This window comes from Nocardia sp. NPDC004718 (assembly GCF_053601535.1).
On record NZ_JBSGCA010000002.1, the window covers coordinates 170,252 to 225,700 of the forward strand.

The following is a 55,449-nucleotide window of genomic DNA, read 5'->3' on the forward strand; positions in this document are numbered from 1 at the left end:
GCCGGGATCGCCCATGTCCGCGCCCGCGTTCACCGTCGGCGCACCCCTGGCGTCGACCACGAGCACGTTCTCGCCGTACAGCTCGTGATAGCGCAGCACCTCGTCGGCCAGCGCACGGCTGTCCCCCGCGGTGACCGCGTTGTCGGCGAGGGTGGCGAAGCGGTCGGCGTCCCCCGAGCGCGCGAGCACCAACTGCTGGGTGCGGCTGGTGGCGATCGTCAGCGACAGCGGGACCGCGAACGCCAGCACCGCGATGGCCGCGAACAGTGTCAGCGCGACCAGCAAGCGACGCCGCATGGCACACCTCCGGACCGCCGGACCGCGCTCACTGCCCCCACCGGTACCCGTACCCGCGGATGGTGGTGATCAGGCCGGGCCGGTTGAGTTTCGCCCGCAAGCCGGTCATGTGCACGTCCAGCGAACGCGAGACCGCGACGAACGCGTCACCCCAGATGCGGTCCATCAACTGCTGACGGCTCACCGCGGCCCCCGGCCGTTCCACCAGCGCCTCGACCAACTCGAATTCCTTCTGCGTCAGCGACACCGGCTCCCCGGCCACCTCGACGACGCGGGCGCCGAGATCGACCCGCACGTCACCGGTGACGATCACCGACTGCGCCTGTCGCGCCGCCGCGGCCGCCCGCCTGGTGACCGTCTCCAGCCGGGCGACGAGTTCCGCGATGCGCGGCGGCTTCACCAGGTAGTCGTCGGCGCCACCGCGCAAGCCCCGCACGATCGAGCGTTCGTCACTGCGCGCGGTCAGGATCAGCACCGGAACCGAACTCACCTCGCGCAGTCGCCGCAGCACCTGCAGCCCGTCGCCGTCGGGCAGTCCGAGGTCGAGGATCACCGCGTCGTAGTCGCGGTGCGCGATCAGCAGATCCGCGCCGCGGCGCTTGCGTTCGGCGCGGTAACCGCGGGCGTTGAGCGCCTCGACCAGCGCGTCTCCCACGCCGTCGTCGTCCTCGACCACCGCAAGCCGCACGCGCCGATCCTCCCACCGTGGGCGGACCGGCGCGTGTGCCGGTCGGTCAGTCACGCACGGTGGCCATCGGCCGACCCGGCTCGGCCCCCGCGGCGCCGGACCCGGTGCCTGCGCTCGCGGCGGGCTCGGCCGCGTCGATCGCCGACGAGGCCGAGGTCTCCCGCATGAAGTAGTAGGTGATCAGCGAGACGGCGATGCATCCTGCGACATACCAGAAGTACAGCGACTCGTGGCCGCCCTTCTTCAGCGCGAGCGCGATCGTCTCGGCGGTGCCGCCGAAGATCGCGACGGTCAAGGCATAGGGCAGCCCTACGCCCAGCGCGCGAATCTTCGTCGGGAACAGTTCGGCCTTCACGATCGCGTTGATCGAGGTGTATCCCGTGATGATCACCAGCGCCGCCATCATCAGGCCCCACGCGGCGACCGGATTGGTGGTACGCGCGAGCACCGTCATGATCGGCACGGTCAGCAAGGTGCCCGCCACGCCGAAGAAGATGAGCAGCTTGCGTCGGCCGATCCGGTCCGACAGCGCCCCCGCCAGCGGTTGCAGCACCACGAAGACCAGCAGCGCGATGAAGTTGATCCACGCCACGGTCGACTTGGAGATGCCGGAGGTGTTGATCATGAACTTCTGCATGTAGGTCGTGTACGTGTAGAACGCGACCGTTCCGCCCAGCGTCAACCCGACGACCAGCAGACATTCTCGGGGGTACTGCAACAGGATCCGCAGGGAACCGCGCGATTCCCGCACCTCGGCGGCCGTCGCCGCGTCGGTCGCGGTCTTCTTCGGCCGCTGTCCGGATTCGGCGCGGAACTGCTCGGACTCGTCCATGCCGTGCCGCAACCACATCACGATCAGCGCACCGGCGGCGCCGATCACGAACGGGATCCGCCAGCCCCAGGCGTTCATCTGGCCGGTGTCGAGGAACTGTTGCAGTACGATCTGCACCCCGAGCGCGACGAGCTGGCCAGCCACCAGGGTCACGTATTGGAAGCTCGAGTAGAACCCGCGCCTGCCCGCCGAGGCCACCTCGGACAGATACGTCGCACTGGTGGCGTATTCACCGCCGACCGACAACCCCTGCAGCAGCCGGGCGACCAGCAACAGAGCCGGAGCGGCCAAGCCGATGGTCTGGTAACCCGGCGTCGCCGCGATCATCAGCGAACCGGCGGCCATCACGGTCACCGATAGGGTCAGGGCCGAGCGCCTGCCGAACCGGTCGGCGTACCGGCCCAGCGCCCACCCGCCGATCGGGCGCATCAGGAAGCCGACCGCGAACACGGCGGCGGTGGACAACAGTTGGGCGGTCGGATCGTCCTTGGGGAAGAACGTCTTCGCGAAGTACACGCTGAACGCGGCGTAGACATACCAGTCGTACCACTCGACGAGATTGCCGATGGATCCGCGCAGAACATTCGCGACCACCCGGCGCTCGCCGACGGGCTGTGTCGTAGTCACAACATCTCCTTCTCCGACGCCTCATCACGTCGTCGCAGATCAGTGTGTCGACAGTCACACGCGCGCGAAATGGCTCTCGAAGCTTCCTAACAGTCCCTTAGGACGATCGCCGGAAACAAAACCGGCCCCCGGCGCAGCGCCGGGGGCCGGAGACGAGATGGGCGGTCGGGATCCCGCGGTCAACAGCGCAGCAAAGGTGCGCAGCACCGGGGGCCGCAGACCACACGGGCGGTCAGGGTCCCGCGGTCCAACAGCGCAGCAAAGGTGCGCAGCGCCGAGGGCCCGAGACGAGAACGGGCGGTCAGGATCGCCCGGTGAGCAGCGGAGCGAGGGTGCGCAGCGCCGGGAGGTAGTTGTCGCCGAGAATCTGCACCGCGACATGGTCGGCGCCGGCGTCGACGTGTTCGTACAGCTGGGCGGCGATCCGCTCCGGCGTGCCGTGCGCGATGACGGCGTCGAACAGCGCCTCACTCGGCGGCACGGTGAGGTCGGCGTCGGTGAAACCGAATCGGCGCAGGTTCGACGCGTAGTTGGTCAGGCCTATGTAGAACTGGACGGTCTCGTCGGCGACCGCGTGCGCCGCGCGGGCGTCGTCGGTCAGCACCACCTTGTGCTCGGTCGCCAGCAGCGCGTCCGGGCCGACGATCTCGCGGGCCTTCGCGGTGTGCGCCGCGGGCACGAAATACGGCAGCGCGCCCAGCGACCGCTCGGCGGCCAGCTTCAGCACGCGCGGGCCGAGTGCGGCCACCGCGCGACGTTCGGCGGGTACTCCCGCGGCGTCGAGGTCGTCGAGATACTCGACCAGCGCGTCGTATGGCTTGCGGTACTCACCGGTGTGCTCCGGGTGTCCCGCACCGATGCCGAGCAGGAACCGACCCGGGAAGCGGGCCTCGATCCGGTGGAACGAGTCGGCCACCTCCTTCGCGGGCGCCGCCCAGATGTTCACGATGCTGGTGGCGACGGTGATCGTTTCGGTCGCCTCCAGCAGCGGTTCGACCGTCGCCAGATCCGCCGGAGGCGAAGCCCCCAACCAGAGCGCGCCGTACCCGAGCCGCTCCAATTCTCGCGCGTCTTCCGGGCTGAACCCGTTGTACGCCCGCCACACTCCGAATCGTCCGAGACTGTCGAATGCCATGTTCCGACCCAACACACGCCCGGAGGGCGCTATTCCGGCCGGGCCCATCCACTGCCGGGACGGCCCCGTCGGGTCGATGCCGTCCCGATTACCGAGGGCTACTGTGGCTATTGCACAGCTATCGACGCCCGCCGCCTGGCCGGCGCCACCACTAGGAGATGGAGGTGATTGCTGTGCTTCGATTCGATCCGTTCCACGACATCGACACCGTTGCCCGCCAACTGCTCGGTGAGACCGCCGGAACCGGTCGCGCACCGCGATTCATGCCGATGGATCTGTTCAAAGCGGGAGATCACTACGTCCTGAACGCGGACCTGCCCGGCGTCGACCCCGGCTCGATCGACGTGAGCGTCGACAACGGCACGCTCACCTTGCGGGCGCAACGCACCGTGCCGAGCGAAGAAGGCGTCCAGTGGATCGCCTCGGAACGTTTCGCGGGCACCTTCATGCGCCAGGTTTCCCTCGGCGAGAATGTCGACGTCGACAACATCAGCGCGACCTACAACAACGGCGTGCTGTCGGTGACGATCCCCATCGCGGAGCGCGCGAAGCCGCGCCGCATCCAGATTTCCGGAGCGTCCCAAGAACCGAGGACCATCGAAGCGCAATCCGGCCGGTCCACACCGATGTCGCCGGCGCAGCAGGAGCAGACTCAGCAGTCGGCACAGTCGCAGCAGCAATACCCGCAGTCATCGAAGTGACCGCGTTCGCTACCCGCACCCGAGCGCGGGTGCGGGTAGCGCGCGGACATTCTCACTCGCCGCAGCAGCCTCCGCCAGATACCGGAACCGACCGCATCTCCCGCGTCTGCGCGTTACGGACCGCGAGTTCCTCATCGGCCGGGTAGTCCACGCCTATCAAGCTCAAACCATGTGCGGGAGCGACGGTGACCGAACTGGAGCGCTCGGTCTCCCGCAACAGATCGGCCACCCATTCCGGCGTCCGCCGCCCTTCGCCGACGGCCAGGACCGCACCGACCAGACTGCGGACCATCGACCAGCAGAACGCGTCCGCGCTGACGTACGCGATCAGCAGGTCGCCATCGCGCACCCAGTCGAACCGCTGCAACTCCCGTACCGTCGTCGCACCCTCCCTGCGGCGGCAGAATGCGGCGAAGTTGTGCAGCCCGAGCAGCTTTCGCGAAGCCGCCCGCATCGCGTCGACATCGACGTCGGATCGGCAGGCCACCACGCTGCGGGCTTGGAGCGGCTCCGCGCCGTACGGCGCGGTGGTCAGCCGATAGGCGTAATGTCGGCGGATGGCGGAGAACCGGGCGTCGAACTCCGGTGCGGCCGGGCGCGCGTGCCTGATCCGCACGTCCTTCGGCAGGAAGCGCGCCATCCGGTGCACCAGTTTCGCCGCGTCCAGTTCACCGGCGGTTTCGAAATGCGCGACCTGCCCCTCGGCGTGCACGCCCGCATCCGTACGGCCCGCCACGGTCAGCTGGATCGGCTCGCGGAACACCTTGCTCAGCGCGTCCTCCAGCACCCCCTGCACGGTGCGCAGACCAGGCTGACGCGCCCAGCCGACGAAATCCGTTCCGTCGTAGGCGATGTCCAGCCGGACCCGGGTACGTGGCACGTCGATACCGGGCGCGCCCGGTGCGTCCTCGCCCGGTCGATCCGACATCGATCCCACCGATTCCTCCACGGTCACATGATCCTCTGGTCGAAACGAACGAGCCCGCCGACCCAGTGCGGGTGGCGGGCTCGTGCGCGAACTCCGACGCGAAGCGTCAGGCGTCCTTCTTGTCCTCGGCGGCCTCGTCGGCAGCCGGAGCCTCGGCGGTCTCGGCGACGGCCTCGTCGGCCTCCTCCTCGACGACCTCGGCGGCCGGAGCCTCCTCCGCCTTCTTCGAGGCGGCCACGCGACGGGCGCGATCGGCCTCGTTGGTCACGGTCTTCTCGCGAACCAGCTCGATGATCGCCATCGGCGCGTTGTCACCCTTGCGCGGCAGCGTCTTGGTGATGCGGGTGTAGCCACCCTCGCGCCCCTCGAACGACGGGCCGATCTGCGCGAAGAGCTCGTGCACGACATCCTTGTTGCGGATCACCTTCAGCACCTCGCGACGATCGGCCAGGGTGCCGCCCTTCGCCTTGGTGATCAGCTTCTCCGCGTAGGGACGCACGGCCTTGGCCTTGGCCTCGGTGGTGGTGATCCGGCCGTGCTCGAAGAGCGCCGTGGCCAGATTGGCGAAGATCGCCTTCTGGTGCGACGCCGACCCGCCGAAGCGGGCACCCTTCTTGGGCTTGGGCATTGTGGTGTTCTCCTTGTATGAGGCCGGGCCGGGGCGCCTACCCCGGCGGCCTAGAGCTGTTCGGTCTCGGCGTAGTCCTGCTCGCCGCCGTCGGTGTCGCTGAACGTGCCGCTGTCGCTCCACGTGCCGGTGCTCGCGTCGTAGCCGACCACGCTGGACGGATCGAACGACGCGGGGCTGTCCTTCAGCGAGAGGCCGAGCGCGTGCAGCTTGACCTTGACCTCGTCGATGGACTTCTGACCGAAGTTGCGAATGTCCAGCAGATCCGACTCGGTGCGGGCGACCAGCTCGCCCACGGTGTGCACACCCTCGCGCTTGAGGCAGTTGTAGGACCGGACGGTGAGGTCCAGATCCTCGATCGGCAGACCGAACGAGGCGATGTGATCCGCCTCGGCCGGCGAGGGGCCGATCTCGATGCCCTCCGCTTCGACGTTCAGCTCACGGGCCAGGCCGAAGAGCTCGACCAGGGTCTTGCCCGCCGAGGCGAGCGCGTCCCGCGCGCTGATGGAGTTCTTGGTCTCCACGTCCAGGATGAGCCGGTCGAAGTCGGTGCGCTGCTCGACGCGGGTCGCCTCGACCTTGTAGGTCACCTTCAGCACCGGCGAGTAGATCGAATCCACCGGAATCCGGCCGATTTCGGCGCCGGACGCCTTGTTCTGCACGGCCGGGACGTAGCCGCGACCGCGCTCGACGACGAGCTCGATCTCCAGCTTGCCCTTGTCGTTCAGGGTCGCGATGTGCATGTCCGGGTTGTGCACCACCACGCCGCTGGGCGGGACGATGTCACCGGCGGTGACGGTGCCCGGGCCCTGCTTGCGCACGTACATCGTGACCGGCTCGTCCTCCTCGGAGGACACGACCAGGCCCTTGAGGTTCAGGATGATGTCGGTGACATCCTCCTTCACGCCCGGAACGGTGGTGAACTCGTGCAGGACGCCGTCGATGCGGATGCTCGTGACCGCCGCCCCCGGAATCGAGGACAGCAGGGTACGCCGCAGCGAGTTGCCGAGGGTGTAACCGAAGCCCGGCTCGAGCGGTTCGATGGTGAACTTCGAGCGGTTCTCGGCGACGACCTCTTCGGTCAGCGTCGGACGCTGTGAAATCAGCATGTGGATCATCCTCCTTTTTGGGCGCCCGCTATTTGACGCCTCGTCTCAGGGGTTGTGCCCGGCCGCCCATCGGGACGGCCACGCACCAGCGGCACGTCGTGCCGAGTGTTACTTCGAGTAGTACTCGACGATCAGCTGTTCCTGCAGCGGCACATCGATCTGGGCGCGCTCGGGCAACTGGTGGACCAGGATCCGCAGCCGGCCCGGGAGCACCTGCAGCCAGCCCGGAACCGGACGGTCGCCGATGGTCTCACGCGCCACCTGGAACGGCAGGGTGCCCAGCGACTTCTCCTTGACATCGATGATGTCGTACTGGGTGACCTGGAAGCTGGGAACGTCGACCTTCTTGTTGTTCACCAGGAAGTGGCCGTGCGAGACCAGCTGGCGAGCCTGGCGGCGGGTACGGGCCAGACCGGCGCGGTACACGACGTTGTCCAAGCGGGTCTCGAGCAGACGCAGCAGGTTGTCACCGGTCTTGCCCTTGAGGCGGTTGGCCTCTTCGTAGTACCGGCGGAACTGCTTCTCCATGACGCCGTAGGAGAAGCGGGCCTTCTGCTTCTCCTGCAGCTGGAGCAGGTACTCGCTCTCCTTGATCCGCGCGCGGCCGTGCTGGCCGGGCGGGTAGGGGCGACGCTCGAACGCCTGGTCGCCGCCGACGAGGTCGACGCGCAGACGACGCGACTTGCGGGTGATAGGGCCTGTGTAACGAGCCATTGTTCGTTATTCCTTTCCCGCTAGACGCGACGCCGCTTGGGCGGACGGCAGCCGTTGTGCGGCTGCGGGGTGACATCGGAAATCGTGCCCACCTCGAGGCCGGCGGCCTGCAGCGAGCGGATCGCGGTCTCGCGGCCCGAACCGGGGCCCTTCACGAACACGTCGACCTTCTTGACGCCGTGTTCCTGCGCCTTGCGCGCGGCGTTCTCGGCGGCGAGCTGCGCGGCGAACGGGGTCGACTTGCGCGAGCCCTTGAAGCCGACGTGACCCGACGACGCCCAGGAGATGACGTTGCCGTTCGGGTCGGTGATCGACACGATCGTGTTGTTGAACGTGCTCTTGATGTGCGCGTTGCCGTGCGGGACGTTCTTCTTGTCCCTGCGACGCGACTTCTGGGTCTTCTTCGGGCCCGCGGCCCGACTCTTCGGAGGCATCGGTTATCCCTACTTCTTCTTGCCGGCGACGGTGCGCTTCGGGCCCTTGCGGGTGCGCGCGTTGGTCTTGGTGCGCTGGCCACGCACGGGCAGGCCACGACGGTGGCGCAGGCCCTGGTAGCAGCCGATCTCGATCTTGCGGCGAATATCGGCCTGCACCTCGCGGCGCAGGTCACCCTCGACCTTGAACTCCGAAGCCTCGATGTAGTCACGCAGCTTCGTCAGATCGTCGTCGCTGAGATCCTTCGAACGCAGGTCCGGGCTGACGCCGGTGGCCTCCAGGATCTCTTTGGAGCGGGTACGGCCAATGCCGAAAATGTAGGTCAGTGCGATCTCCATGCGCTTCTCGCGCGGGAGGTCGACGCCCATGAGACGTGCCATCTGGCAGTTTCCTTAATCGTTGCGGAGGTCTGCTCCCTGTCCGTCCCCTCGTCTTGGCGGGGCACCGGCCTCCGAACCGGTGGTAGGCGCGCACGCCCAGGGCGAACCCTGATTTCCGCAGCGTGCGGCTGGTGCTGGGAGTTCTTCTTGCCAATCCGAACTGCGGTTCGGTGCTTGGCTGGTGTCGCGTCGAGCGTTCGCCGTCGGCAAGCCTCGGGCGGGTGGTGCGAGGTCTCCCTCGCCTCCGCTCAGCCCTGGCGCTGCTTGTGGCGCAGGTTGTCGCAGATCACCATGACCCGGCCGTGACGGCGGATCACCTTGCACTTCTCGCAGATCTTCTTGACGCTCGGCTGAACCTTCACGTCCGTCCAATCTGTTGTGGTTCACAGGGGTGTGAACACAGTTTTTCCCCAGTCGGCGACTGGGGAAGCTCTGGTGTGAGTCTCTCGACTCGGCCCCGGCTCACGCCGGGACTGCCGGCTCGCAACCGACGCCGATCGCGCCGGGCACGATCACTTGTAGCGGTATACGATCCGGCCACGCGACAGGTCGTAGGGCGAGAGCTCGACGACCACACGGTCCTCGGGGAGGATGCGAATGTAGTGCTGCCGCATCTTCCCGCTGATGTGCGCGAGAACCTTGTGTCCGTTCTCGAGCTCGATCCGGAACATCGCATTGGGCAGCGGTTCGACAACTCGACCCTCGACCTCGATGGCCCCGTCTTTCTTCGCCATGTCCTCCGCGATCCCGGTTACGCTCAACCTGGTTTGTTTGCTGGTTCTGCTCGAATGAGACCGGTCGCCGGAGCGAACCGCTCGCACACAAACAGGCGGCGCCTAGGTGCACCGCCGCTCCAGCTTACCGATCCGTTCCGGATCGGGCAAAAATGCCTCCCTGTATACCCGTGTCGCCAGCGGTTTCGCAGCCGTCTTCCCACTCGTGGCGGGCCTCGGACGCTGCGCCGCGACGGCACCGGGTTGTCGCGTAAACTGGCCGCTGTCCAGGTATTTGGGTCGAACGGATCGAGGGGGACGCGTGAGCCGGCGCAGCGTGCGAGCCACCGGCGTAGGCGCTCTCGGTCGCGGCCGAAGCGAGCGGCAGGGAGGCGAGGCCGTGTGTAATCGTAGCGAGCGAGTCAACGGCAGAGCGTCCCTGGCCACGACCGAGCCGAGCGGGCAGCGAGGGCAGTCGTGACCGAGCGCAGCGAGCGAGAGATCGGCACGCCGAACATCGGCGAGGCGCAGTCGTGAGCCGTAGCAATGACGGCCTGCCCATGCTGCCGCCGTGGCTGTCGGAAAGCGACGTCGGCCAGAGCGGCTACGAAGCGCCGGTACAGAACCTTCCGCACGACGACCTCATCGAGGACTCCTCCAGCCGCAGGCGCGGCCGTTTGCGCAGCCGCGCGCCCGAGGCGGAACGCCCGGATGCCGCACGGCCGGAGAAGCGCCGTAAGGGCTGGCGTCGCGACAAGCACGAGGGGAATGCCGAGGAGGAACAGCGGCAGGGCGCCGCGGGTCGCGCGCCCGCGCCGGTTCCGGAGGAGCAAGCACCGGCTCGGCCACCGCACGAGTCCTGGCAACAACCGCAAGAGTCCTGGCAACAGCCACAGGAGTCCCGACAGCAGCAGCCGCAAGATTCACGGCAGCACCCGCAGGAGTCCTGGCAACAGCCACAGGAATCCTGGCAGCAGCCCCCGCAAGAGTCCCCCCGGCAACAGCCATACGAGGCCTGGCAGCAGCCGCCGGAGTCCGGGCCCCACCCACAGGAATCCCAGCAGCAGCCGCAGGAGTCCTGGCAGCAGCGCGGCTACGACCGCACTCCACCGGCGCAGGACAGTTCGTGGCAAGCGCCGCCGGAACGCACCGGCGGTCCGCAGCACAGCCTGCCCACGCGCAATCCGTCGCAGCCCTCACCCGGTTTCCAGCCACTGGGCAGCAGGTCCGCGAACCCGCCCGCGTCGAACGAGCAGCAGGCGCGCCAGCAGGCGGACCCGCCGGAGCTCCCGCCACCGCCGCCCCGGCAACCAGCCGACGAGCAGCCCGCTCCGCCCCGGAACGACGAGCATGCCCCGTCGTCGCACGGCCGGAGCGCGCCCCGCCAGGCCGTCGGCGGCCGACCTCCGCTCGGGCCGCAGCACGGCGGATGGCCGTCCACCGGCAACCCTCGCCTCGATGCCGCCCTGTCAGCCGTGGCTCCGAACCTGTGGCCGAACTCGGCTCCGACCGATCGGACCCCACCGATGGGTCCGAGCCCGACCGGAAACGAGGCGACTCAGCGCGGCGAGTCTCGCGAGACCCCACCCGCCGGTCCGAACCAGACCTGGCCTACCTCGACATCGACCGGCCGCCAACCGTCCGCGCAACCGCCCCAAGGCGGATATCCCGCCGCGCCTCCGTCCGCTCCGGACCAGCAGGCGCGGCAGGGCGGACACTCCTCGACGCCGACCAGCGCACAGCCCGCGCCGCAGCCGCCCGTCGACCCGGCGACGTCGACTCCCGACCGAAGCACGGCCGACCACACGGCGCGACAGAACGCTCAGGCACCGACCGGCGTGCCATCCGCTCCACCGTCAGCAGGCCCGACCAGCGGCGGAACCTCGCCCGTAACCGGCCCGGAGCACGCGGCACGGCAGAGCGGACACCCGTCGGCCCCGACCGCCACGCCGGTATCCAGCGCGTGGCAGGCCCCCGACCCGCTGAGCGAAAATGCGCAGTCACCGCACGGCGAGCGATCCGAGCCGTCAGCGGGCGAGCACGCGGAGCCGTACGGCGATCCGACAGCGGCACGTTCCGCTGAAAATCCCGTTTCCGGGAGAGCAGACGCGGATCGGCAGGCCGAGAGCCGAGAAGCGCCGCCGACCGGCGCCGACACCGGCAAGTCATCCACCGGCGCAAGCCCGGCCGAACCGCACAGCGAGAACACCACTGCCGGGGTGAACCGGAGCGCGGCTGCGGCTCAGGCCGCGACAACGTCGGCCGGTGCTGGATCCGAGCACGGCTCCACGCCGGGCACCGGCGACATCACGCCGTCGAGCGATGCCCACCGGACTCCGCCCATTACCGGGCATCCGGCGCAAGCCCCGCAGACCGCCTCACCCGTTCCCACAGCGGTGATTCCTGATGGTCCGCCGCCGTGGCTCGCGGCTCCTCGGCCCGAGCAGGCCGACGCGCCCGCGACCGACGCGCCGCGCCGACTCCCACCGCTGCCCGCGCCGCACGAGCGGCCGCACAACAGTGCATCCGGTACCGCGCCGGAGGCCCCCGTGCAGCCCGACTCGGCCGGGTCGGTCGATGCGACTCACGTACAAAGAGACTCGAGCGCACCGGCGTCGAACCGGGTCGGCGCGACCGGCATCGGTCCGGCGGCGGCACGGCCTGTCGCCGGTGGCGGACGCCACCGGCTGTCCGCGGAGCCGAACGAACCTTCGGCGTCCCAACCGCCGGTCGGACAAGCGCCGAACTCCGAGCAGCAGCCGCAACCTCAGCCCCGTTCGGATGCGGCTTACTACGCGGGCGCGCCACAGCCGCACCCCTACGCCTCGGGCGGGGTACCCGGCGGTCACCCGACGCAGTCCGCGGGCGACCAGGCAGCGGGCGGCGCGCCGCAGGTACCCATCGACCAGTGGCGTAATGCTGCCGCGCCCGAATCCGGTCCGGCATCACCGCATTCCGTGCCGCCGCACCAGGCCACTGGGCACCCCGCCACGCAGTGGGGCACGCCTCCCGGCTACCCACAGCCGCCCGCCCAACAGCAGGGCGCCCCGTTCCAGCAGCCTTCACTCGACGACGTGCCACTGCGCCGGGCCAAGAAAGCTCCGGGAACCGGGTGGCGCAAGGCCGTGCACCACGTGTCGGGCGGCGCGATCAACCCGGGTATGTCCGCCGAGGAACGCAGGTTGCAGGAACTGGTCGCGCGGATCAGGCAGCCCGTCCGCGGCGACTACCGGATCGCGGTGCTGTCGCTCAAGGGCGGTGTCGGAAAGACCACCACCACAATGGGTCTCGGCTCCACCTTCGCCTCGATCCGGGGCGACCGGGTGATCGCCGTCGACGCCAATCCGGACTTCGGCACGCTGTCGCAACGAGTGCCCCTGCAGACCAGGTCCACCGTGCGCGACCTACTCCTCGATTCGACCATCCAGCGCTATTCGGATGTGCGCAGACACACCTCGCAGGCGACGAGCCGCCTGGAAGTGCTTGCCAGCGAACGTGATCCGGCCGCGTCGGAGGCGTTCAGCGAAGAGGAGTACCGCGCCGTCGCCCGAATCCTGCAGCGGTTCTACAACATCATCCTCACCGACTGCGGTACCGGGCTCATGCATTCGGCCATGTCCGGTGTACTCGACCTGGCGCACTCGCTGGTACTGATCTCCTCCCCCGCGATCGACGGAGCCCGCAGTGCCGCAGCCACATTGGACTGGTTGTCGCTGCACGGCCACGACCATTTGGTGCGCAACGCGGTGGTGGTGATCAACTCCCCGCGGGCCGGATCGCCGAACGTCGGTATCCAGCAGCTACGGGAGTACTTTCTGTCCCGGTGCCGCGCCGTGCACATCATCCCGTTCGACGCGCACATGTCCGAGGGCGCCGAAATCGATTTGCACCGCTTGCACAAGCAGACCAAGCGGGCCTACGTCGAGCTGGCCGCGACCGTCGCGGACGACTTCGCCACCGATCACCGTCGTTACCACCCGTGACACCCGCCGGGCGGTGGCCCGGCGGGGCGGAGGGCGAACGGATCAGCCGCTCACCACTCGGGCAGACGCCGCCTGCCCGCCATGACGTCGCGCACCAGATCGTCATAGGCGTCCGCGAGTTCGGCGAGATGATGCCACGCGTTGTGCAGCAAATCGTCGTGCGCGTTCAGAGTCATCAACGCGTGGTGCGCGCGCACCGACGACTCGGCGAGGCGATCGATCACCGCACCCACCGTTTCGGTGTGCAGAGTGGCGCCGAGCCGATGCTGCGGCACACTTCGCATCACCCAGTCGTCGATGGCCATCACCAATTCGACTCTACGACGCTCGATTTCGCGAACCACCGCCACGGAGGTGTCCACCGAACCACCGCGGCCGACCAGGCGGCGCTCATGTAGCACTGCCAGATCACGAGCGAACCACAAGAGCGGACCACCGACCACGCGGTGTCCGCGACACGCCCGAACCAATAGGTCGGACGTGGGAAGCAATCCCGGTGCCGAAGAGCGCACCGAAGGATCGACACACCTAGGTGTGCCAGGGAGGGCCATTACGACCGTTGTATCCGAACCTGCCACGTTGCCTCGCCGTCATCGCCGCACAACACCGGATCAGGACTTCATTACAATAAACCTCTGAAGGCACCTGTCAAGCGTTAACGGGCCGTAGGGAGTCACGGAGAGTACACTTCGTTACCTGCATGACCAACCGAGGAGCAAGATGGCGGACGGTCCGACGTATCACCGGATCGCAGACCTCCTCCGCGAGGAGATCCGCGCAGCCAAATGGAAACCGGGCGATCGACTGCCCAGTCACTCGGAGCTTGCCGATCAAATGCAGGTCTCGATTACCACGGCCCGCAACGCGATCCAGGTGCTGGTAACCGAAAATCTCGTCTATACAGCTACTTCCCGCGGAACGATCGTTCGAAACCAGGAAATCCTGGAATCCGTTGTCACCGATTCCATCCGCCCCGACCGGCCGCAGACCCCGCACGACATCTTCGAGGAGATCGCGCGGGCCGCGCACCGGGAGCCGTCGAAGGAGTTCAGCGCGAAGATGGAGCCCGCCAGCCCCGAAGTCGCGTCTTGGTTGGGTATACCGCCGGATTCGTGGGTGCTGGCCAGGACGGTGGTCCAGTATCTCGACCATGAGCCGTGGTCGTGGGAGGTCAGCTTCTATCCCCGTGACCTGGCCGAGGCCACCGGAATCGACTCACCGCACGACATTCCGGAGGGCACCACCCGCCGCCTCGCCGACCGCGGCCATGCCGAGACCGCGCACCGCGACACGCTCGTCGCCCGGCCCGCCACCGCGGAGGAAGCCTTGGTGCTCGGCGTCGCCACCGGCACCATCCTGCTCGACCATCTGCGCATCGGCGCCAACCACGAGCGCGTCACCCGTGCCACGCGGCAACGCTCGCTCGCCTCCGGCAATCGGCTCGCCTACGAGCTCGGCGACGCCGAAGGCACCGCAGTCATCCGGACCACGCTTGCCGATTCGCACGGGACCGGCCGGGCCTAGCCCATGACGATCGCGCTGCGCCAGGCGACATGGGGCGATCTCGGCATGATCTGCCGCCTGCGCGTACAGCGCACGGCGTGGCTCACCGCACGCGGCTCCGATCAGTGGACGGTCGCCGGACGCGGCCTGCCCATCGAGATCTTCGCTCGCGCTGTGGGACGGTCGCTGGACGCGGGCGAGACCTGGATCGCCGAGGTCGCGGGCGAACCGGCGGGAACGATCACGGTCAACGACCGCGCCGACGCCGGTCTGTGGTCGGGATGGGAACTCGACGACGCGGTGATCGCCCATTACATGATCGTGGATCTGCGTTTCGCGGGCCGGCGCGTGGGCCATCACCTGCTGGCGCACGCGGGACTGCTCGCCCGCTCGCAGGGCCGCGCCTGGGTCCGGCTCGACGCGTGGACCACCAATACCGATCTGCACGCCTACTACCGTTCGGCGGGATTCCGTTTGGTGCGCATCGCGGGCCCGCTCGCGCTGGGCCCGTCACGGGCGCTGTTCGAGCGAAGAGCCGATACCTGGTATCCCGCACTTCCCGTGCCGGTCACCGCTGTCGGGCGAGTAGCCGCGCCGGCGCTTTTGCGCCCACCGCCGCCGAACAACTGATCCCCACGCGGCGACAACTGAACGATCCGCGCTGTCCGTGGCTGCCCGCCGCCGCGCGACGAGCCCGGTGTAGCCGAATATCGCAGGACACCTTGTGCGCGATCGTGGCGCGCACTCACGAGCCGCTCCGCGCACGCCGGAGGATCCGGCGCACGACGGCGAGCCGATCAGATGGGCGGCAGGTGCGCAATGTGCACCATCTCGATCTCGAGTCCTTCCCGCCACGGCAACAGCGGATAACTGATCACCGGTGACGTCAACGTGAACGGAAATTCCTCGATGTCTGCGGTCCGACTCCGCGCCCAGGTCGAGCGCGGCGCGGATCACCAGATGCGTTCGGAGCCTACGATTTCCGGGGCAAGACAACAGCTCACAGCTCCACCATAAGGGTGACCGGACCGTCGTTCACCAGGTCGATGTGCATGTGCGCGCCGAACCGCCCGGTGGCCACGGTTGCGCCGAGTTCGCGCAACGCCTCCGCGAAGTGCTCGACGAGTGGTTCGGCGACAGCGCCGGGCGCGGCCGCCGACCACGACGGACGCCTGCCCTTCTTCGTGTCCGCGTACAGCGTGAACTGGCTGACCACCAGAATCGGCGCGCCCAGGTCCGCGGCCGAGCGCTCCCCGTCGAGGATGCGCAACCGCCATACCTTGTCGGCCAAGGCCCGCGCGGTCGCCTCCGTGTCGGAGTGCGTCACGCCGACCAGGGCGACCAGGCCGTGCGGGAGGCCGTCGGCCACCGGATCGATCCTTCCGACGACCTGTTCGTCGACCGTCACCCGGGCCGATCTCACGCGCTGTAGAAGGGCTCGCACAACCCTCGATCATGCCTTCCGCCACCGCGTCGGCCGCCGCGCGGGTCGCCGACCGCCGAACGACCCGGTCTACCCGGCGGGATACAGGTGCGCGCGGGCGGCAAGCGTGACAAACTCGGTGCGCAGAAGAATGTGTTGCGCGGTTGCCGCGCGTTGGCGGAGGATCATGCTGGAAACGAGGAGCGCGATGGATCTGGACGCGATGGAGCGTCAGATCGCGGCGGATCGGTATGCGGCCCTCGACCGGACGGTCGAATCCGAATTGCGCTTGGCCACCTCGCTCGGCGAACTCGCCAAGGGGCTGATCGCTACCAAGAACAACGGCTCGACGCGCGACCGCACGAGGGAAGCGCTGGCGCCCGCCGAAGAAGCGGTGGCGATCCGCCTGCGCCTGCTGTCCAGGGGCCAGGTGCTCACCGCCCGCCTGGCCGGGGAATTGAACGACGCGCTGCGCTCCTTCGAGCAGGCGGCACGGCACAGCGGGCGCAGGGAACTGGCCACCACGACGATCCGGCGCGCCTGTGACGTCTACCGGCAAGTGGCGCGGGCGCATCCGGAAGTCGCGGGCCCGTGCGCCGACGGCCTGTCCAAGTGCGGTGTCTGGCTGGGCAGGCTGGACCAGGACGCCGCCGTGGCCGCGACCGAGGAGGCGGCCCGCATCCGCGCCGGCCTGGCCGCGGCGAACCCGGAGTTGTCCGGCAAGTACCTGGCCAGCCTGAGCACGCTGCTGCGCACGCTCATGGTGGGCCGGTCGCGCAAGCAGGCCATCGCCATGTACCGGGAGCGGTACGCCGCGTTCACCTCCACCAGCATGTCGATCCGGTTGCGCGCCTGCGGCATCCAGGACCTGGATCTCACGCCCAAGTCGCACCGGGCGCTGGTCGAACTGGGCTGCCGCACCCTGGAGGGAGCCGGACGGCTCACCCAGCAGCAGATCATGTTCAAATCCTCCGGCGACCTGTCGACCGTCGAGGAGATCAACTGGAAGCTGGCTCTGGTTGGCCTGCGTCCGCTCGCGCCGGGCACCGAGCAGGATCAGCCGTCGACGCCCGTCCAGATCGGCTCAACCTTCGGCGCGCTCAGCGTCTACCTGCCGGAACGGGACGCCATCGCCCAGGTGCGCGCCGCGATCATCGCGGCCTACGCCGTCGACGACGCCTATCCCCTCGACCGCGAGAGCTATCTCGGTACGCCCGAGTCGAAGTGGAAGATCCGCGATCCGAAGCTGAACACCTCCGCCACCCTCGGCGACGACATCGTGCTGATCGACCAGCCCTACGGCGGCTGGGTGACGGTCATGAGCCTGAACTGGGAACTCACTCCGGTGGGGAAACATCCACTGGCACTGCGTCTCTCCCAGGACTGGCCGGTCGCGGCGATCACGGTCACGGAGGACGTGGCCTACGAGTTGTGCTGGTACGAGCGCGGTACGGCCACCCAGTACGCCGCGCTCGGCCGCCCGGCCGGGCAGGCTCCCCTCGACAAACCGCTCGCGCCACTCGATTTCGAGACGCTGGCCTTGTACAACCCCGACCGGGCGACGGAGAGTAAGCTGCGCGCGGCCTTCGGCAACACGAAGGTGTTCGCCAACCTCACCTACCTGCCGGATTGCGGCCTGCGCCAGATCAGTGTCGACACGCCGTTGTCCGAGCACGGCGACCGCGTGCTGTACTTCCGCACGACACCCTGAGGCGCGCTGTCGCGGTACCGATTTGCGGCAAGGTAGCGCACGCCTCAGCGACGGCGATGAACAAAACTCCCCGCGTTCTCGCCCCGCATCTTCACAGGTCGTTTGACCAGGAATTACGTACGCCGAGTTGAACGCGGGGCAGCGCCGCGCACTCTACCGGTAACCGCACCCTCTGGTAACCGGCGGGCGAACGAATTTCTCGAGAACTAATTGAACGGAATGTTTGATCCGCTCCATGGAGTGCTCTACTGAGACAACGCCCGCACGATGAACCGGATCACAAGCACTGGTGCCGCAGCGCCGTCCGGGCGGCTTGGAAAAAGTCACACGATGCTACCCGAGGGCCCCATGGACCAACTGGCGTTGGCGGATACCCCGACCGCCCGATGCGCCTACTATCGACACACCTGCGACCTGCCCGCCGGAGTCCATCCGGAGATAGGCCGAATCGTCCTCCGCGCCGGATTCGTCGGCGCGATCACGATGCCCGCCGCGTTGGGGCAGAAAGTTCGCGACGATCTCACCCATCGCCGAATAGCGTTGGGCCCGATTGTTTCTCACGTCCGGTCCAAACGGTGGACCTTTCTCACCCGCCCCGACTTACCCGACGACGTCCGGCTGTTCGCGGAACTGTTCCGTCTCAACGTCTCCATCGTGCCCTCCGGCGGTGAGATCGCACTGCCGTCTCCCGCCGTGGCCGACGCCGACTATCGGCACTGGATCGTGGCCCCCGAGAACGGCTTCCGTCCCTCCGGCTCGTCCATCGTCGACACTGTACGGTCCTGCACGAGAACGGCCGGGCGATGACCACCGGGGCGGTGCTTCCGGCGAAACATCAAGTGCTGCAAGCGTGCCGAGGCGAGATGCACGAGAGCAACCCGATGCTGCGCTGCGCACACGAACTCACCACGTTGCACGAACGCAGGCTCAGCGCGGGACACGAATCACTCGGCGAGATAGACGCGTTGCGTGCGAGCCTGATTCACGACATCGATCGCTGGATCACCACGCAATTGCCGCCCGCCCACGGCGCGGCGCACGTGCACACCGAGACCGTCGGCGCCGTGATCGATCGCCTGGCCCAGTTCACCGCGAACGCCTACGCGGCGCTGGCCAGCAGTTCGGAATGGGATCTGTGGGACGCCTGGCAGCGCTTGGCCGAACTGGCCGTCGGCTACGACGACCTGGCCGCCGAGGTCTGCGCGGGCGTGCGGAGACTTCCCGGCGCATCTTAGGTTCCGTCGCGGCTCCCCATCCGTGGAGTGAAACGGATGGGGAGTCCGGACGACTACGAAGAAAAGCTCGCCTTGCACACAGAAGGGCGAGTTCGTTCGGCGACGACAGCTCCGTGGAGCGGGTCGCGCCGAAAAGAGTGGCCGGGTCCAGCGTATCCACGCCCCCGCCGCCGAGCGGACAAGTGGCGCTACCCGGTCACCCGCTGTTCCGCGACCACGAGTTCGAACGGTCGACCTTCCCGTACCGATATCGGCGCACCGCAGAGTCCCTGACCGCGACCATCGGTACGCAATCGCACACGGTGGTGATCTCCCCCGACGAGCGGACCGAAGTGCTCGGCCGGATCAGGGCCTATCTGCTGGCGAGGCCGGAGACGGCCGGAGGCGAATTCGATCTGCCGATAGTCACTTCGGTGCTGCGAACGACTCTGCGCCGCGCGGACTGAACGGCTACTTACGCACACGAAATAGCCAGGCCACAGCGTTGCCCGCCCCGTCGCGGTGTCCACGGAGCAGGCCGGATAGCGGCGAACTGCGGCGTGCGCCAAGTCGATTCGAGTAGCGGTCTACTCAGGTCACCGGCTACTGCCCGGCCATACGCTGACGGCATCGTTCAGAACAGTTCCGAAACAAGGAGAAAGTAACCGTTCCACCCCGCACGGGCACCGACCGGGCCCGCCGCTTCGGCTCGACACGAAGGACGCGGGTGCAAGGAACGACGTCACCGATCCAGCGAACGCTGGGTATCGCCCGGTGGCGTGTCGGCGCATCGTGTCGGCACGCGGAGAAACGGCGAGATCGACCAGGGATTCCTGGCGTCGGTGCGGCTCGTTTCCTCGCCGCGCAGTGTCACCGAACCGGGGCAGCCCGAGGGCCGTGCACTACTCCGGACGCAACGTCAGGATCCGGGGTCCGTCCTCCGTGACGGCGACCGTGTGCTCCCAATGTGCCGCACGACTGCCGTCCACGGTGACCACGGTCCAGTCGTCGTCGAGCACCTTCGTCTGGGTGGTGCCGAGCGTGAGCATCGGCTCGATCGCGAGCACCGATCCCACCACGAGCTTCGGGCCCTTACCGGGCTCGCCTTCGTTGGCGAGGAACGGATCGAGGTGCATCTCGCGCCCGATGGCATGCCCACCGTAGCCGTCGACGATGCCGTAGCCGCGCCCGTGCTCCTTCTCGGCCGCCCGGGTGCCCAGCTCGATGGCATGCGAGACGTCGGTCAGCCGGTTACCGGGCAACATCGCCGCGATACCGGCCTCCATCGACGACTTGGTCGCCTCGCTGAGCAACCGATCGGCCTCGATGATGGTGCCGACGCCGAACGTCCAGGCCGAATCGCCGTGCCAGCCGTCGAGAATCGCGCCGCAGTCGATGGACACCAGGTCGCCCTCGGCGAGAATCTCCCCCGCCGTCGGAATCCCGTGCACAACGCGGTCGTTCACCGATGCGCAGATGGACGCCGGGAAGCCGTGGTAGCCCTTGAAGGAGGGCACCGCGCCCGCGTCCCGGATCACCTGCTCGGCGACCTCGTCCAGTTCCGCGGTGGACACCCCCGGCTTGGCGGCCGCGCGCACGGCCACCAAAGCGCGGCCGACGATCGCGCCGGCCGCCGCCATGGCATCCAATTCGCCTGCCGTCCGGAACGGCACGACCTTCTTCTTGCGGTTGAAGACCATCCGCCCTCAGTGCTCCATCGCGAGTCGGCTCAGTGGCCCAGCGCGCGCAGCGCCCGCGCGTTGACGTCGTCGACCTCGCCGACGCCGTCCACCGAGACGACCAGGCCGTCGTAGTGGTCCAGCAGCGGCTCGGTCTCCTCGCGGTACACCCGCAGCCGGTTGCGGATCACGCTCTCGTTGTCGTCGGCGCGGCCGCGCGCGAGCATCCGCTCGACCACGGTGTCCTCGGGGACGACGAAGCGCAGCACCGCGTCCAGCGAGGTGTTCATGTGCTTGAGGATCTTCTCCAGCGCGTCGGCCTGGTCGACCGTGCGCGGGTAGCCGTCGAGGACGAAGCCGTTGGCGGCGTCGGGCTCGTTGACCCGCGCCTCCACCATGCGATTGGTCACGTCGCTGGGCACCAGGTCGCCCGCGTCCATGTACTTCTGCGCCTCGCGACCCAGCGGGGTCTGCTGGCTGATATTCGCGCGGAACAGGTCCCCGGTGGAGATGTGCGGAACGCCCAGCTTCTCCGACAGCAGGACGGCCTGGGTGCCTTTACCGGCGCCCGGCGGACCGAGCAGTACAACTCTCACTTGAGGAACCCTTCGTAATTTCGATTCATCAGCTGGCTTTCGATCTGCTTCACGGTGTCCAAACCGACGCTCACCATGATCAGCACCGCGGTACCGCCGAACGGAAGGTTCTGGGTACCGCCGGAGGCGCCGATGTCGAGGAACAGGTTCGGCAGCACCGCTACCAGACCGAGATAGATCGAGCCGGGGAGGGTGATACGGCTCAGGACGAAGTTGAGGTAGTCGGCCGTCGGCTTGCCGGGCCGGTAGCCCGGGATGAAGCCGCCGAACTTCTTCATCTCGTCGGCGCGCTCCTCCGGGTTGAAGGTGATCGCGACGTAGAAGTAGGTGAAGAACACGATCAGGCTGAAGTAGATCGCGATGTACACCGGGTTGCCGGGATTCACCAGGTATTTCTGGATGATCTCCTGCCACCAGCTCGGGTTCTGGTTGTTCTGCGACCCCGTCAGCTGCGCCACCAGGTTCGGCAGGTACAGCAGCGACGAGGCGAAGATGACCGGGATCACGCCCGCCTGGTTCACCTTCAACGGCAGGTAGGTCGAGGAGCCGCCGTACATCTTCCGGCCGACCACGCGCTTGGCGTATTGGACCGGGATCCGGCGCTGGCCCTGCTCGACGAAGATCACGGCGGTGATGATCGCCAGCGCGGCGACACACACCAGCCCGAAGACCAGGCCGCCCCGGCTGTCCAGGATCGCCTTGCCCTCGCTCGGGATGCGGGCGGCGATACCCGAGAAGATCAGCAGGGACATACCGTTGCCGATGCCGCGCTCGGTGATCTGCTCGCCGAACCACATCACCAGCGCCGCGCCCGCGGTCATCACGAGCACGATGATGATCATGCCGAAGATGCTGGTGTCGGCCAGGATGTCCTTCTGGCAGCCCTGCAGCAGCTGGCGGCGGGCCGCGAGCGCGACCAGGCCGGTGGCCTGCAGGATCGCGAGGGCGATCGACAGGTATCTGGTGTACTGCGTCATCTTGGTCTGGCCGGATTGGCCTTCCTTGCGCAGTTCCTCGAACCGCGGGATGACGACCGTGAGCAGCTGGATGATGATGCTCGCGGTGATGTAGGGCATGATGCCGATCGCGAAGACCGACAGCTGCAACAGCGCACCACCGGAGAACAGGTTGATCAGCTGGTAGATGCCGCCGGACTCACCGCCCGAGACCAGGTCGATGCACTCCTGGACCGCCTTGTAGTCGACGCCGGGGGACGGCAGCGAGGCACCCAGCCGGTACAACGCGATCAACCCCAGCGTGAAGAGAATCTTCCGCCGTAAGTCCGGAGTCCGGAAGGCCGATACGAAGGCGGAAAGCACTGATCCTCCTGGCGAACGACATGGTCATGACATGGATGTTCAGCGATGTCCCTGCTCGACACAGAAGGGACGCCGAAACCACGACGAGGCTTGGCAGACAACAATTGAACTCTAACAGTGGCACCGGACGAGCTCTCCACTCGTCCGGTGCCGCTGTAATGCAGAGTACCGTCAGCCCAGCTCGGTGACGGTGCCACCGGCGGCGGTGATCTTCTCCTTCGCCGCGCCGGTGACCTTGTCCGCGGTCACCTGGACCGCGACGCCGATCTCACCATCGCCAAGGACCTTGACCAGCTGGTTCTTGCGAACCGCACCGGCCGCCACGAGCTCGGCCTTGCCGACCTCGCCGCCCTCGGGGAACAGCTTCGCGATCTTGCCGACGTTCACGACCTGGTATTCCGTGCGGAACGGGTTCGTGAAGCCCTTCAGCTTGGGCAGCCGCATGTGGATCGGCATCTGCCCACCCTCGAAGGCGGCCGGGACGTTCTTGCGCGCCTTGGTGCCCTTGGTACCACGGCCCGCCGTCTTGCCCTTGGAGCCCTCACCGCGACCCACACGGATCTTCTCGGTCTTGGCGCCGGGAGCCGGACGCAGGTGATGCAACTTGATGGTCATGTCAGACCTCCTCAACGGTCACGAGGTGGCGCACGACGTTGATCAGCCCGCGGTTCTGGGCGTTGTCCTCGCGGACCACGGTCTTGCGGATACCGCGCAGACCGAGGGTCCGAAGACTGTCCCGCTGATTCTTCTTGGCGCCGATCGAACTCTTGATCTGGGTCACCTTGAGATCTGCCATTACTTGACACCTCCGGCAGCCTGAGCGCGCGCACGCAGCATGCCGGCAGGGGCGACGTCCTCGAGCGGCAGGCCACGGCGGGCCGCGACCTCTTCCGGACGCTGCAGCTGCTTGAGGGCAGTGACAGTCGCGTGCACGACGTTGATGGCGTTGTCGCTACCGAGCGACTTCGCCAGAATGTCGTGGATACCGGCGCACTCCAGCACGGCACGAGCCGCGCCACCGGCGATCACACCGGTACCCGGCGAGGCCGGACGCAGCATGACCACACCGGCGGCCGCCTCACCCTGAACCGGGTGCGTGATGGTGGAGCCGATCATCGGGACGCGGAAGAAGTTCTTGCGAGCCTCTTCGACACCCTTCTGGATTGCCGCGGGAACTTCCTTGGCCTTGCCGTAGCCGACGCCGACCAGGCCGTTGCCGTCACCGACGATCACGAGGGCGGTGAAGCTGAAGCGCCGACCACCCTTCACGACCTTGGAGACGCGGTTGATCGCGACGACCCGCTCGAGCTGGTTCTTCTCCGCGGCGTTGTCGCGACGGTCGCCACCGCCCCGACGGTCGCCGCCACCGCGACGATCGCCGCGGCCGCCCTCGGGGGCGCTGCCATTCTGTCCGGCGGGTCCGCTTCCGCCGTCACGCCTCTGACGTCCCGGCATCAGACGTTCCTTCCGTTCTTGTTATCGATCATCAGAATTTCAACCCACCTTCGCGAGCGGCATCGGCCAGTGCGGCGATCCGGCCGTGGTAGTCGTGACCACCACGGTCGAACACGACGGCCTCGACACCGGCGGCCTTGGCACGCTCGGCCAGCAGGGCGCCGACCTTCTTGCTCTTGGCCGACTTGTCGCCGTCCACCGCGCGCACGTCGGCCTCGATGGTCGAGGCGGCGGCGATGGTCTTGCCGACCGAGTCGTCGACCAGCTGCGCGTGCAGGTGGCGCGAGGAGCGGTTGACCACCAGGCGCGGACGCTCGGTGGTACCCGCGAGCTTCTTGCGCAGGCGGAAGTGACGGCGCGTCTTCGACAGACGGCGCTGCGTCGACACGTCCTTGCCCAGGGGGATGCGCTTGGCCTTCTGGTTTTCGGTTTGCGCCATGATCACTTACCCGTCTTTCCGACCTTGCGGCGAACGACCTCGCCGGCGTAGCGGATGCCCTTGCCCTTGTACGGGTCGGGCTTGCGCAGGCCGTGGATGACCGCCGAAATCTGGCCGACCTTCTGCTTGTCGATTCCGGACACGGAGAACTTGGTGGGCGACTCCACCGCGAACGTGATCCCCTCGGGGGCCTCGATCGGCACCGGGTGGCTGTAGCCGAGGGCGAACTCGAGGTTCTGGCCCTTCAGCGCGACGCGGTAACCGACGCCGAAGATTTCCATCTTCTTCTCGTAGCCCTGGGTCACGCCGACGACCATGTTCGACACCAGAGTGCGGGTCAGGCCGTGCAGCGCGCGGCTGCGGCGCTCGTCGTCCGGACGGGCGACCTCGAGCTGGCCGTCCTCGCCCTTGGCGACGGTGATCGGCTCGGCGACGGTGAGCGACAGGGTGCCCTTGGGCCCCTTCACCGAGATGTCCTGGCCGTCGATGGTGATGTCGACGCCAGCGGGGATTGCGATGGGCTTCTTACCAATACGCGACATTGTCCTGACCTCCCTTACCAGACGTAAGCGAGGACTTCGCCGCCCACGCCCTGCTTGGCCGCCTGCTTGTCGGTCAGCAGGCCGGAGGACGTGGAGATGATCGCCACGCCGAGGCCGCCGAGCACCTTGGGCAGGTTGGTGGATTTCGCGTACACGCGCAGACCGGGCTTGGAGACGCGGCGCACGCCGGCGAGGCTGCGCTCACGGCTCGGGCCGTACTTGAGGTCGACGATGAGCGTCTTGCCCACCTGTGCGTCCTCGGTCCGGTAGTCGGCGATGTAACCCTCGCGCTTGAGGATCTCGGCGATGTTCGCCTTGAGCTTCGAGTGCGGAGCCTTCACCTGATCGTGGTACGCCGAGTTGGCGTTGCGCAGACGTGTCAGGAAGTCTGCGATCGGATCAGTCATGGTCATGGTTCGACCTAGACACCTTTCTCGCCGCGGTTCCCATACAGCGCCGCCATGCACGCATGGCGGCCGTGGGCCTACGACAATTCGGATGGTCCGGCCGACCCTTGCCGACCGGATGAGTTTCGATCGCCCGAGCGCACGCATGCGGGCATGGAGGTGCCCAGGCAACCGCTCTAGTGTAGGCAAGGGGTTGACTGGGGCAAAATCGGGGTGTGTGAGGTGCCCGATTCGCTGGACTCATGACCAGCGGAAACAGCCCGTGACCCGGCTAACATGAAGCCATGGCAAGTCCGCGCGGCGAACGTCCCGATCTCCCGGAGTGCATGACCTGGGAGGAACTCGAACAACTGCCCGAAGAGATCGCCGGACAGATCGAACTGTGGGACGGGCGTGTCGTCTGGCTACGACGGGGGCCTGCCGAACATCAAGAATTCACCAACCTGCTGTGGAGCGGACTGCGTCGGTGCGCCCGTGAAAACATGGCGGCGGACCCGCAACAATGCTGGAGGGTCCACACAGAAACCAACGTTTTCTTCGGTGAATCAGAAAAGTCGGACTTCGTCACGCCGGACTTCCTGATACACCGCTGCCTCCCGCGCCCCTACCAGGATGTCCGCGCTGCCGATGTGCTGCTGGTCGGCGAGGTCCTTTCTCCGTCGAACACTCAGACCGACATGTACGCCAAGCAGGCGCGTTATGCCAGGGCAGGCATCCCCATGTACTGGGAGGTGGCGCTGGAACGCGAGAGGAGTGCCATCGAGATGGTCCGCGCTTTCGCGCTGGAGACGACCCACGGCAAGCTGCTTCCGCCCGGCGTGCACCCCTTGCGCACGGCCAACTACCTCGTAACGGACGAGTGGTCCCCGAAGAACTCCGATGCCATCACCATCGGATTCCCGTTCCCCATCCACATCCCCTGGTCCGAGCTGGAATTCTGACGCGCAGGTCGGTCGAGAAGGGAGGGCAGTGATGTCCCATAGTCGATGGAAGACGGTAGAGACCAGGGACTGACCGAGCCCGAGGCCGTCAGCGAAGTGCGTCATGAAATCCGACCGGCCATGGAACTCGCCGCCCCGTATACAACCGCCGCACGGAGCTCGGCCTCACCAAGCCGAACTCGCCGCCCGGGCGGGACTGACGCAGGCGAAGATCTCCCGAATCGAGGGATCCGACGCCATCCCCACCCTTCCGCTACTGACAAAGCTGGCACGAGCCCTGGACGCTTCGCTGAACATCGCCATCGACGCCGACGACGCGCGCGTCAATTTCACGCCGCACACCAGCGCGGCGTAGCGCTCGCTGCGCCCGGCTTCCGGCGTTCGTCCCCTCGCACAGAGCCGAAATGAACCGCCTCCCATATGGCTCGCGATAGCTTCGCGCACCTCTGCCACAGTGTGCATATGCCTCTCGAGCGAATCACGGTCCACGCTGATACTGCCGACTTGGCCGTCATCGAGGACGCGGCAATGCGGACGGGCGTCAGCAGTGCGGATATCCTTCGCGACGCTATTCACCTGGCCGCGATGCGGGTCCGCCGATCGCGGCCTCTACGCCTGAACCGTTTCGCCAGCGGCGATCCCACGCTTGCCGCACGCGTCGACGACATCCTCGCCGGTGACCTCCATGACAATCCGGACCGCCGATGACACGCGGCGTCCGCGAGTGGCACACCACCGCGCCATCGGCCGAGTGAGCCTCTCGACGGTGTGCCACTCGCGGCCCCGTCGCACGGGGTGATCGCGCCACGCCACTCCTTGATGAACCGCACGGCTGCGGTATGGCAAGCGGCGAAGTCGAGACTCAGGCCGCCGAGCAGGACGCGCAGGTGGACATCGGGCTCCTCTGGGCGGGGGGTGGTCACACCCTCTCCTGCGGTTCGGCAGCCGGAGACGCGGGCCGCGCCCTGTGCGGAATCTTCGGGCGCACTCGCCCGGCGGCTACCGCGTCCACCATGGCGTTGAACCCGTCCCAGTGCCGCACGTGGTGGAGAATCTGGTCCTCGGTGATGCCGCCGGGTTGCCGTTCCTCTCGGCGGCAGCGCACGAAATCCGCGGTGAGCAGGCTGACCATCTCGCCGTAGGAGTAATGCGTCTCCTCGGCGTCCGCGGCAGGCCGGTGACCCGCCGTTTCGAGCAGGTCTTCCACATATCGGTCGATGGCCCAGATATGCAGGTCCATCAAATAGGCCAACCGCTGGCTCATCGGACGGCCGGGCTTGCGGGTCTCGTAATGCCGGACCCACACGCCGAGCAGCCCCACGGCCGATACCATCAGCGCGTCCGCCGGCTCGACGCGGGCGTTGAAGATGTCGAAAAATGCGCGGGTGCCCGGCAGGCGCCGCGCACGAACCTCGTTGGCGCTCAGTGGACGCCGGGGATCGGTTGTCACCGAACTCCCCTGGCCCGGGTCGAAACTCCGGAGACGCCGAGCGCGGACAGGTTGATCGCTCGCGGCGGAAGGAATCGGCCGATCGCCGCGACCACCACCATCGCCGAGGGCCGGAAACCGTCCCGAGGCGGCTCGACCCAACGCCGTACCACAGGAGGCCGGTCGGCCGGCGACGGCAACGCGATCACCCGGCCGTGGGCGTAAACCGTGACACCAGCCCGATACAACTGGGCGAACGCAGCGGTCGAGTCCGGAAGATCGGGACGCACGAGAAAGACCCAGCAGCCCGACCTCGGGTAGGACACGATCGGTCCGGTAGCGCTTCCCCGCCGCCGCAGTTCCTCGCGGACCTCGTGGCCGAGATACGCCGCCATCCCCAATCCCCATACGCTGCCAGCCGGGACCGTGATGCGTCCGCTGTGCGGGTCCACGCCTGCCGCGAGTCCGCCGATACGGCGGTAGAACCCGCACCTGGTGGTGGGAGTGTCCCGAAACAAGCCTTCTTGCATTGGCTTCCCCTGCCGTCGAGTGAGTCGGAAGTGCGCCCTATCGCGGAACGCCTGCCGCTTGGAATCGAGAAAGTCCTGTTCAGCGACCTGGCGCACGCAAAGCACACCAGCCGGGCACCGCCCACTTCGACCTGATTCGCGTATTCCCGACAACTTCTCCGAAAGCCCTGGACAGCATCGACTTCTGGGGTATCAATGGATGCAGTTCAGACCGTGTGCTGGATTCATTCATCTGGGGGAAAGCCGATGACCGAAATCGAGTCGCCGACGCTGCTGCGCCGCCAGCTCGGTAGATTTCTGCGCGAAGCGCGCGAGGGCTGCGGACTGACGATCGCCGTCGCCGCGAAGGAAGTTCAGCTCAGCTTCAACGGGTTACAACGCCTCGAAACCGGACGGGCGGTGAAGCCGCGCCGCCAGGACGTACGCGAACTGTGCATGCTGTACGAGGTGAAGGCCGAGCAGACCGAACAGGCGGTGGGGCTGGCGTCGCGCGCGGCTACGGCGCGCGACGAGGACGGCATCACTCCGCTCGGCGGACTGTTCTCGGATGCCTTCAACATGTACGTCGGCATGGAGCGATCGGCCCAGCGGCTGACGTCTTACGAGGTCCAGGTGCCTGGACTGCTACAGACCGCTGACTATGCCCGAGCCTTGATCGGCGCGTTTCTGCACGACGGCTCTCCCGAGGAAATCGAACACCGCGTGCGGGTCCGCCTCAACAGGCAGGTGGCTGTCACCCGAAAGACCCGCCCCGTCGACCTTCACGTGCTTCTGGATGAAGCAGCGCTGTACCGGATGGTCGGCGGCTCGAAAGTGATGGCCAACCAACATCGCTACCTGGCCGATGTCAGCACTCGACCCAACGTCACGCTGCGCATCCACCCGTATTCGGCCGGATACACACGCGGCATCTTGCATGGCTCGTTTGTTCTCTTGGACTTCGGCACCAACAGCAAGGGATCGCCGATCGAACCCCCAGTCGTCTATCTAGACGGCGGGATGAGTAGCGATCTCTATCTCGAAAGACCAGAAATAGTCCAGCGTTACACTGAAATGGCCGAAGCCATCCGCCAGACGGCGCTGGACGAGAAGACCTCGCGAGACCTGCTCCGCCGGGTAGCAAGGAGTTATGACGGTGACCGCTGACCTATCCGAAGCCCGCTGGTTCAAGAGCAGCCACAGCGCCTCCAACGGCCAATGCGTAGAGATCGCCCACCTGAACGACGGCACGATCGGCATGCGCGACACCAAGAACCCGACCGGACCAGCCCTGAGATTCAACCCCGCCGCCTGGGACACCTTCCTGTCCGCAACCAAAGACGGCGAATTCAACCGCCGCTGAACGTCTTCCGTGCCCCTCGGATCGTCCCCTGAGCGCCGGACGATTAGCCCAACAGCAGCCAACTCCATGTCGAACGACGAGCCGTCCGTGATGACACTGACGTCCTGAGAGCACGCGGGCGCTCGAATCGGGAGAGCCGGCGCCCTCGTCGGCCGCAGGTCAACCGCCGGACTGCATCTTCCTCGACGGCACCGGGCGTGCTGGGTCTGATGTTCGTGTGTCACCCTCCGGGCTGGCAAGACGCCGTTCCAAGGCGGTGAAAACGCTGATCGCCTCCGGCGACTCGAAGGCCCTGTTGCGTCGCCCGACGGTGAGCTGACGCAGGATTCCAGCTTCGGCCAGGCGCTGTACGGCGGCGTTCGCGGCCGGAAAGCTGCGCCCGGTCAGCGTCGCCGCTGTGGCCACGGTGAGGATCGGAGCTCCGACCAGTTTGCCGAGCAGCAGATCCAGCGCGGAGTTCGCCCGTACCGGCGCCACTCGATCTCGCCACGATCTCTGCAGTTCAGCAGCTTTGATCTCGAAAGCGGTCGCATCCTGCGCCGCGCGAGTACAGGCCGCGGCGAAGCGCGCCACCCAGATGTTCAAGTCGTCGGTGGCCTGTTGGGAATCGGGCGCACCGACGTACCTGAAGCGAGTCAGACCGTCGATATAGCTGTCGCTCCACGTGGCGAGGATGAGCGAGACAGGCGCGACGACGCGTTCGGCCACGCCACGGCGGCGCAGAATCAGATGGATCAATGCTCGACCGGTTCGGCCATTGCCGTCGATAAATGGGTGGATCGTCTCGAACTGCGCGTGGGCGATGGCGGCTTGCGCGACAGCAGGCAGATCGTCGCTATTACAAAACGCGATCAAGTCCTTCATAAGTTCGGGGACAAGCTCTGGGGGCGGCGGAACGAATGCGGCCGAGCAGGGATTGAAGGAGCTGCCGCCGATCCAGTTCTGCGCATCTCGAAAACACCCGCCGTGCTGTGCGAGTCTGGTGCCGGTGAGCAACCGCCGATGGACTTCGAGCAGAACTTCCTCGGTGATCGGCTCACCACGGCCGACCGCACTGGTGGCCAGCGTCATAGCGTCGATATTCGCCAGAACCTCAGCGGCCGTCACGTCTGATGATTCGCCCTCGAGCTGGCGCGCCGCCTCCGCGCGCAATAGCCGACGTGCGCCGACCACCAGCCCCTCGATCCGTGACGATGCGATGGCCTCGGCGCGCAGCAGCAACCGAGACAACGCTTCGGTCTCGACAAGCGCTACCGCCTCGGTATCGAGACGAGCTATCGCCACCTCCGCGTCGACCACGTCGGCAGCGGTCTCGCTGGTCAAGACGATGCGGCGACCAGTCAGCGAATCGGGCAGGTACACCTTGTATGTGCCAGAGCCACGGTCCCGTCGAGACAGGCCGCCACCATCCAGGTTGCCAGCCCACCGCCGTCGCGCAAACTTTGCCATGCCACCTCCTTATTAAAGGTTAACAGATAACCTTTAATAAGATCGGCAGGCATGTAAGGTTCGCCGCGCGATGGCAGCGCCGGACGCCATCTAGGCCAACACGACTCCAGCCGGGTCGGCGGTAGCCTCTTCAATCTCCACATCGCAGACGCTGCACACCCGGATACGGCAAGCCTGGCGTCACAACACGGGCAGCGACACCGGGATGGAAAGCCCCAGGGCCGATCAGGAGATGGCGATCCCATTCCGAACTGCCGAGCTTCCAGCTTCTCGATCACGACAAATACGCCTTCCTGCCCTAGCACCATCCCCAGAGCCCATGCCTACCCACGCGAACGTTCACTCCGGCTTCTCCGAAAATTCGAACTGCGGATCGTTGTCGCTCCAGATTCGCACCTTCCCCCAATCGCCCTCCATGTAATACACCCCGTCAGTGTTGGTCAATACATCTATGTTTCCCAGATCTTCCGATCCTGACGCATCCTTATACTTCTGGAAAGATCGCTCCAGCCATTCGACACGACGCACTTTCACGAATGCGAGGTCGCCACGGATATGGCAATACCGCTCCCAGGGGCTCGGGGCGCGATACCTCGAATGCTCGGGCGTCAGCGCAACTTCAAGGACGAACACGACTTCTCCAGGCCGCTCGATGACGTCGAGGACGTAGCTGTCCTCGAGGTACAGATTAGAAAGGAGCGAATAGTCCCAGTAATCTCGCGTCACCGGAGAACCCAGTTCTAGATAGATTCATGATCTTACGAGAATCCTGTAGGATCGGTATCCGATCGTTGGTCTGCAACTCTCGCAGACGGTAGGCGATGTAGTCAGAATCGGGATCGTCGACGCGTTGCCCCAACTCGCCGAGGATGGCCACGAGTCCAGCTCGGCCACCGAAACGAGCCAGCGTCTCAGTCGCTTCCAGCTCTACTGCCATGTCATCGTCACCGAGAAGTTCGGACGTCGTTGGATTATTTGCTCCGACGGGAGCATTTTCCCGAGTTCGGTAGCAGCACCCTCACGCACCTTCCAGTCCGCCGAGTGCGAACCAGGCAGCACCCGCGCTAATTTCACACTGCTCCTATCACGAAATCTCGCCCGGTGCCGCAGGCCCGGCCAGCTTCGTCAATCCCTGCACGTGCACTGCGCCATCCGACGCGACATGATGCACTATCTGACTACGCGGACATACATTCCGGCTTGCCATTTGTTTCAGTAGCTCCCGCAGGCTACTCAAACCTATTCTCGCATCAGGTGACAATCTGGATTGATCTATAGCCAGAGCATTGCGCAGGAGGGGAAACTCTCCGAAGATCGCGAGCTCGCTCAACATGTAGGCTGTATAGTCAATATCAGGGTCGTTTCGGCGTCGACCCAGTTCAGTCAAGACCGCCAATAATTCATTTTCGCCACCGAAACGGACAAGTTGCTCAGCCGCGTCGACTCGCATGGTCACGATCGCGTCATCAACCATTATTTCTTGGAGTCGTCGCCGCACACTGCTGGAGTGGATATTTCGCCCGAGGTCAGGTATTGCTGCGTTTCTTACAGCATTGTCACCACTCCTAGAGCGCGCCAGTATCGACGACAGTTCAGCATCGGCAGCATGGGTGTCCACTATGCAATCTCCTCAGGTACGCAGCCAAGACATTATCGATGCTATGTCGACAGATGTAGAAATCCTGTCTCCGACAGCGTTCCACGCGAGCAGCATACGACCGACAGAATTCACCGGGTCAACGACACATCTCTGATCCGGATCGGATACACCTCTACAGCTAATTCGCCCGAAAGATCGACTCCACTAGTCGAGATTTTGATCACCCCGCCGCCTTCGACCGAAATACGGTTCACCTGTTCTCGGAAAATATCCACCACGAGCATCGAGTCCTGTAACCAACGCACTCGCGCGGATCGCGCTATTACATCGTATGATAATTCCAGTTCGTTTCTCTCGTCGGAGTCTATACTCACCACAAAGGAAGCAGTAGCTCCGGGGATGGCTACACGATCGGCCCCGAAAGCCTCCAAGAACTCCGACTCTTCCGGCTCAATGAACTCATGATCGGCCACTACGCTCCTCCACCCTTCGGAATCACAGTTGTCAAGCGTAAGCCTTCCGGCGTCACTTGCCATGTTGTTTCAAACTTTAGAATACCGTTCGGACCGACGAACAGCGACTCCCGTACTTGGAAGTCTCCATAATCATTCGAGAAGGTTCTCGCGATATTACTGTCAGTGCGGACGACCTCGTCGAAATGACTATTGAGCAGTTCCCTTCCAGCCTGGTTGTCGAAAACTCCTACACGGTTCAATTGGGAGAGATTCTGCAACGATCTTGGAGAGTTGTGCGCGTCTTCCGCCGCCCTACCGAAGAGATACTCGTACTTCTTCTCGTCTACGATCGCCTTAGACGGTGGTTTAGGGGCACTGGTCACATCACCGGCGCGTTTCCCGCGCAGTCGATCGCGCAGGTCGGTAACCACTTTCCTGGCCTTGACGGCGGCGTCCTTCGCCTCCTGGCGGATCCCCGCGATCTGGAGGGCCTTGCGCGCACGCCAGGCGATGATGCCGTCTTTGATCTTCCCGGCCCATTTCCGCACCGAGTCCAGAGCCTTGGCGGCGGTGACCGCTCCCGCTCCGAAGCTGATCAGCGACAGGCCCACGGTGATCGCGGCGTCGATGGCAAGCTCTTGGACGAGAGAATCCAAGAAGCCCTTGATCTCATTGCGGAGTTCCGTCAGCGCGTCCTTGTATGCGAGGCAGGACTGGCTGATCTGCGTGCAAGCGGTCAGCAGTTGATCGATTGAACTGGCAAGGGATTTGAGGTCGTCTCGGATGTGGCCCGCGTCGTCGGCGGTGACACTGTCGAACAGGCTCGCCGCGATCGTGATCTTGTCGCGGGCGTTCGTGTTCTGATAGATCGTGCCGAGGCGATCCCAGGCGTCGGCTGCCTTGGCGAGTTTTCCGGTGTCGCCGTCGGGAACGGGGATGCCGATGTGGCTGATGATATTGATGCCCTTGTCGACGATCCCTTGGCCGGGGCCACCAGCGGAAGCCGGGACGGAGAACGGGCCGAACACGGGCATTCCCGGGTCGGTCGGCCGGTCGGGCTGCGGTGTGCCCTTCATGGTGGCGTCGGCTTGCGCGTGTGTGAAGCCGATGTCGTTGAGGGCGCTGCCATATGCGTACAGCGTGGCGTGGACGTCCTGAAAGAAGCCCACGGCCTCGTAGGCGGAGGTGGTGTACGAACGCGCCCACTCCTGGCCGTTCTCGTCTACGCCCGCCATCGATCCGCATTCGGAGAGCTCCGCGAAGATGTACAGAAAGCTGTCCCGCAGCGCGGATGCGGCGTCGAAGCAGTTGGTGGCCGCTTGGTAGTACGCCTTCGGATCGACAGCCAGAGCCGTCATACCCCGAGGATCCTCAATCCCTCAGCGACAGCGCCGGTATAGCCATCGTGGGCGAGCTTCACGGCCTCCTCCAAAACGGTGAGCCCTTCGGCGATGTCGGTGGCTCCCGCCAACCACTCGTCGTGCGCCTCGCGGTAGGCCGCCATCGCCGCACCGGCCGACGCGGCATCGACCTCCTTGACTTTCTGGTCGATCGCCGTCAGCTGATCGGACAGCAACCCCGCGAAGCCGCGGATTCGGGCGGCCAAGTTTTCGAGTTTGTCGAGATCGACCGAGAACGCCTGTTCATCGGACATACGGTCCCCCCTCAGGGCAGATCGAGCGAGCTGACGCCCGCCGCGAATGATTGATCGGCGCCGCGCACGGTGTCCGCGGTGATTCCCAGCTTCTCCGCCAGCTCGAACAGCGCATCCCACACCTGCACCGCCCCTTGATGGAACTCTTCCCACCCGGCCGCGAAAGCGCCCGCGTTGCTACCGGTCCAGCTCTCCAGCATGTCCCGGACATCGGTCTCCAAGGCCGAATACCCGTCCCGGCACTGAGTGGCGACATCGAAGGCCAAGCGCCCCACAGCTTCGACTGCATCGGTATCGACCGACAGCGCTGGCTGCTCCCCGACCAACCCTCTGCCCCCTCTGCCACCGAACAGTCCCACCGACAAGGTACTCCGAGCATGGCGACGGGAAAAGCGCTGCCCGACAGGGCTGAACGCGAAAACGGCGCTCCCCCGGAAGCGGAACACCGAACAACCACTGCCCCGAACTCGAGCGAGGGCACGGGACTCGTAGGAGTCCGTGCCCTCGCTCGGGGTTTCAGGTGTCGAAGGGCACTTACCCGAGAGGTAATCGACTTCATTATCAGGATCCGAGATGATGATCAGGTATCCGAGGATTGGAGAAAACGATGCCCTACTTCGAATCGCACGACGGCACCACACTGCACTACCAGGACTGGGGTTCCGGACAGCCGGTGCTCTTCCTGGCCGGTGGCTGGTTGAGCAGCACTTCCTGGGAGCTGCAAATGCTGCCGCTGTCCAAGCAGGGCCTGCGGTGCCTGTCGTATGACCGGCGTGGACACGGCAAGTCGGACTGGGTCGGGCACGGGTACGACTACGACACGCTGGCCGCGGATCTGGCCGCATTCCTGGACCATCTCGATCTGCGCGAAGTCACCGTGGTCGCGCATTCGATGGCGGGCGGTGAGATCGTCCGGTATCTGACCCGGTACAGCAGCGATCGGATCAGCCGGGTCGCGCTGGTATCGGTGACGATGCCGTATTTCGCGCAGGCCGAGGACAATCCGAACGGCGTGCCGAAGGCCGTCTTCGATGCGGTGGGCGCGGCCCGCGCCGCGGATCGGCCGCTGTGGATGGAACAGAACGCGCAGGCGTTCTTCGCGACGCATCTGGGCAACCAGGTGTCCTCGGCGCGGATCGCGTGGATGGTGCAGAAGTGCATGGACTGTTCACTTCTCGCCGCGGACGAGATCATGAATGCGATCTACCACGCCGACTTCCGCGACGAGTTGCGCGCACTCACCGTGCCTACGCTGGTCATCCACGGTGACGCCGACGCCTCGGCTCCCATCGACCTCTGCGGTCGGGTGATCAAGGATCTGATTCCGGGCAGCACCTACAAGGAATACCCGGCGACCGGACACGGCATCATGATCTCGCACGCCACGCAGCTCAATGCCGACATCCTCGATTTCATCAAGGCATGAGGCCGGTGCGGTAGCGGCGGATACCTGTACTACCCCGCCGCTACCACGCGACCCCTGACCAGTGCTTTCGGTGCGGACAGGTTGGCCGAGCCAGCGACTACCAAACCGGGTCGGCGAAGCTGATGTCGCCGAGCACCACGTGCTCCCCCGCCTCCGAATCGAGACGGGTGATCGCCACCTCTGCATCGACGACGTCGGAAGTTTTCACTCGGCTCTGCCGATCAAGAACGCGCTGAGTCGGTCTCGAAGCGGCGGAACCGGTTCACGCTCCGAGACCGGTGGTGGCAGCGCGGAAATCAGTGGGGCGGATACCTCGAAGTCGCTTGAACGCCGCGCTGAAACCGAAAGCGTCCGCATAGCCGACGGCCTTCGCCACCTGCGCCACGGTGAGACTCCGGTCAGCCAGTAGTTCCTCCGCCTCATCCATCCGGCATTCGGTGAGGTACGCCAGCGGCGACTGGCCCATGACCTCGGAGAACCGCCGTGCGAAGAGCGCCCGGGATACCCCCGCCTCGGCGGCCAGCGACGCGACCGTCCAACCAGTGGAGGGCTTTCCGTGCATGGCCTCCAACGCCGGCCCGACCACCGGATCGGCCGGCCCTCGATACCACCCCGGCGCGTCAGCGTCCAGTTCATCGAACCAGTCGCGCAGCGTGCAGACCAGCGCCCAGTCGAGCAGCCGGTCCATCATCGCCTGCGCTCCGGCCGGACGCCGGGCGGCATCGGCGGCGACCGACTCCATCCACGCGCACACCTCCACGTCGTCGGTCACCACCAGGACTGGCGGTAGCGCACGCAGCAGACGTTCGTGGCGTCGGCCGGAAGCCCGATAGGCGCCGACGATCAGAGCGGTCTCACCGGTGAGGTCGTTCTCCCAGCGACCGCGATCGAGCGCGGGATCGCATTTCGCGTCCGGCGCGAAGCAGGCGACCTGGTATTCCTCGTGCGGCAGGCCGACAGTATCGGCGCGGTCGACGAGAACGAACGGTTGCGGACCGCGCACGATCGCGGTGTCCCCCATAGTGATCCGGCGTTCGAGACCGCCCGGCAGCAGCAGTGTCCCCGCACCGCGCAGCACGGTGACCATGGTCAACGGCGCCTCGTCGGCGAATCGGATGCTCCACGGTGCTTCCAAGACCGCGGTGGTGAGCACAGCTCCCTCGGCGCGTATACCGCCCAGCAGTTTGCTCAGAGGATCCACACCATCGAGAGTAGACGAACTCCTATCAGATGTAGATCTTCAGCCATAGATCGTCCACTGGTCACGGTATGGAATGAAGTCCGGACCGAACAACCGATCGTCCGGAACTCCGGACCCACAGTGGAGGCCACCTTGCCGCACAACCCGACCGTGGACACCGCGATCACCCGCACCGCGCTGGTCGTCGTCGCCCATCCCCGGCCCGATTCGCTGACCGCCCATATCGCCGCACTGACCATCCGGCGGCTCACCGCGGCCGGCTACCGGATCGATCTTCTTGACCTGCACGCCGAGAACTTCGATCCCCGGATGACCGCCGCCGACCTCCCGGAATGGGGCAACCGGGAGAAGGCCTACTCCCCCGAAGTCGAGAGCCATATGCGGCGCATCCTCGACGCCGAGGTGATCGTCGCGGTGTTCCCGGTGTACTGGATGCAGGTCCCGGCGATTCTGAAGGGCTGGATCGATCGGGTGTGGAACTACGGATTCGCCTACGGGCGCAGCAAACCCCGGCTCGCAGGCAAGCGGATGCTGTGGCTGGGCCTGGCGGGCGTGGCAGACGACGACGCGCTCGTCGGACCGATGCAGGATGCGCTCAGCGCACAACTCGACGACGGTATCGCCTACTACTGCGGTCTCACGCAGTCAACGGTGGGGCTGCTGCCCGGCGCGGAAGAAAAGCGGCAGCGCCTGGATGCCGCGGGCAACCTGCTGCTCGACGAAGCCCTCACCGGCGCGGCGCGCCAGGCCCACTACGCCGACCTGGAGAACCGGGCGCAGGGCTTTATCAACGATTTCCTCGCCGCCGACCGGGTTTCGGCCTGATCACGCTGCCGAACGCGGCCCAGCAGTCGAACAGAACCAGCCGCAGCTACACGGTCGGTATCACCACAGAGGAAGTGATGCGAGGATCGAAAGACCCAGCCCCAACCAAGAGATCGCGATTCCCGTTCCGAACTGCCGAGCCTTGCCCTTCAAAAGGAACAGGATTGCGACTAACGCCAGCTCAGCGGCAAAGACAAAGGCATAGAGGAAGAGCAAATAGTACACCGTGGCGATCAAGGGAATCCCGTTGACAAGCATGGCCACGGAGCATCCGGCGAAGAATGGGCGGCCGAATCGGGACAACGAACTAGCGTCTTCGTCGGCGGAAGCGGCCGCGAACCAGATCACCGCCAGCGGCAAAGCCAAGGGAAAGAACCGCAGTGCTGGTACGCAGAGCAGCAGGGCGGCTGCGGTGAGCAGCCCGAGCGCGACACCTCTCCTACTCGGAGAACTGGACAAAGCCAGTCCGCCTCCGATGAGCACACCGACACCGGACACGACCAGATAACAGCCGACAGGCGGCTCGTTGCGATCCTGGTAGATCACCGCCATCGCGACTGCTAGCGCGAGCAACTGGGGAACGAACCACAGCGAAGTCGTCCAGGTCGCGGCGGTCCAATACCCAGAGCCTGTCCGCAAAACACGGAGGCCGACCATCATTCACCTTTCTCTGGACTCAGGAGCCGCAGCCCTCGTTGCTGATTCGGATTGCGGGGCCTACCGGCCCAACGGATGATCGCCTTCGGTAATCGTGCGGACCGAGGGCGGCTTGTCCGGCGTCCCGGCGGCGGTCCCTGGAAGGTCGGTCGTCACAGGGAATCCGGGGGGCTGGTCCCCCGGGTATTCCTGGTATGTCCTGAACTGATCGAAGATGTTCGGATCGGTACCGGGAAGCTCATGATGGAAAGGCAGGTTCACACCTGGCCCCCAGGAACGGCCTGACGCCGCCGGATCCACAGTGATGGTCCGTGTGCTGCCATCCGGACGGTCTTGATATGACTCGAGGGAGGGGTAGTCCGATCGAGAGCCTTGTATTCGGACACCGTCCTGGCCGGGGACGAACACCAGGTCGCCATTGACCGAGATCGGATGTTCCGACAGGGGTCCAGGAGGATTCCTGGCTATGTCGGGCGCGAACGGATTGGCTGCGTCATAGCGGATACGCACCGTACCGTCATCCGTCTGTCACACGGTCGCCTCGGGAGCGCCGACCTTCGACACACCAGGACTCCCGTCGGGGTTTTGATCGACCGATGGATTCTGCCGGATGACGACGATGCCGTTCTCGTAGTCCACATACGTAGCGACGCGTGTGTGTTCGGGATCGAAGTTCGGATCAGCCATCCGATTGTCACCCATATCCCGATTCGTCGGCGGAAAGCTTGTTACATCACGCTGCTCGATGTACTGGCTGGTCCGCACCACCCCCTGATCCTGGACAGGATTGATGCGAACCACCCGGATCTCGGGTCCTACTCCCTGATACTTCGGGTCGTAGCTCTTCGGATTCAGCGCTTCCGCAGTGGTCCAGTCGGTCGGGCTGGCCGGTGGCCGACCGAATACCTGCTGAAACGCGGCAGCAGAGGTTTGGAGGCGTTCGGGGTCTGCCCGAGAATCCTCGGAGCGGTCGGCCTGGATCGCGGCGTTGGCGGCTGCGAGCACTGACTCAGGCGCCATGGCCGCCAGTTCGTCGTTGGCAGCCGAGATTTTCGCCCCCCATTGTGCGTCGAACGCCTCTAGTGTCGAGACCAGTCCGTTCAGCCTCGAAAGCTGGACTCCCGCTTCTGCGTTCCAGTCCTCAACACCGCTGATGGTCCAGTCGTCACCGACCGTAACGGGCAGCGCGACGTAATACTGGAAAATTGTGCGAATTTCGAAAATCGGGTGGGCCATATCGCGAGCGGCTCCAGCACAAGCAGTGCTGAGGTCATCGTAAGCGATTGCAATGGCGCGCATCTGGGTCTGTTCCCGATCAGCGCGCCCCTCCGCCGCGATTCTCGCATCACCTTTCCAACCCAGGCCAGAAATCGTGCCGTGCATCGAATTGGATGCCGCAATGATCGCTTCCGCGATGCGGGTCGCGTTGTCGGCAACCGCTTGAAGCCCGGACACATCCCAGTTCAGGACTTCGATAGGGGTGGGCACGGCTCACCGTCCCCCGTGCGGGTCGCCCGAGTTGATATCCGATACCGCCGCTAGCCGATCAGCCGCGTCGGCATCCGTGTTGTGGAACTTGTCGGCAGACAAAGCCAGCAGAGCGGAGAACTGGTTGAATCGCGCCCGCAACACATCTTTTGCCGTCTTGCTTCTGCCATCGCTACTACTGAGGGCTGTTCCGACGGCCGAGCCCTTCAACTTGCCGGCGACGGGCTCAGCGCCCAGGTGCGGTGCCCGATCGATTCCGTCGGGCAACAGCGCCATAGACCCTGCCGCCGCGCGTAGCGTGTCCGGGTCTACTTCGAATGCCATACTTCCCCCCTTTGAATTCGCACTCGGGACGCCCGCGCATCGCCTGTAGATACCACTTCAGTCCGGGTCGGCCGAGGTCGATACAGCTTAACCGGCTGTCACCAGCCTCCCCAGACTTGCATCAGATGACCACGCCGCTCCCTTCGCCGAGATCGGCGCGGGTGTCGGGTCGGCCAGGCGCTACCGGACCAAGTCGGCGAAGCTGATGTCGCCGAGCACCACGTGCTCCAGGCGGACGAATCCGTCGCGGTGCAGTCGGTGCAGGCGGTATTCGGAGGCGTGGGCGTCGAGGCGGAATTCGCGTACCTCTTCGATGTCGAACTTGGTGTCGAGAACGACAACCAGGTAGAGCGGAATGCCTGCGCGGGCGTACTGAACCTTCTTGTCCAGTAGGTCTTCGGCGGCGGTGGACGGTGAAGACACCTCGACGATGATCAGTGCGTCAGCGGCTTCCGGCTTCGCTCCGCGCTCGGGCAAGCAGCGGTACACCGTCACATCCGGTCGGCGGAACGTGAACTTCGGTATCCGCCAGAGGACGACATCGATATCCGTCTCGACGCGGATGCACGGTTCGGTGCTCGGTAATTCCTCCATCGAGCCTGCCAAACGGCGTGCCACGCGATTGTGCTCAGGAACCGGAGACTCGCAGACGATCACGTGTCCGTGCACAACCTCGATTTCACGCGCGACACCCTCCGGCAGTTGGCGGTACTGCTCCTCGGTCATCTCGTGCGGCAAGTGGTCCGGTGACTGGATCGTCATGCCCGAAGCCTACCTAGTCAACCGTGGCGAAATCATGATCAAGGATGCGAGCGAGGGCACGGACTCGTAGGAGTCCGTGCCCTCGCTCAGTGTTCAGTTGGTGACGCGCAGAGCGTCAGCTCACCAGGAGCTCTTGTGCACGCCCGGCAGCTCGCCGCGGTGCGCCATCTCGCGCAGGCACACGCGGCAGAGGCCGAACTTGCGGTAGACCGCGTGGGGGCGGCCGCAGCGCTGGCAGCGGGTGTAGGCGCGGACAGCGAACTTCGGCTTGGCGTTGGCCTTGTTGACCAGTGCTTTCTTAGCCATGTGCTCAGTTCTCCTTGAACGGGAAGCCGAGGTGCTTGAGCAGGGCACGGCCTTCTTCGTTGTTGGTCGCGGTGGTCACCACGGTGATGTCCATACCACGCGGACGGTCGATCCGGTCCACGTCGATCTCGTGGAACATCGACTGCTCGCTCAGGCCGAACGTGTAGTTGCCGTTGCCGTCGAACTGCTTCGGCGACAGGCCGCGGAAGTCGCGGATACGCGGCAGCGCGATGGAGACAAGGCGGTCGAGGAACTCCCACATGCGGTCGCCGCGCAGGGTGACCTTCGCGCCGATCGGCATGCCCTCACGCAGCTTGAACTGCGCGATGGACTTGGTCGCCTTGCGGATCTGCGGCTTCTGACCGGTGATCAGGGCCAGGTCCTCGACGGCGCCGTTGATCAGCTTCGCGTCGCGGGCGGCGTCGCCGACACCCATGTTGACGACGACCTTCACCACGCCCGGGATCTGCATCACGTTGGCGTAGGAGAATTCCTTGTTCAGCGCGTCCTTGATCTCTTCGCGGTAGCGCTGCTTCAGCCGGGGCTGCACTTTTTCCGTCGTGGTCATGTCAGATGTCCTTCCCGTTCTTACGGGAGATCCGGACCCGCTTGCCGCTCTCCTCGTCGGTCCGGTAGCCGACGCGGGCCGGCTTGCCGTCGGAGTCGACGACCATCACGTTGGAGACGTGGATGGGGGCTTCCTGGGTCACGATGCCGCCCGAGGAGGCGCCGCGCTGGTTGGCGGAATTCGCGACGTGCTTCTTGATCCGGTTCACGCCCTCGACGAGAACCCGGTTCTCCTTCGGGTAGGCCTGGATGACCTTGCCCTTGGCGCCCTTGTCCTTGCCCGAGATGACGAGCACGGTGTCACCCTTGTGCACCTTCATGTCAGAGCACCTCCGGAGCCAGCGACACGATCTTCATGAACTTCTTGTCGCGCAGCTCGCGGCCAACCGGGCCGAAGATGCGGGTGCCGCGCGGGTCGTTGTCCGCCTTGATGAGCACGGCCGCGTTCTCGTCGAACTTGATGTAGGAACCATCCGGACGACGGCGCTCCTTGGTGGTGCGCACGACGACGGCCTTGACGACGTCACCCCGCTTCACGTTGCCGCCGGGGATGGCGTCCTTCACGGTAGCGACGATGATGTCGCCGATACCGGCATAGCGACGCGACGAACCGCCGAGAACGCGGATGCAAAGGATCTCCTTCGCGCCCGTGTTGTCGGCGACGCGCAGTCGCGACTCCTGCTGAATCACTTCAGCGTCCTCCTTGACCTGGACGTATGTGCACGCCGGATTGCCGACCCGACGGGCATGGTCGGTCGCCCTCCGGACGCGCGCCTGCCAGCGGTTTTCTCGGTTCGAGCCAGAAACGCGGAACCAACCACTGGGGGTTCACTGCCGGATTGCGGGCACAGCTCCCGCAGGCAACCGGTCTAGTGTATGGGAATCCGCAGGTCGTTCCCAAATCGGGGGTGCTCGCCGGCCCGCACGACGACGCCCGTTCCCAATCCGGGCCGGACCGGCGCCGCGCCGGTAGCCTCGTGTCCTGCAAGGCTGCCTTCGTACACCAGCGGCACCGCCGCGTCGGGGAGAGGATTCTCGTGACATCTACCGGTCGGCCAGCGAAGCTGGATCGTCGTGCCTTCCTGATCGCCCTCGGAGCCGTCCCGGCCGCCGCCGCGCTGGTCGCCTGCTCGGACGACACCGAACCCGCGAGCAGGACGCTGACCGGCGTCGATCTCGGCGGAGCGGACGAGACGATACGGCCGCAGGACGACCTGTACCGGCACGTCAACGGGAAGTGGCTGCGGGAGTACCAGCTGCCGCCGGACAAGGTCAGCTACGGCTCGGGCAGCGAGGCGGGCGAACGCACCGAGCAGCAGTTGCGCGAGATCATCGACGGTATCCGCGACCCGAAGCCCGGCTCGGAAGAACAGCAGATCAGGGATCTCTACGACGCCAGGGTGGACTGGGACGAGATCGAGCGGCTCGGCATGACGCCGCTGGCGCCGCTGTTCGCGAAGATCGATGGCGCGGCCACCAAGCCGGAGCTGGCCAAGGTGATGGCCGAGTTGCCGATCGGCGGGCTGATCGGGCTCGGCATCGGCGTCGACCGGAAGAATTCCAACGCTTACATCCCCTCGGTCGGCCAGTCCGGACTCGGGCTCGGGGAGCAGTACTACCGGAAGCCCGAATACGCCGAGGTGCTCGGGCAGTACCGCATCTTCCTCGAGCGCGTCGCCGCGGGCGCGGGATGGGCCGACCCGGCCGGTGTCGCTCAGCGGGTGTTCGATCTGGAGAAGCGCATCGCCCCCGCGCACTGGGACAACGTACGCAACCGCGACACCGACGCGACCTACAACGTCTACAGCTGGACCGATATGACGGCGCTGGCCCCGGGCTTCGACTGGGATCCGTGGCTGGCGGGCAACACCGACCGCCCACGCGAGTTGTTCGCGACGATCGTGGTCAACCAGCCGTCCTTCATCACGGCAGCGGGTCAGCTGTGGACCGAGGTGGACATCGCCACGTGGCGGGACTACTTGAAGTTGGCCGTGTTGCGGGAGTTCGCGCCCTATCTGCCGAAGGCCGTCAACGACGCGAATTTCGACTTCAAGGGCAGGATTCTCAACGGACAGGACGAGCGCCCCGAACGCTGGAAGTACGGCGTGAGCATCGTCGACGACAAGCTCGGCGAGCAGCTCGGGAAACTTTATGTGGCCAAGCATTTCCCGCCGGAAGCCAAGGATCGCGCCAAGGAGATGCTCGCCGACGTGGTCGCGGCCTACCGAGAGAACTTCACCAATTCGACCTGGATGTCGCCTGCCACCAGGGCGGCATCGCTGGCGAAGCTGGACAAGATCGATCCCAAGATCGGTTATCCGGACAAGTGGGTCGACTACTCGAAGCTGAAGATCACCAAAGGCAAGCTGATCGAGTCGTTGCTCGCCATCAACGAGTTCGAGGTCAAGCGGACGTTCGCGCGCCTCGGCACCCCCGTCGACAAGACCGAATGGGGGATGTCGCCGCAAACGGTGAACGCCTACTACTCCGCGACGTCCAACCAGATCGTCTTCCCGGCCGCCTACCTTCAGCCGCCCTTCTTCGACAAGGACGCTCTGCCCGCGGTCAATTTCGGTGCGGTCGGGTCCACCATCGGGCACGAGATCGGCCACGGCTTCGACGACCAGGGCTCCAAGTACGACGGCGACGGCAACCGCCGCGACTGGTGGACGCCAGAGGATCGCGCGGCGTTCGACGCCAAGGCCAAACAATTGGTCGACCAATACAACGCGCTCGTCCCGGAGGGGCTGGAGCCGAATCAGCACGTCAACGGCGAACTCACCTTGGGCGAGAACCTCGCCGATCTGCGCGGACTGCAGATCACGCTGGCCGCCTTCCGCATCGCCGAAAAGCGCCGCGGGATCGACAATCCCGACTACCGCACCATGTTCCTGTCCTGGGCCCGCAGCTGGCGTGAGAAGCAGACGAAAGAACTCACCGTCCGCTACCTCAGCACCGACACCCACTCCCCCAACGAATTCCGCTGCAACCAGGTCGTGCGCAATCTCGACGAGTTCTACAAGGCTTTCGAGCTGAAAGAAGGCGACAAGTTGTACATGCCGCCCGATCAGCGGGTGACATTCTGAACGAAGCGAGGTTCGAGCCTGCCCGTCGCGGCGGGCTCGATCGCTATGCGGACCGGAGCAGACCGTCGATGAGCGCGGCGAGGCCCAGGTCGTAGGTGTCCTGAGCGGCCAGGGACAGGTAGTCGGAACCGAGGGCGGCCAGGCGGGGGAAGCTGTCGGCGTCGAGGTCGGCGAAGACCTGTGCGCGGAAGGTGGGGCGGTCCTCCGCAGCTCTGCGAGCGGATCGGACGCGCACGATGAGGTCGCCCGCCGTGTAATGCCAGATGACGCGGTACGCCTGGGCGGCGCGGTCCAGCGGTAGGCCTCCCGCGACGAATCCGTCCACGATGGATTCGCTGACCCAGAGCGCCGAGACGCCCAAAAGGTCGTCGGCGGTCAGGATTTCGACGATCCACGGCCGTGCGGCGAGCACGTCGTGCATGGCGCGCGCCGCGACGCGGACGCGCTCGCGCGGCTCCTCCGGCAGGTCCGGCCACGCCACCTGGTCGGCGTACTCGTTGAGCAGTAGGCGCAGCAGGTCTTCCTTGTCCCGGACATGGTGGTAGAGCGCCATCGGCGTGCAGCCGAGTTCGGTGGCGAGGCGGCGCATGGTCAGCTTCGCCACGCCCTCGGCGTCGATCACCGAGTCGGCCGCCGCGAGGATCTCCGCTCGGGAGATACGCGCAGGTCGACCGGTGCGTTGTGGCTGCGACGACGAACTCGGCATCCGTCCATCTTCGCCCATCCGCAGAACCGGGTGTGGACACGGGGCGACTCGCGCGGTTACTTTCTATACATGTATAAAAACTCTCGCGGGCGGCCCGGCGTCGCTCTGACGGCGGTGGCCGTCGCGCAGTTCATGGTCGCGTTGGACATGGCGGTGGTGAACGTGGCGCTGCCGGCCATCCGCGCCGATCTGGGCTTCGCGCCGGTCGATCTGGCCTGGGTGGTGCACGTCTACGCGCTGACTTTCGGCGGGTTCCTGCTGCTGGGTGGAAAGGCGTGCGACCTGTTCGGGCGGCGCAGGTTGTTCACCGGCGGGCTCGTGGCGTTCGGCATCGCCTCGCTGGTGGGCGGGTTCGCGCAGGAGCCATGGCAACTCGTCGCCGCGCGGGCCGTCCAGGGACTCGCGGCGGCGGCCGTGGCGCCCGCCGCCTTGGCCACGTTGACCACGACATTTCCGGAAGGTCCCGCCCGGGTGCGAGCGCTCGGCGTGTGGAGCGCGGTGAACGCGGCGGGTGGCGCGATCGGCGTGCTGGTGGGCGGATTGCTGACCGAGTACGCCAACTGGCGCTGGGTGATGCTCGTCAACGTCCCGATCGTGGTGGTCGCATCGGTCGCGGCGGTGGCCGGTGTGGCGGCCGATCGAGTGAGCGGGCGAGCGCGGATCGATGTGCCGGGCGCCGTCCTGGCCACCGGTGGAATAGGTTTGCTGGTGGTCGGCGTGGTGCGGACCGAACACCACGGTTGGTTCTCCGCCGCCACAGCCCTCACGCTCGGGGCGGGTGCGATCCTGCTCGCGGCTTTTCTCGCGGTCGAGGCGCGCACATCGACACCATTGGTTCGGCTCGGACTGTTCGGCAACCGCTGGGTGGCCGGAGCGAACGTATTCGTGTTCTTGGCCGCGGCGGGCCAATTCAGCGCGTTCTATCTGCTGTCGCTGTATCAGCAGCAGGTCCTGGGCATGAGCGCGGGCGCGGCGGGCGCGGCTTTCGTACCGTTCTCGCTCAGTGTCATCGCCGGGACGGTGGTGGCCACTCGCGTGAGCGGCCGCCGGTCCCCGAAAGCGGCACTCGTCATCGGCGGGGTGCTCACCACGGCGGGTATCGGCTGGTTCGCTTTCATCAGTGCCGACGGCAGCTTCCTCACCGACGTACTGGGTCCCTCGCTGTTGGGCGGCTTCGGCCTCGGACTGTGCCTGGCTCCCGTGGCCGCCGCCGCGAACATGGGCGTCGCGCCCCACGAAGCGGGAATGGCTTCCGGGGCCTTCAACAGCGCGCGGCAGCTCGGCGGGTGTGTCGGGGTGGCCGCACTCGCCACCGTCGCGGCGACGCGCACCGGAGACAGCGTCGCGCCCGCGGCGCTGAACGACGGTTACGCCCTCGCGCTGTGCTGCGCGGCGGGACTTTTCGCCGTGGCGAGCGTCGTCGCCGCGACTGTCCTGCCGAGGACGCACCGCACGATTTCCACGCCCAGAGCAGACCTGATGCGGCCGAAAGACGATGTGATCGCCGGGTTTTCCCCCGCGTGCCCATGAAATCCACGAAATACGGCGGTCCACTCCCCCATTTCGTTCCGGCACCGCACTTGGTCAGCCCGAGAAGTTTCATCCATCCCAATGAGAGGAAGCATCATGAACCAGACCCCGATCGATTTGTTCGGCCGCGCCATCCATTTCGGCCACGACGGCCATGTAGCAGCCGGTGAACGCCGGATGAGCACCGGCGACGGCGACTGGCAGCTCGCCACGTTCCACGTCGAATCCGATGCCGATGTGCACGCCGACCACTGGGAAGTCCATCCCGGCAGCGACGAAGCGGTGTGCTGCCTGACCGGCGCGTTGCGTCTCTACCTGCGACCTGAGCACGCGGGCGACGACGAGACGATGGTGCGCCTCACCGCGGGCACCGCGTTCGTCGTCCCCCGCAACCGCTGGCACCGCATCGAACTCGACGAACCGTCCGACATCATGTCCGTCGGCCTGCGCCACGAGACCCGCCAGGAGCCCGTCACCGCGCAGTGATCCGCCGCATCGGTGCTCGCGCACGGGTCGCGTGTGCGAGCACCGCGGGGGCTGATCACCGGTCGTGCCCGCACCCGGCAGTCGGACCGGCCGCATGACGCGAACGACCGATCCGGTGGCCGTACCGACCGGGATACCTGCGGTAGAAGCGGATCCGGTCGGCCCGGACAGGACGATCATGTCGGTCGATTGCCGTGTCGCCGAGGCGCGTCCCAGCTATCGGAATACCGCGGCGATCGCGGGCCTGCGCGCCGTATTCGACCGATCGCGCACGGTCGCGACAGCTTCCGGCCATACACGCGCCAATTCGAGCAGGAACCGGAACTCCGCCGCGCGATCGCGAGCCTCACCCTGCGCCGCGCCCGCGGCGATGGAGCCGGGAGCGGGTGCGCCACCGTCGCGTTTGGCTCGCACGGCCAGCGCGACCTGGAGGGCAGAGCGACGCGCATCGTCGAGACCGGCGGGCGAGCCGGCCTCGGGCAAAGTGGGTACATATGGCTTCAAGTGCAGCAACGCGTCCCAGATCTCGACGGTCATCCGATAGAGCCGGGAGGAGGCCTCTCTCGGCGCGGAATGGTCCTCCGCCAAAACCACTTCCGGGACCACGGCGGTGAGGTCTCGCCACAGCGGCCGCAGTCGACGGCAGTCCCGGCCGGTCCGATCCCATCCCGTCCGCGCCAGCAGCGCCGTGACCACGGGAATCATGGTCAGCAGGGTTACGGCGGAGAACCCGAGGACGGCCGCGACAGCCCACACCTTGCCCGGCTCGCTCGGCGGCGTACCGGCGAGCGCGCGGCCGACCATGATCGTCATCGAGACCAACCAGTAGGTGGAGAAGGCCAGCAGGATGGCGAAAGTCAGCTTTTCCCGGATCGAAACACTCCCGGCGCGCAGCTCTCGCACGCAGGCACGGGCGAAGAACAATCCACAGACGCCCCCAGGAAGCGCTGACAGCGTCCATACGACTTCGACGTAATCGATCCGCCAGACCCACCGCAGGACCGGCGTGACGACGATCAACGAAACGGCGACGAGAACGGCCGTCGCGTCGTAGCGCCGCTGACGCAGGTGGACGGTTGCCGCATCGGCGCCGTCGACAAGCCTGGCCAGCCCGTAGAAGCTGGCGAGTGCCATGAGACCGCCGCCGAGGTAGAGGCGCGGCCCGAGGTCGGGACGGCCCAACGCGACCACCACCTCGAACAGCGCGAGACCTATCAGGTTCCAGCTGAACGTACGGTTGATCAGCCGATCGGTGGCCGTCTCGTCGACGAGCATCCACCGCCCCGCGGTCATGAGCGCGACGAATACGACAACCGACAGCACCACCGGAGTCGGAACAGCGTTCATCGCGATCGACCGTATGCCGTCGCTCGGCGTGGGGCCAGCCCGGGCGCGAAACCGCCGCGGTGTCTCAGCGCACGGGCACCGCGGCGGACGCGTCCTCCGCGACCCGATCGGCTTCGGCGAGTTCGGCGGACTCGTCGTAGACGTACTTCTCGCCGATGAACCACGACGCCACGGCAGCCAGGAGCATCATCACCGCCGCCGAGACGAAGACCACGAGCAATCCGGAGTGGAACGGGCCGGTGAGCAGGTTCGGGAAGAACTCCTGGCCCGTGAGGGTTTCGGCGTTGACGCCGGGCTTGTCGAGTTCACCCGACGGTCCGAGCAGCTCCTGGATCGGGTTGTAGCCGAGGAACGCGGCGAACATGCTCGCCACCGGCGGCATGCCGGCGAGTTCGGCGGCGGCTCCGGCGGAGACGCCCTGTGCGCGCAGACCGGAGTCCAGCGCCGATGGCAGGCTCGCCGCCAGTCCGAGGACCATCAGGGAGAAGAAGATTCCCATGGACAGCGCGTTGCCGCCGTTGAAGAGGGTGCCGCGCATCCCGGAGGCCGCGCCGCGCTGGGCGGCGGGAACGCTGGACATGATGGCGGCGGTGTTCGGCGAGAAGAACAGCCCGCTGCCGATGCCGTTGAGCACGGTGATCAACGCGAACAGCCAGTAGTCGAAGTTCACCGGGATGACCAGCAGCAAGATGAAGGTCGCGCCGGTCAGCAACGCGCCTGCGGTGGTGAACAGCCGGGGCCCGTAGCGATCGGACAGCCAGCCCGAGATCGGGCCGGCGGCGAGGAAGCCGATGGTCAACGGCAGCAGGTAGATGCCTGCCCACAGCGGGGTGGACTCGAAGTCGTACCCGTGGAGCGGAAGCCAGATGCCCTGTAGCCAGATGATGAGCATGAACTGCATGCCGCCACGGCCGATCGAAACCATCAGATTGGCGAAGTTGCCGAGACCGAAGGCGCGGTGGCGGAACAGGCCCAGGTGGAACATCGGATCGGGGACCCTCGTCTCCACTACGCAGAACGCAACCAGCAGGAGAAGGCCGCCGAGTACAGCGGCCAGCACCCACGGGCTCGTCCAGCCGGTCGCGTGGCCGCCGTAGGGCTGGATGCCGTAGGTGATGCCGGTGAGCAGCGCCGTGAGTCCGAGACCGAAGGTGATGGTGCCCGCCCAGTCCAGTTTGCCCGAGGTCCGGATGCCGACCTCGTGCAGCGAACGATAGGACCAGACCGCGCCGAGAACGGCGATCGGGACACTGACCCAGAACACCGCACGCCAATCCCATTCCGACAGCACGCCGCCGATGAGCAGGCCGAAGAACGAACCGGCCACCGCGGCGACCATGTTGATGCCGAGCGCGGTGCCGCGCTGGCTCGCGGGGAAGGCATCGGTGAGGATCGCCGAGGAGTTGGCCGTCAGCATCGCGCCGCCGACACCCTGGACGACGCGCCAGACGATGATCCACAGCGCGCCCGCGCCCCCGTGCCACGGATCGAAGGACAAGGCGACCGCCGACAGCGCGAAGATGGTGAAGCCGAGGTTGTAAACCCGCACCCGGCCGAAGATGTCGCCGAGCCGCCCGAACATCACCACCAGCACGGCGGTGGCGAGCAGGTAACCCATCAGCATCCACAGCAGGTACCCGACATTGCCCGCCTCGAGTGGGTTGAGCCCGACGCCACGGAAGATCGCGGGCAGCGAGATCAGCACGATCGAGGAATTGATCGCCGTGAGCAGGACACAGCGTGGTGTTGGTCAGAACGATCCACTTGTAGCGCGGATGGTCCCGGTCGTAGCGCAACCGGCGCCGGATGGTCCGGACATCACCCGGATCGACTTCGATGGATGGATTCGTCACGGACAGCCCCTCACCAGATAGTTACCACCGGAAACTATATAGTTAGCCGATGTAACCATCAAACGGAGCCGCCTCCACCGAGCGCCGATGCCACCTCGGGGCTACATAGGTTAGCCTTGGCTAGCTTACTGGGAAGGAAGGTGCGGCAGATGAACTCTGTTCGGACGCGCGGCCGTTGGTCGCGGGCGGCGCTGACGGTGCTGACGGGAGTCCTCGCCCTCGGCCTGGCCGCGTGCGGATCGGCGGAGGACGACTCGACGGCCGGCGGCGAGCAGGTGACCATCCACCACGCCCGCGGCGAGACGACCGTCGAAGGCACTCCGGACAAGATCGTCGCCCTCGGCAACCAGTGGCTGGACGCCACGCTCGCGCTCGGCGTCGTACCCGTCGGATACCTCGACAATGTCGCGATCGCCTCCAAGAGCACCCCGCCGTGGGAGCCGGAGAGCCTCGCATCGGCGAAGGCGCTCACCAGCACCGGGAACCTCGCCGAACAGGTCGCCGCGCTGGAGCCGGACCTGATCCTGGTCGATCCGTTCATCGCCGACCAGAAGACCTACGACGAACTCTCCCGTGTCGCGCCCACGTTGCCCGCCCTGAGCAAAGCGGCGGTAGCGCCCTGGCAGGACCAGATCACCACCCTCGGCAAGGTGCTGCACAAGCCGGACGAGGCCGGCAAGGTGATCGCGAAGGTGGATGACAAGATCGCCGCGATCGCCGCCGCGAACCCCGGATTGAAGGGCAAGACGTTCGCCAGTACCTGGCTGGCCGGCCCGGCACAGCTCATGGTGTTGACCGACCCCGACGACGGATCGTCGAAGGTCTTCACCCAATTGGGTCTCGGCATTCCGAAGAACCTCACCGACCTGCCCGCCAATCAGGGCAGGCTGGCCCTGTCCCCGGAGCGGGTCGACGAATTGACCGCCGACCTCTTGCTGGCCGGCTACGCCCCCGGCTTGGACGAGAAGTTCCGGCAGCTGCCCGGCTACGCCGACCTGCCCGCGGTCAAGAAGGGCTCGGTCGTGTTCCTCACCACCCAGGAGATCAGCGCCGTGAACACGCCGACGGCGCTCTCGGTGCCGTACATCCTCGACAAGCTGGAACCCGCCTTCGCCGCCGCGGCGAAATAGGCGCCGCGTCAGTCGGTCCGGCCCGGCAAGCGGTTGGCCCGCGATCCCTTGCCCGCCACCGCATGTCCACAGCAGACCCGATTCGCTTTGCGGGACGGGTGGGCTCCACCAGACCGCGCCGCTGGTAGAGCGGAAGTCGAGATGATCGTCTCGGCGACGGACTAGGCCCGGCGCAGTCGGACCGGCATCGGCGCTGAGGAGCAACGCGGGCATACCTCGCCGCCCCTCATCGGAATCGATCCGGGGAGAGGCGGCCGCACGTTGTGGACAACCGCGACCCGGTTCACGTCTGCGCGAGGATCTCCTCGTCCGTCATCGCGGCGACCTCGAGGTAGAGCCGGGCCACCGCGGACAGCCTGCCGTCCGCGCCGTGCCGGGTCTCGCGCTCCCGCAGGCACTCGGCGAGCCGGGCGACGGTGCGTGCGGCGAACAGGTCCGCGACCAGCGCGTGCTCGGCTTGCAACCACTCGCGGACGCGGGCGATGACAGTCGTGGCGAGCACGGAATCGCCGCCGCGGCCGAAGAAGTCGTCGTGCACGCCGATCGCATCGATGCCGAGGACGGTCGCGACGATGTCGGCGAGCGCGGCCTCCACGTCGTCGGGTGGGGCGGTCTCCCGGTCCTCCTCCACCCCTGGCTCGAGCAGGGCGACCACGGCGCGGCGGTCCAATTTCCCATTGGCGGTCAACGGCATCTGCTCGAGCAGCTCGATCCGAACGGGGATCATGTAACCGGGCAACAGGTCCGCGAGCGCCGTAGCGATGTCGCCGATCTCGTCCAGGTCACCCGCGACGGCGGCGACCAGCTTGGGTGCGCCCGCACCGACGACCGCCGCGACGGCGTGCCGGACGCCGGGCACCGTGCGCAACGCGGTCTCGACCTCGCCGAGTTCGACCCGGTAGCCGCGGATCTGGACCTGATGGTCGGCACGGCCGAGGAATTCGATCGTGCCGTCGGGCCAGTACCTGGCCATATCGCCGGTCTTGTACCAGCGGATGCCGTCGTGTTCGACGAAGCGCTCCGCGGTGCGCTCCGGGTCGTTGCGGTAGCCTGCGGCGACACCGACGCCGCCGACCCACAGTTCACCCGGCACCCAGTCCGGGCAGTCGCGGCCGGCGGGAGACACGACGCGGCATCGGACGTTGCGCAACGGAACGCCGAACGGCACTGTCGCCCAGTGCGCGGGCGGCTCACCCGCCACCTCGCAGATGGTGGTGTGAATGGAGGTCTCGGTCGCGCCGCCGAGCCCGGCGAATCGGCAACCCGGCGCCTGCGCCGACAGCCTGCGGGCGAGATCTGCGCCGACCCAGTCCCCGCCGAGGATGGCCGCGCGCAGCGAATCGCCCAGCTGATCACCGCCGATCTCCAAGATCATGTCCAGCATGCTCGGCACGCAGTTGAGAATCGAGACCCGATGCGTGCGCAGCAGTTCCACCCAGCTGGACGGGTCGGCGCGCTGCTCCGGATCGACGGTCACGACCGCGCCGCCCGCCGCGAACAAGCCGAAGATGTCGTAGACCGAGAGGTCGAATTCCAGGGCGGACAGGCCCAGCGAGCGGTCGGCGCCGCCGACGCCGAACCACTCGTTCAACGCGTCGATGGTGTTCATCGCGCCGCGGTGTGGGATCTCGACGCCCTTGGGCACGCCGGTCGATCCGGAGGTGAACAGCACGTAGGCGATATCGCCGGTGTCCGGGTAGACGGGGGCCGCGAGCGGCTTCGCATAGGCACTGGCCGCGTCGACGGACAGGCACGTGATCGGTGCGCCCAGGTCCGCGCCCTCGACCGTCAGCGCCGCGTGGACACCGCCGGTGCGGAGGATCTCCGCCCGGCGGCCGGCAGGCTGATCGAATCCGATGGGCACGTAGGTCGCCCCGGCGGCGAGCACACCGAGCACGGCGGTGACCTGGTCCGGCCCCTTCGGCAGCGCGACGGCGACCGCGTCGCCCGGCTCCACGCCCTCGGCGCGCAAGGCCCCCGCCACCGCCAGCGCGCGAGCGGCCAACTCCCCGTAGCTCCAGGCGCCTTGGTCGTCGCCCAGGCCCCAGACCACGGCGGGCGCTTCGGGATTCGCCGCCGCGTTGTCGAAGAACCCCTGGTGCAGGGACCGCCCGCTGACCGGGCCGTCGGTGGCGTTGGCCGCGGCGCGCACCGCGGCCTGGTCGACCGGCAGCCGCACGGCGGCCTCCGCGTTCCACCCTGCCGCCCCGTCACCGAGCCGCCCGATCGCCGCGCGGTACCAGGCGAACATGGCGTCGATCATGCCCTCGAGGAAGGCCGACGCGCGCACGTCCCAGTTCAACAACAGCCCGCCGCGGACCTCGGTGACCTGCGCGTCGAGCAGTACCTGCGGGCCCTGCGAGATGATCCACACGGGCTCACCGAAGGTCTCGGTGACCGTGTCGGCGAACAGCTCGCCCAAGTTCAGCGCGCTGGTGTAGACGACCGGGGCCAGCACGGGCTCACCGCGATGCCTACCCAGATCCCGCAGCACTTCGAGGCCGGAATACGCGGTATGCGCGCCGCTTTCGTGCATGCCGCGCTGCAACGTGCGGGCGCGCTCGGTGACCGACATACTGTCGGTGACGTCCACCTCCAGCATGATCGAGGACGTGAAGTCGCCGATCACCCGATCGATGTCGGGGTGCACCGAATCCCGGTGGAACAGTGGCACGTTCAGCAGGAATCGGCTCTGCGCCGACCAACCGCCGATGGTCTCGGCGAATACCGCGGCCAGCGCCATGGCCGGAGTGATGCCGCGCTCGTGTGCGGCGGCGAGCAACCGCTGCTTGGCTTCCGGCGCCAGCCAGTGGTCGTAGCGCACGGTGCGATTCGGCTCGGTGCGCTCACTTACCGGCACGGTGGGAAGTTCTGGAGCGCCCGGCAATTCCGGCAGC

62 protein-coding genes and 2 pseudogenes (2 of these 64 only partly in view) are annotated in these 55,449 nt (G+C 66.4%); 19 read left to right on the plus strand and 45 right to left on the minus strand.

Annotation, left to right across the window (positions count from 1 at the left end):
* The 4 genes from ACWEH3_RS02860 to ACWEH3_RS02875 form a co-directional block, all read right to left on the minus strand.
* Positions 1-297: the 5' end (the start) of a sensor histidine kinase gene (locus tag ACWEH3_RS02860; protein WP_450015067.1), read on the minus strand. Its footprint begins 1,125 nt before the window's first position; the window shows 297 of its 1,422 coding nt (coding positions 1-297); its start codon is at positions 295-297; the stop codon falls past the left edge of the window.
* Positions 298-325: 28 nt separating this feature from the next.
* The gene (locus ACWEH3_RS02865; RefSeq protein ID WP_195084845.1) at positions 326-985 is read right to left on the minus strand and encodes a response regulator transcription factor; all 660 of its coding nucleotides are present in this window, start codon (positions 983-985) and stop codon (positions 326-328) included.
* 46 nt (positions 986-1,031) lie between these two features.
* On the minus strand, positions 1,032-2,444 hold the full coding sequence (locus ACWEH3_RS02870) for an MFS transporter (RefSeq protein WP_450015066.1): 1,413 nt from the start codon (positions 2,442-2,444) through the stop codon (positions 1,032-1,034).
* A gap of 301 nt (positions 2,445-2,745) precedes the next feature.
* Entirely contained in the window at positions 2,746-3,579 is an 834-nt protein-coding gene (locus tag ACWEH3_RS02875; RefSeq protein WP_450015065.1) for an LLM class F420-dependent oxidoreductase, read from the minus strand.
* A gap of 173 nt (positions 3,580-3,752) precedes the next feature.
* On the opposite strand from ACWEH3_RS02875, the pseudogene ACWEH3_RS02880 reads away from it, so the two are divergent.
* Positions 3,753-4,190, plus strand: a pseudogene (locus ACWEH3_RS02880) (Hsp20/alpha crystallin family protein); the annotation flags it as partial.
* Between the two features lie 142 nt (positions 4,191-4,332).
* Here the strand turns inward: ACWEH3_RS02880 and truA are convergent.
* From truA to infA, 8 genes are all read right to left on the minus strand, one after another.
* Complete coding sequence (gene truA / locus ACWEH3_RS02885) at positions 4,333-5,208, minus strand: tRNA pseudouridine(38-40) synthase TruA (protein ID WP_450015064.1); 876 nt, start codon at positions 5,206-5,208, stop codon at positions 4,333-4,335.
* A gap of 106 nt (positions 5,209-5,314) precedes the next feature.
* A complete protein-coding gene (rplQ, locus tag ACWEH3_RS02890) occupies positions 5,315-5,836 on the minus strand; it encodes a 50S ribosomal protein L17 (RefSeq protein WP_450015063.1) in 522 nt (173 codons plus the stop codon).
* Positions 5,837-5,886: 50 nt separating this feature from the next.
* Positions 5,887-6,945 (minus strand): DNA-directed RNA polymerase subunit alpha, encoded by a 1,059-nt coding sequence (locus tag ACWEH3_RS02895; RefSeq protein ID WP_039796155.1) that lies wholly within the window; start codon positions 6,943-6,945, stop codon positions 5,887-5,889.
* Positions 6,946-7,053: 108 nt separating this feature from the next.
* The gene (rpsD, locus tag ACWEH3_RS02900; RefSeq protein ID WP_039795649.1) at positions 7,054-7,659 is read right to left on the minus strand and encodes a 30S ribosomal protein S4; all 606 of its coding nucleotides are present in this window, start codon (positions 7,657-7,659) and stop codon (positions 7,054-7,056) included.
* Positions 7,660-7,679: 20 nt separating this feature from the next.
* Positions 7,680-8,093 carry a 30S ribosomal protein S11 gene (gene rpsK, locus ACWEH3_RS02905; RefSeq protein ID WP_039795647.1) on the minus strand — a complete coding sequence of 138 codons (414 nt, stop codon included), beginning with the start codon at positions 8,091-8,093 and terminating at the stop codon, positions 7,680-7,682.
* Between the two features lie 9 nt (positions 8,094-8,102).
* Positions 8,103-8,474 carry a 30S ribosomal protein S13 gene (gene rpsM / locus ACWEH3_RS02910; RefSeq protein WP_039795645.1) on the minus strand — a complete coding sequence of 124 codons (372 nt, stop codon included), beginning with the start codon at positions 8,472-8,474 and terminating at the stop codon, positions 8,103-8,105.
* Between the two features lie 248 nt (positions 8,475-8,722).
* Entirely contained in the window at positions 8,723-8,836 is a 114-nt protein-coding gene (gene rpmJ / locus ACWEH3_RS02915) for a 50S ribosomal protein L36 (protein ID WP_011207363.1), read from the minus strand.
* A 150-nt stretch (positions 8,837-8,986) separates the two neighbouring features.
* Positions 8,987-9,208 carry a translation initiation factor IF-1 gene (gene infA, locus ACWEH3_RS02920; protein ID WP_003418601.1) on the minus strand — a complete coding sequence of 74 codons (222 nt, stop codon included), beginning with the start codon at positions 9,206-9,208 and terminating at the stop codon, positions 8,987-8,989.
* A 512-nt stretch (positions 9,209-9,720) separates the two neighbouring features.
* Between infA and ACWEH3_RS02925 the strand changes: the two genes are divergently transcribed.
* Positions 9,721-13,170 carry a nucleotide-binding protein gene (locus tag ACWEH3_RS02925; RefSeq protein ID WP_450015062.1) on the plus strand — a complete coding sequence of 1,150 codons (3,450 nt, stop codon included), beginning with the start codon at positions 9,721-9,723 and terminating at the stop codon, positions 13,168-13,170.
* Positions 13,171-13,220: 50 nt separating this feature from the next.
* On the opposite strand, the gene ACWEH3_RS02930 is transcribed toward ACWEH3_RS02925, so the two are convergent.
* Positions 13,221-13,532, minus strand: coding sequence for a DUF4254 domain-containing protein (locus ACWEH3_RS02930; RefSeq protein ID WP_355076200.1), 312 nt, complete (start codon positions 13,530-13,532; stop codon positions 13,221-13,223).
* 358 nt (positions 13,533-13,890) lie between these two features.
* On the opposite strand from ACWEH3_RS02930, the gene ACWEH3_RS02935 reads away from it, so the two are divergent.
* On the plus strand, positions 13,891-14,694 hold the full coding sequence (locus tag ACWEH3_RS02935; RefSeq protein WP_355076198.1) for a GntR family transcriptional regulator: 804 nt from the start codon (positions 13,891-13,893) through the stop codon (positions 14,692-14,694).
* Between the two features lie 3 nt (positions 14,695-14,697).
* Complete coding sequence (locus tag ACWEH3_RS02940) at positions 14,698-15,303, plus strand: GNAT family N-acetyltransferase (protein WP_450015061.1); 606 nt, start codon at positions 14,698-14,700, stop codon at positions 15,301-15,303.
* 370 nt (positions 15,304-15,673) lie between these two features.
* On the opposite strand, the gene dtd is transcribed toward ACWEH3_RS02940, so the two are convergent.
* Positions 15,674-16,117, minus strand: coding sequence for a D-aminoacyl-tRNA deacylase (dtd, locus tag ACWEH3_RS02945; protein ID WP_450015060.1), 444 nt, complete (start codon positions 16,115-16,117; stop codon positions 15,674-15,676).
* A gap of 166 nt (positions 16,118-16,283) precedes the next feature.
* On the opposite strand from dtd, the gene ACWEH3_RS02950 reads away from it, so the two are divergent.
* The 4 genes from ACWEH3_RS02950 to ACWEH3_RS02965 all read left to right on the plus strand — a co-directional run bounded on the left by ACWEH3_RS02950 (position 16,284) and on the right by ACWEH3_RS02965 (position 19,488).
* Positions 16,284-17,807, plus strand: coding sequence for a hypothetical protein (locus ACWEH3_RS02950; RefSeq protein WP_450015059.1), 1,524 nt, complete (start codon positions 16,284-16,286; stop codon positions 17,805-17,807).
* A gap of 348 nt (positions 17,808-18,155) precedes the next feature.
* Positions 18,156-18,614 (plus strand): DNA-directed RNA polymerase subunit beta, encoded by a 459-nt coding sequence (locus ACWEH3_RS02955; protein WP_450015058.1) that lies wholly within the window; start codon positions 18,156-18,158, stop codon positions 18,612-18,614.
* Positions 18,611-19,042, plus strand: coding sequence for a DUF4254 domain-containing protein (locus tag ACWEH3_RS02960; RefSeq protein WP_450015057.1), 432 nt, complete (start codon positions 18,611-18,613; stop codon positions 19,040-19,042). Before ACWEH3_RS02955 ends, ACWEH3_RS02960 begins: the two co-directional genes overlap by 4 nt.
* Positions 19,043-19,224: 182 nt before the next feature.
* On the plus strand, positions 19,225-19,488 hold the full coding sequence (locus ACWEH3_RS02965) for a hypothetical protein (protein WP_450015056.1): 264 nt from the start codon (positions 19,225-19,227) through the stop codon (positions 19,486-19,488).
* A gap of 435 nt (positions 19,489-19,923) precedes the next feature.
* Here the strand turns inward: ACWEH3_RS02965 and map are convergent, their stop codons facing one another.
* From map to rpsH, 9 genes are all read right to left on the minus strand, one after another.
* Positions 19,924-20,721 (minus strand): type I methionyl aminopeptidase, encoded by a 798-nt coding sequence (gene map, locus ACWEH3_RS02970; RefSeq protein WP_355076141.1) that lies wholly within the window; start codon positions 20,719-20,721, stop codon positions 19,924-19,926.
* Positions 20,722-20,750: 29 nt separating this feature from the next.
* Positions 20,751-21,296 (minus strand): adenylate kinase, encoded by a 546-nt coding sequence (locus ACWEH3_RS02975; RefSeq protein WP_379251983.1) that lies wholly within the window; start codon positions 21,294-21,296, stop codon positions 20,751-20,753.
* Positions 21,293-22,615 (minus strand): preprotein translocase subunit SecY, encoded by a 1,323-nt coding sequence (secY, locus tag ACWEH3_RS02980; protein WP_355076137.1) that lies wholly within the window; start codon positions 22,613-22,615, stop codon positions 21,293-21,295. The genes ACWEH3_RS02975 and secY overlap by 4 nt, the downstream gene beginning before the upstream one ends.
* 171 nt (positions 22,616-22,786) lie before the next feature.
* On the minus strand, positions 22,787-23,230 hold the full coding sequence (gene rplO / locus ACWEH3_RS02985) for a 50S ribosomal protein L15 (protein ID WP_039795561.1): 444 nt from the start codon (positions 23,228-23,230) through the stop codon (positions 22,787-22,789).
* Position 23,231: 1 nt separating this feature from the next.
* Positions 23,232-23,411, minus strand: coding sequence for a 50S ribosomal protein L30 (gene rpmD / locus ACWEH3_RS02990; protein ID WP_039795559.1), 180 nt, complete (start codon positions 23,409-23,411; stop codon positions 23,232-23,234).
* A complete protein-coding gene (gene rpsE, locus ACWEH3_RS02995) occupies positions 23,411-24,070 on the minus strand; it encodes a 30S ribosomal protein S5 (protein WP_039795557.1) in 660 nt (219 codons plus the stop codon). Before rpsE ends, rpmD begins: the two co-directional genes overlap by 1 nt.
* A 31-nt stretch (positions 24,071-24,101) precedes the next feature.
* Positions 24,102-24,509, minus strand: a complete 408-nt coding sequence (gene rplR, locus ACWEH3_RS03000; protein WP_355076134.1) for a 50S ribosomal protein L18 — start codon at positions 24,507-24,509, stop codon at positions 24,102-24,104.
* Positions 24,510-24,511: 2 nt separating this feature from the next.
* A complete protein-coding gene (rplF, locus tag ACWEH3_RS03005) occupies positions 24,512-25,051 on the minus strand; it encodes a 50S ribosomal protein L6 (protein ID WP_356964784.1) in 540 nt (179 codons plus the stop codon).
* Between the two features lie 14 nt (positions 25,052-25,065).
* Complete coding sequence (gene rpsH, locus ACWEH3_RS03010; RefSeq protein WP_039795549.1) at positions 25,066-25,464, minus strand: 30S ribosomal protein S8; 399 nt, start codon at positions 25,462-25,464, stop codon at positions 25,066-25,068.
* A 278-nt stretch (positions 25,465-25,742) separates the two neighbouring features.
* On the opposite strand from rpsH, the gene ACWEH3_RS03015 reads away from it, so the two are divergent.
* The 3 genes from ACWEH3_RS03015 to ACWEH3_RS03025 all read left to right on the plus strand — a co-directional run bounded on the left by ACWEH3_RS03015 (position 25,743) and on the right by ACWEH3_RS03025 (position 27,107).
* Positions 25,743-26,399 carry a Uma2 family endonuclease gene (locus ACWEH3_RS03015; protein WP_450015055.1) on the plus strand — a complete coding sequence of 219 codons (657 nt, stop codon included), beginning with the start codon at positions 25,743-25,745 and terminating at the stop codon, positions 26,397-26,399.
* A 103-nt stretch (positions 26,400-26,502) separates the two neighbouring features.
* A complete protein-coding gene (locus ACWEH3_RS03020) occupies positions 26,503-26,754 on the plus strand; it encodes a helix-turn-helix domain-containing protein (RefSeq protein WP_450015054.1) in 252 nt (83 codons plus the stop codon).
* A 107-nt stretch (positions 26,755-26,861) separates the two neighbouring features.
* Complete coding sequence (locus ACWEH3_RS03025) at positions 26,862-27,107, plus strand: ribbon-helix-helix protein, CopG family (RefSeq protein ID WP_280246593.1); 246 nt, start codon at positions 26,862-26,864, stop codon at positions 27,105-27,107.
* A 211-nt stretch (positions 27,108-27,318) separates the two neighbouring features.
* On the opposite strand, the gene ACWEH3_RS03030 is transcribed toward ACWEH3_RS03025, so the two are convergent.
* Entirely contained in the window at positions 27,319-27,849 is a 531-nt protein-coding gene (locus tag ACWEH3_RS03030) for a hypothetical protein (RefSeq protein WP_450015052.1), read from the minus strand.
* Positions 27,846-28,358: a DNA-directed RNA polymerase subunit beta gene (locus tag ACWEH3_RS03035; RefSeq protein ID WP_450015051.1), complete on the minus strand. Its 513-nt coding sequence runs from the start codon at positions 28,356-28,358 to the stop codon at positions 27,846-27,848. Before ACWEH3_RS03035 ends, ACWEH3_RS03030 begins: the two co-directional genes overlap by 4 nt.
* A 246-nt stretch (positions 28,359-28,604) precedes the next feature.
* Between ACWEH3_RS03035 and ACWEH3_RS03040 the strand changes: the two genes are divergently transcribed.
* The gene (locus ACWEH3_RS03040; RefSeq protein ID WP_450015050.1) at positions 28,605-29,504 is read left to right on the plus strand and encodes a helix-turn-helix domain-containing protein; all 900 of its coding nucleotides are present in this window, start codon (positions 28,605-28,607) and stop codon (positions 29,502-29,504) included.
* On the plus strand, positions 29,488-29,700 hold the full coding sequence (locus ACWEH3_RS03045; RefSeq protein ID WP_450015049.1) for a DUF397 domain-containing protein: 213 nt from the start codon (positions 29,488-29,490) through the stop codon (positions 29,698-29,700). Before ACWEH3_RS03040 ends, ACWEH3_RS03045 begins: the two co-directional genes overlap by 17 nt.
* A 159-nt stretch (positions 29,701-29,859) precedes the next feature.
* Here the strand turns inward: ACWEH3_RS03045 and ACWEH3_RS03050 are convergent, their stop codons facing one another.
* The 7 genes from ACWEH3_RS03050 to ACWEH3_RS03080 all read right to left on the minus strand — a co-directional run bounded on the left by ACWEH3_RS03050 (position 29,860) and on the right by ACWEH3_RS03080 (position 35,499).
* Positions 29,860-30,999 carry a Fic family protein gene (locus ACWEH3_RS03050; protein ID WP_450015048.1) on the minus strand — a complete coding sequence of 380 codons (1,140 nt, stop codon included), beginning with the start codon at positions 30,997-30,999 and terminating at the stop codon, positions 29,860-29,862.
* Positions 31,000-31,488: 489 nt separating this feature from the next.
* Positions 31,489-31,875, minus strand: a complete 387-nt coding sequence (locus ACWEH3_RS03055) for a hypothetical protein (RefSeq protein WP_450015047.1) — start codon at positions 31,873-31,875, stop codon at positions 31,489-31,491.
* Between the two features lie 358 nt (positions 31,876-32,233).
* Positions 32,234-32,767, minus strand: coding sequence for a hypothetical protein (locus ACWEH3_RS03060; protein ID WP_450015046.1), 534 nt, complete (start codon positions 32,765-32,767; stop codon positions 32,234-32,236).
* A 110-nt stretch (positions 32,768-32,877) separates the two neighbouring features.
* Positions 32,878-33,222 carry a hypothetical protein gene (locus ACWEH3_RS03065; protein ID WP_450015045.1) on the minus strand — a complete coding sequence of 115 codons (345 nt, stop codon included), beginning with the start codon at positions 33,220-33,222 and terminating at the stop codon, positions 32,878-32,880.
* A complete protein-coding gene (locus ACWEH3_RS03070; protein ID WP_450015044.1) occupies positions 33,222-34,562 on the minus strand; it encodes a WXG100-like domain-containing protein in 1,341 nt (446 codons plus the stop codon). The genes ACWEH3_RS03065 and ACWEH3_RS03070 overlap by 1 nt, the downstream gene beginning before the upstream one ends.
* Entirely contained in the window at positions 34,559-34,858 is a 300-nt protein-coding gene (locus tag ACWEH3_RS03075; RefSeq protein ID WP_450015043.1) for a WXG100 family type VII secretion target, read from the minus strand. The genes ACWEH3_RS03070 and ACWEH3_RS03075 overlap by 4 nt, the downstream gene beginning before the upstream one ends.
* Positions 34,859-34,869: 11 nt before the next feature.
* Positions 34,870-35,499 (minus strand): WXG100 family type VII secretion target, encoded by a 630-nt coding sequence (locus ACWEH3_RS03080; RefSeq protein WP_452358258.1) that lies wholly within the window; start codon positions 35,497-35,499, stop codon positions 34,870-34,872.
* On the opposite strand from ACWEH3_RS03080, the gene ACWEH3_RS03085 reads away from it, so the two are divergent.
* Positions 35,466-36,284 (plus strand): alpha/beta fold hydrolase, encoded by an 819-nt coding sequence (locus ACWEH3_RS03085; protein WP_450015041.1) that lies wholly within the window; start codon positions 35,466-35,468, stop codon positions 36,282-36,284. The two genes, ACWEH3_RS03080 and ACWEH3_RS03085, sit on opposite strands and share 34 nt — an antisense overlap.
* A 262-nt stretch (positions 36,285-36,546) precedes the next feature.
* Here ACWEH3_RS03085 and ACWEH3_RS03090 read toward each other — a convergent pair whose 3' ends face one another.
* Positions 36,547-37,485 (minus strand): AraC family transcriptional regulator, encoded by a 939-nt coding sequence (locus tag ACWEH3_RS03090; protein WP_450015040.1) that lies wholly within the window; start codon positions 37,483-37,485, stop codon positions 36,547-36,549.
* Positions 37,486-37,617: 132 nt separating this feature from the next.
* Here ACWEH3_RS03090 and ACWEH3_RS03095 point away from each other — a divergent pair, with 132 nt between their 5' ends.
* Positions 37,618-38,310, plus strand: a complete 693-nt coding sequence (locus tag ACWEH3_RS03095) for an NAD(P)H oxidoreductase (protein WP_450015039.1) — start codon at positions 37,618-37,620, stop codon at positions 38,308-38,310.
* Between the two features lie 60 nt (positions 38,311-38,370).
* Here the strand turns inward: ACWEH3_RS03095 and ACWEH3_RS03100 are convergent, their stop codons facing one another.
* The 8 genes from ACWEH3_RS03100 to rplN form a co-directional block, all read right to left on the minus strand.
* Positions 38,371-38,862: a hypothetical protein gene (locus tag ACWEH3_RS03100; RefSeq protein WP_450015038.1), complete on the minus strand. Its 492-nt coding sequence runs from the start codon at positions 38,860-38,862 to the stop codon at positions 38,371-38,373.
* Positions 38,863-39,495: 633 nt separating this feature from the next.
* Positions 39,496-40,455 (minus strand): WXG100 family type VII secretion target, encoded by a 960-nt coding sequence (locus ACWEH3_RS03105; RefSeq protein WP_450015037.1) that lies wholly within the window; start codon positions 40,453-40,455, stop codon positions 39,496-39,498.
* A gap of 3 nt (positions 40,456-40,458) precedes the next feature.
* Positions 40,459-40,779, minus strand: coding sequence for a hypothetical protein (locus ACWEH3_RS03110; RefSeq protein WP_450015036.1), 321 nt, complete (start codon positions 40,777-40,779; stop codon positions 40,459-40,461).
* Between the two features lie 180 nt (positions 40,780-40,959).
* Complete coding sequence (locus ACWEH3_RS03115) at positions 40,960-41,541, minus strand: Uma2 family endonuclease (RefSeq protein WP_450015035.1); 582 nt, start codon at positions 41,539-41,541, stop codon at positions 40,960-40,962.
* A gap of 120 nt (positions 41,542-41,661) precedes the next feature.
* A complete protein-coding gene (locus ACWEH3_RS03120; protein WP_014981705.1) occupies positions 41,662-41,847 on the minus strand; it encodes a type Z 30S ribosomal protein S14 in 186 nt (61 codons plus the stop codon).
* A 4-nt stretch (positions 41,848-41,851) separates the two neighbouring features.
* Positions 41,852-42,415 (minus strand): 50S ribosomal protein L5, encoded by a 564-nt coding sequence (gene rplE / locus ACWEH3_RS03125; protein WP_355076098.1) that lies wholly within the window; start codon positions 42,413-42,415, stop codon positions 41,852-41,854.
* A gap of 1 nt (position 42,416) precedes the next feature.
* A complete protein-coding gene (rplX, locus tag ACWEH3_RS03130) occupies positions 42,417-42,734 on the minus strand; it encodes a 50S ribosomal protein L24 (RefSeq protein WP_039795507.1) in 318 nt (105 codons plus the stop codon).
* A 1-nt stretch (position 42,735) separates the two neighbouring features.
* On the minus strand, positions 42,736-43,104 hold the full coding sequence (rplN, locus tag ACWEH3_RS03135) for a 50S ribosomal protein L14 (protein ID WP_039795505.1): 369 nt from the start codon (positions 43,102-43,104) through the stop codon (positions 42,736-42,738).
* 347 nt (positions 43,105-43,451) lie between these two features.
* On the opposite strand from rplN, the gene ACWEH3_RS03140 reads away from it, so the two are divergent.
* Entirely contained in the window at positions 43,452-45,500 is a 2,049-nt protein-coding gene (locus ACWEH3_RS03140) for a M13 family metallopeptidase (protein WP_450015034.1), read from the plus strand.
* A 43-nt stretch (positions 45,501-45,543) separates the two neighbouring features.
* Here the strand turns inward: ACWEH3_RS03140 and ACWEH3_RS03145 are convergent, their stop codons facing one another.
* The gene (locus ACWEH3_RS03145; RefSeq protein WP_450015033.1) at positions 45,544-46,206 is read right to left on the minus strand and encodes a TetR/AcrR family transcriptional regulator; all 663 of its coding nucleotides are present in this window, start codon (positions 46,204-46,206) and stop codon (positions 45,544-45,546) included.
* 69 nt (positions 46,207-46,275) lie between these two features.
* Between ACWEH3_RS03145 and ACWEH3_RS03150 the strand changes: the two genes are divergently transcribed.
* Both ACWEH3_RS03150 and ACWEH3_RS03155 read left to right on the plus strand, forming a co-directional pair.
* Complete coding sequence (locus ACWEH3_RS03150; RefSeq protein ID WP_450015032.1) at positions 46,276-47,736, plus strand: MFS transporter; 1,461 nt, start codon at positions 46,276-46,278, stop codon at positions 47,734-47,736.
* A gap of 96 nt (positions 47,737-47,832) precedes the next feature.
* Complete coding sequence (locus tag ACWEH3_RS03155) at positions 47,833-48,222, plus strand: cupin domain-containing protein (RefSeq protein WP_450015031.1); 390 nt, start codon at positions 47,833-47,835, stop codon at positions 48,220-48,222.
* 216 nt (positions 48,223-48,438) lie between these two features.
* Here ACWEH3_RS03155 and ACWEH3_RS03160 read toward each other — a convergent pair whose 3' ends face one another.
* Positions 48,439-49,569: an MAB_1171c family putative transporter gene (locus tag ACWEH3_RS03160; RefSeq protein WP_450015030.1), complete on the minus strand. Its 1,131-nt coding sequence runs from the start codon at positions 49,567-49,569 to the stop codon at positions 48,439-48,441.
* Between the two features lie 64 nt (positions 49,570-49,633).
* A pseudogene (locus ACWEH3_RS03165) lies at positions 49,634-51,428 on the minus strand (MFS transporter).
* A gap of 143 nt (positions 51,429-51,571) precedes the next feature.
* Here ACWEH3_RS03165 and ACWEH3_RS03170 point away from each other — a divergent pair.
* Entirely contained in the window at positions 51,572-52,552 is a 981-nt protein-coding gene (locus tag ACWEH3_RS03170) for an ABC transporter substrate-binding protein (RefSeq protein ID WP_450015029.1), read from the plus strand.
* A gap of 283 nt (positions 52,553-52,835) precedes the next feature.
* Here the strand turns inward: ACWEH3_RS03170 and ACWEH3_RS03175 are convergent, their stop codons facing one another.
* Positions 52,836-55,449, minus strand: partial view of a non-ribosomal peptide synthetase gene (locus ACWEH3_RS03175; RefSeq protein WP_450015028.1) — the 3' portion only. Its footprint extends 887 nt past the window's final position; 2,614 of the gene's 3,501 nt are visible here — the last part of the coding sequence; its start codon lies beyond the right edge, outside the window; it ends in the stop codon at positions 52,836-52,838.

Excerpts from the sequence above, each read along its gene's own strand:
- rpsK (WP_039795647.1), bottom strand. The coding sequence starts at position 8,093 with ATGCCTCCGAAGAGTCGGGCCGCGGGCCCGAAGAAGACCCAGAAGTCG.
- ACWEH3_RS03025 (WP_280246593.1), top strand. The coding sequence starts at position 26,862 with ATGCCTCTCGAGCGAATCACGGTCCACGCTGATACTGCCGACTTGGCC.
- ACWEH3_RS02895 (WP_039796155.1), bottom strand. The coding sequence starts at position 6,945 with ATGCTGATTTCACAGCGTCCGACGCTGACCGAAGAGGTCGTCGCCGAG.
- ACWEH3_RS03085 (WP_450015041.1), top strand. The coding sequence starts at position 35,466 with ATGCCCTACTTCGAATCGCACGACGGCACCACACTGCACTACCAGGAC.
- ACWEH3_RS03110 (WP_450015036.1), bottom strand. The coding sequence starts at position 40,779 with ATGGCATTCGAAGTAGACCCGGACACGCTACGCGCGGCGGCAGGGTCT.
- ACWEH3_RS03145 (WP_450015033.1), bottom strand. The coding sequence starts at position 46,206 with ATGCCGAGTTCGTCGTCGCAGCCACAACGCACCGGTCGACCTGCGCGT.
- rpsM (WP_039795645.1), bottom strand. The coding sequence starts at position 8,474 with ATGGCACGTCTCATGGGCGTCGACCTCCCGCGCGAGAAGCGCATGGAG.
- ACWEH3_RS02955 (WP_450015058.1), top strand. The coding sequence starts at position 18,156 with ATGGACCAACTGGCGTTGGCGGATACCCCGACCGCCCGATGCGCCTAC.
- rplE (WP_355076098.1), bottom strand. The coding sequence starts at position 42,415 with ATGACCACGACGGAAAAAGTGCAGCCCCGGCTGAAGCAGCGCTACCGC.
- ACWEH3_RS03115 (WP_450015035.1), bottom strand. The coding sequence starts at position 41,541 with ATGACGATCCAGTCACCGGACCACTTGCCGCACGAGATGACCGAGGAG.
- rplO (WP_039795561.1), bottom strand. The coding sequence starts at position 23,230 with ATGACCATCAAGTTGCATCACCTGCGTCCGGCTCCCGGCGCCAAGACC.
- ACWEH3_RS03015 (WP_450015055.1), top strand. The coding sequence starts at position 25,743 with ATGGCAAGTCCGCGCGGCGAACGTCCCGATCTCCCGGAGTGCATGACC.
- rplQ (WP_450015063.1), bottom strand. The coding sequence starts at position 5,836 with ATGCCCAAGCCCAAGAAGGGTGCCCGCTTCGGCGGGTCGGCGTCGCAC.
- infA (WP_003418601.1), bottom strand. The coding sequence starts at position 9,208 with ATGGCGAAGAAAGACGGGGCCATCGAGGTCGAGGGTCGAGTTGTCGAA.
- ACWEH3_RS03020 (WP_450015054.1), top strand. The coding sequence starts at position 26,503 with ATGAAATCCGACCGGCCATGGAACTCGCCGCCCCGTATACAACCGCCG.
- map (WP_355076141.1), bottom strand. The coding sequence starts at position 20,721 with ATGGTCTTCAACCGCAAGAAGAAGGTCGTGCCGTTCCGGACGGCAGGC.
- ACWEH3_RS03150 (WP_450015032.1), top strand. The coding sequence starts at position 46,276 with ATGTATAAAAACTCTCGCGGGCGGCCCGGCGTCGCTCTGACGGCGGTG.
- rpsH (WP_039795549.1), bottom strand. The coding sequence starts at position 25,464 with ATGACCATGACTGATCCGATCGCAGACTTCCTGACACGTCTGCGCAAC.
- ACWEH3_RS02960 (WP_450015057.1), top strand. The coding sequence starts at position 18,611 with ATGACCACCGGGGCGGTGCTTCCGGCGAAACATCAAGTGCTGCAAGCG.
- rpmD (WP_039795559.1), bottom strand. The coding sequence starts at position 23,411 with ATGGCAGATCTCAAGGTGACCCAGATCAAGAGTTCGATCGGCGCCAAG.
- ACWEH3_RS03040 (WP_450015050.1), top strand. The coding sequence starts at position 28,605 with ATGACCGAAATCGAGTCGCCGACGCTGCTGCGCCGCCAGCTCGGTAGA.
- ACWEH3_RS03070 (WP_450015044.1), bottom strand. The coding sequence starts at position 34,562 with ATGACGGCTCTGGCTGTCGATCCGAAGGCGTACTACCAAGCGGCCACC.
- ACWEH3_RS03120 (WP_014981705.1), bottom strand. The coding sequence starts at position 41,847 with ATGGCTAAGAAAGCACTGGTCAACAAGGCCAACGCCAAGCCGAAGTTC.
- ACWEH3_RS03035 (WP_450015051.1), bottom strand. The coding sequence starts at position 28,358 with ATGCAAGAAGGCTTGTTTCGGGACACTCCCACCACCAGGTGCGGGTTC.
- ACWEH3_RS03100 (WP_450015038.1), bottom strand. The coding sequence starts at position 38,862 with ATGGCGGTGATCTACCAGGATCGCAACGAGCCGCCTGTCGGCTGTTAT.
- truA (WP_450015064.1), bottom strand. The coding sequence starts at position 5,208 with ATGTCGGATCGACCGGGCGAGGACGCACCGGGCGCGCCCGGTATCGAC.
- ACWEH3_RS02940 (WP_450015061.1), top strand. The coding sequence starts at position 14,698 with ATGACGATCGCGCTGCGCCAGGCGACATGGGGCGATCTCGGCATGATC.
- rplX (WP_039795507.1), bottom strand. The coding sequence starts at position 42,734 with ATGAAGGTGCACAAGGGTGACACCGTGCTCGTCATCTCGGGCAAGGAC.
- rpsD (WP_039795649.1), bottom strand. The coding sequence starts at position 7,659 with ATGGCTCGTTACACAGGCCCTATCACCCGCAAGTCGCGTCGTCTGCGC.
- ACWEH3_RS03075 (WP_450015043.1), bottom strand. The coding sequence starts at position 34,858 with ATGTCCGATGAACAGGCGTTCTCGGTCGATCTCGACAAACTCGAAAAC.
- rpsE (WP_039795557.1), bottom strand. The coding sequence starts at position 24,070 with ATGCCGGGACGTCAGAGGCGTGACGGCGGAAGCGGACCCGCCGGACAG.
- rplR (WP_355076134.1), bottom strand. The coding sequence starts at position 24,509 with ATGGCGCAAACCGAAAACCAGAAGGCCAAGCGCATCCCCCTGGGCAAG.
- ACWEH3_RS03160 (WP_450015030.1), bottom strand. The coding sequence starts at position 49,569 with ATGAACGCTGTTCCGACTCCGGTGGTGCTGTCGGTTGTCGTATTCGTC.
- rplF (WP_356964784.1), bottom strand. The coding sequence starts at position 25,051 with ATGTCGCGTATTGGTAAGAAGCCCATCGCAATCCCCGCTGGCGTCGAC.
- ACWEH3_RS02875 (WP_450015065.1), bottom strand. The coding sequence starts at position 3,579 with ATGGCATTCGACAGTCTCGGACGATTCGGAGTGTGGCGGGCGTACAAC.
- ACWEH3_RS03045 (WP_450015049.1), top strand. The coding sequence starts at position 29,488 with ATGACGGTGACCGCTGACCTATCCGAAGCCCGCTGGTTCAAGAGCAGC.
- ACWEH3_RS03155 (WP_450015031.1), top strand. The coding sequence starts at position 47,833 with ATGAACCAGACCCCGATCGATTTGTTCGGCCGCGCCATCCATTTCGGC.
- ACWEH3_RS02950 (WP_450015059.1), top strand. The coding sequence starts at position 16,284 with ATGCTGGAAACGAGGAGCGCGATGGATCTGGACGCGATGGAGCGTCAG.
- ACWEH3_RS02935 (WP_355076198.1), top strand. The coding sequence starts at position 13,891 with ATGGCGGACGGTCCGACGTATCACCGGATCGCAGACCTCCTCCGCGAG.
- ACWEH3_RS03170 (WP_450015029.1), top strand. The coding sequence starts at position 51,572 with ATGAACTCTGTTCGGACGCGCGGCCGTTGGTCGCGGGCGGCGCTGACG.